The sequence below is a fragment of the Asaia sp. W19 genome (assembly GCF_003994335.1).
Classification (GTDB): domain Bacteria; phylum Pseudomonadota; class Alphaproteobacteria; order Acetobacterales; family Acetobacteraceae; genus Asaia.
Genome location: NZ_PNQZ01000043.1, coordinates 115,344 through 166,869, shown reverse-complemented (window position 1 = coordinate 166,869; position 51,526 = coordinate 115,344). Strand labels below are relative to the sequence as shown.

Genomic DNA, 51,526 nt, shown 5'->3' with positions numbered 1-51,526 from the left:
AGATATGCGTGAGGAAAGTGAGCGGTGAGCAGGCCTCGAGTTGCTGCGGGCTCATACCGCTCAGGGCATCGAGGCCGGGTGCAAGCGCCGAAGGATCGACCACGAGCGGGCCGTTCCAGTCCACCTGCTTCTTGTTCCGGCTGCCCTTTTTGCGTCCGGCGCCAGGACGCGCGCCACCGTGAGCCATTTATGCTCCCTTTCCTTGATAACTTGATTTCCTTGATAGACCGGAAAATCTGCGGCTGAGCCTTGCGCGGTTGCGGGGGTAGGGTCCGGTCGGACTTTCGACCCGCCCCCTCGGGGTCAGCGGGTCGGGGTTTCGCGGGTGCGGATGGCCCGGACGCGGGCCGTCTTGGTGCTGTGGCAGGAGCCGCAGAGCAGCCGGATATTGCCCGGATCAAGCGGTGCGCCGCCGTCTTTCAGTTCATGGATATGATCGCCGAAGATCCGGCATCCGGTGCGGCCGCAGACCTCGCAGCGTCGGCCACGTTGGGCCAGAAGGCAGGAGATAAGGCTACGCCATTCGCGTTTTAGATAGACACAATCGGGAGATTTGGATCCGAGGCTCGCAATCGCGACATCTAAAGGTCGCACTTTTGCACACGAAGTGAGAAGAGACATTTTAGGCATTTATGCTATGATTTCTTTATAGCTTCTGATTGATATGATAAAATGGAGTGTAATATGCAAGGATTCGAAGAAATATTTGTCGATGTGAAGAGAACAGAGGACTTTCTTCAGGTAATATTTGACTATACGGAAAAATACGAAGACCTGAAGTGTTACAGAGGGCAGGGAAGCTACGAATGGAAAAATATACCTTCCTTGCTTAGAGACGATAATGCGCAGCTTCTTGACAACGAAAAGTCAGCTATCAGGGAATTAATAACAATACATCCCGAAGAATTTTCCAAAGATGGAACAATGTTTGATCGGCTAGTCAGAATGCAGCATTTCGGATTGCCCACGAGATTGCTAGACGTGACTAGAAACCCGCTTATTGCGCTCTATTTTGCCACGGATTCTCAGGATAAAGATGGATCGATCATTTGTTACTCTGTACCCGAGGAAAAGCAAAAATTTTACGATAGCGATACTATAAGCTGCTTAGCAAATCTTTCAAATTTGACAGCCAAAGATAAAGACGATCTTTTCACGGCTTTTGAATTGCTTGTGGTGCAAGAGCAAAAATACTGGATTAGAAACTTTAACCATGATTACGACGTATCTAAGCGACTTCTACACTTTATTCGTCAAGAAAAGCCATATTTCGAACCGAAAATAGATCCATCCGATTTGCTCGGAAATTACTATGTTCATCCAAAATTGAATAATCCAAGAATAATTGCGCAATCAGGAGGATTTATGATGTTTGGACTGTTTTATGATAACACACAGAGCGGAAAGCCTATATTGGAATATAAAATAAGAATACCAGCTAAATCAAAAACTCGTCTTCGTCGTGAAATAGAACTCCTTGGTATTACTGATAGTGCTATTTTTCCTGACCTGGAAAGGGCAGCTAAACGCATAAGGAGTAGGTATTCTAACTTTGAATAACCTAAACTACGCGCACACAGGAAAGCAAAATAGCTGACATGTGCACATTGATTATTTTAGAAAGTGAAGGATGGCGCGCAGTGGATTTTTCTAGCGTTCGCTGCGCAGGCTTTTTTGAGGCTAGGCTTTAGCTGTGAGGTGGTTGATGTCGAATTTGAATTCGATTTCCCGCTATTCTCAGAAATGTGAGCCCAAAATTGGTCGAGTACTCAGGCGCTTGTCGCCCATTTTTGCAAGCCTATGACCCCAATTAGCGGTATCAGGACTGAATGCCACGTCCAATCGGTCGATAGGCTGAGCTATTGGACAGGACAAAATTCGCCGCTTTCGCGTGCCTCGATCAGGCGTAAACAAACGGTGAACGGACTGGAGAAGATGAAGACAGCCCTGTGCGCTTCTCAGGAGGAGCGACCGAAATGTTAGTTGGTGCATCTAGTATCTAGGCAGAAAAAAGACGTCTAGCCTTTAAGCTAATCGTCTCGCGAGAATGCCACTTGAAATACTGCAAAAACCAACAAAAGCAACATTAAAAATCAACGCGCCATGATTTTCTTTCCGATAGCCTCGCATCCTTGGCGATGCCATCTCTTGGCGGTCGGCTCGGCAACGCCCAGTTTCCCGGCTATCTTTCCCCATCCCCAGCGATTGCAGCCCGATATCGGATGAACAATCAGCCTCATGTTGATGACCCGGCGCAGTCTGATCTGTGAGGCGTCGAGCAGGGAGAGCCAGGAGAGGGCGATATCCATACGCCTGATCTGCTCGGCGGTTGGCGGCGGCATGAACGCCTCCAGTTCGCGGAACCAGTCCAGATCCTCTGGGTCGAACACGACATCGGGCCACTTGACGCAATGCGTGCTTGGCCTTGTGCCCGTGGCAGGAAGGGCGGCGAGCGTATCCGCTGCTTCGGCGAGCCACTCCGCAACCTGATCGGCAATATCGCGGGAGTGATCGAAAAGAACGTAATCTGGGGTCATGTCAGGCCTCGGGTAATAAAATTACAAAAAGAGGGCTGGCTACGTTTTGCTACTTACTTGGCTACGTTCTTTATATAGATATATCAATAACTTATAATAAAGGTAGCCAAGGTAGCCAACGTAGCCACTATTCAGGGCAGCAAAGAGCGCAATTCGACCGTTGGAAGAGTGACCCTATACGAACGAAAATGGTGGCTACGTTGGCTACCTTGGCTACGTTACTGTTATTACAGTAAGTTTTTGGCTACCTTCGGGCTACGTTTGGCTACGTTTGAATGCCGCAAAATCAATGACTTAGGCATTTTCATCAACCCCGAAGCCGAGTTCAACCGCCGTCACCCATATACAACGGGCGGGAGTCATCGAGCCGATCTTGACCTTGCGCTTGGGGCTGCGCGCCGACTCAAGCCGCCGCAGTTCATAGAGCCAGCGTTGACCGGCGAATGGCGTATCATCGAATAGCCTGGTCAGCATGGCGTTACTCTGGGCGAACCAGATGCCTGCGCCTTCAGACTCACGGGGCGGTGGGGAACCGCTTCGCGCCTTGGGCGCATCGGCACGTATGACCCGCATGCCAAATTGCCCGAGCACTTCGTCCGCAACAGAGCGCGAGAGCGGATCGAGATCCGGCCCTTGGCCACTGTCTTTTTCGAGAAGGCGCTCGATAAGGTCAGCTATAGATTTCCTCTCTGTCGATCTCTGCACCATGACAAGTTGCGTCAGTAGGTGATTGATCATGCGGGTCGGCGCATCTTGCGTCGTAACGTCTTCGGCGTCACGTACAAATTCTGATAAAGCACCGATTCCTATTTGCGCGCCGCGTTCGTCCGGGATCGAATCCTCTGTCATAACCCACCAGCCCGCAAGGATCGCGCCGAGCTGATCCATCTCGCGAGGCTGACAACCGCTCTCGAGTAGCGCTGCCCGGAAGATTGCCAGCGCGGCGCGGTGGCGCTCCCATCCGGCAAGGGCTCGCCCCCAAAGCGCCGCCCCGTGCTCGCGTGCCCAGCTGGCAAGATCGCGATGCTCGGTGGAATGGTCGGCCCCTTCCTCTGCCTTGGCGAGGTCGATGATCACGAAGCGCCCCAGATGCTGCGCTTGCATGTCTGGCGGGTTGATCGAGGCCATGATGATGGAGCCGACTACCTCGATACTCCGGGCCACGCCATCCTTGCCGCCGCGCACGCCTTTCGTGCCCTCGCCGCCTGTGGATGAGAGCACGAGATCGAGAAGGGCACGCGCGCCGCGCTGGTCCTCTCGATCGGACGCCTCATCAATGAAAGCAGGCATGGCGCGCCCGTCGAGCCTCTGCTCGAGCCCGGCTTTCGACGTGTCATTCACAAACACATGAAGCGGCGAGGCCGCCTGAAGCACGCGCAGCAGCGATGATTTGCCCGACCCGGCCCCGCCGATCAGAAACCCGGCAGGCCGCCACGGGATCGACGCCCCGTAATAGGCGCAGGCCAGTAGCCCGAGCACCGCAATCTCGCCGCCCGGCGTGCGAAAATTCCAGAGCCTGCGGATATGCTCGAGCAGATAGCGGCCTTCCTCCGGGCCGCAAGGGCGCGCAGGCCGGGGCGATGGGGGCGCGGCGGCCCATACCTGATTCCCCGTGCGTGTTCCTGCCTTCTCCAGCCGATCGCCAATCATCACGGTATCGCCGCAATGGACTACCGGCAGCCCGTTCTCGGCGGGCCATACGCCAGGTTTACGGATCATGATATGCGACCCGAAAAGCCCGGCCTGGGCGCATTCGGCCTGTAAGTAGCTGGCTACTGAATTGATTCGGAAATCGACCACCTTTTCCTCGGTGGTTTCCTGGCCGTCCTTATCCTTGATCTTGCATTGCGCCTTTTTCGGGAAGGCCATCCGCAGCCATCCATCATCCCCGGCGAACAAGCCGAGCAAGTCGTGGCGTGATCCGACCTGGCGCGCTGTCAGCACGCGCAGCTGGCCCACGCGGTCGAGAAAGAAATAGGAGCCATCAAGATGGCCGAGCGCCGTGACGGGACAGGGCTCGTTTTCTTCCGGCGCGGCTGGCGGTTCGCCGCCGCCCTTGCGCTCGCCATCCTGGCGGCCCCCGTCAATGACCTGAAACGCCCGATCGGCGCGCAGTACCGCATCGCGGATATCATTGGATTGCATCGTTGAAATCCTTCCCGCGAGGGGGTTTTGCCACCCGCACCTCGCGACCTTTGGAAAGGTGAAAATCGATCGCCCGATCGAGGCCGCGCTTTGCAGCTTCGTGCTCATCCCGATCGGCAAGAAGCGTGACCTTGCGCACCTGGTCCGGCAGCCAGATGGCCGCCATGTTGCTCAGGCTTCCGGCTGCGAGCACGCGAAACTCCGGGCAGCACACCGCCACGGAAAGGCAGGTTTCGATTCCTTCGCCGATCAGCACGGTTTCATCCGGGCTGGCCTTGGCCAGCGTCTCGCCGGTTTCGCCCTTGCGCAGGCGGATGGCTGCGCCCGCATAGGCACCGCGTATTTTCTTGGCGACATCGAGCCGCGCCTTGACCCACCGGCCGTCGCTGTCCTGCGCAAGCCAGGTCTGATGCGTGGCGACATGCGCCCCCGTGGCATCCGTGAAGGCGGCCAGCATGGCGGGCAGCTTGCGCCGCACCTCGTTGCAGTAATGGGCGGGGGCAAAGCGTATCGAGCGCGTGAAGCGGCCCAGGGGCGCGACATCGATGCCGCGATTGCGGATATAATCGAGCACCGGCGAGCCCTCGGTGACGGGTTCGGCACCCAGCCACATGGCCATGGCCTTATTGCGCCCGTCCTGTTCATCCTTCGCCGCGTCGCGCTGGATCTTCTCCGCTGCAAGATGCGCCTGACGTATGGCAACGGGACCGAGATCGCCCAGCCCAAGCCAGCCATGCGCCCAGCGGCACGCCTCTTTCATGCTGCCGCCCGTCAGGCACGCGGCGACCAGATCGAGCGCATCGCCAAATTCGCCCGATCGGTGATCGGCCCATCCCCCCGGATTCTTGCCGGTCAGATGCACGGAAAACGCGGTGCCCTTGCCACCCGACAGGGAATCGCACCGCCAGTCTGCGCCCATGCGCTGCCCGAACGGCAGCAGCTCGCGTACCAGCTGATCGATACGTTGGGTCAAAAGGGTTGAGATTTCGGCCGCGCTGATCTGATTATCCATGTCACGCGGCCTTCCGTTGAGCGGGCGGCGTTGCCAGACGGCGGAACGCATAACGCACCGTCCGCTCCGATATCCCGAGGGCGCGGGCAATACGGGGCGCGCTCGCTCCGCTCTTGCGCAGGGCCGAGATGGCCGGATCGATCCGCCCCCGATCAAGCGCGGGCCGGGCCATTAGCACCGCCCCCGGCAGGGCTTGCACAGACGCAGCCAGCGGCCATCAGCGACAAACCGCGCGCCACAGCAAAGGCACTGGCGCCGAACCCGCTCGGTGGACTGAAGCCGGGGAGACGGAACGATTTTGGTGGATGGAAGCCGATTCCCGAAGGCGGCGTTAAACCGTCTGAAATGGCAAGCCGGAACTGCTTCCCATCCCTTGACCGTTTGCAGATTGAGGGCGAGCGCCTGGGCGATCTTTTCCGCGCCGCCCCGCTGCGCCCTCATACGACGCATCATGAGGCTGGCCGCATCGATCTCGCTCTGCACCACGATTTGGCGGGGCATGGCTCAGCCCTCCCCATTGGCGCGAAATGCAAGCGCCTGCATCTTTTGCAGCGCATCGGTCGAATGACGGATCAGCTCCCCCAGGCGCTGCGAGAGGTCAGCAGCCTCGGTGCGGTCGATCTGACCATCCGCCAGCGCCACGATCGCGGCTGTCATCGTCCCGCTGGCCGAGGATGCAACTTCACCCATGGCCGTTGCGGCGCATCCTTCGCCAAACGCGATCGGGAGCAGCGCACAACCCTCGATCGAGGCCATTGCGGCCAGGATCAGGGGCTGCTGCGCGTAAAGATCGAGCGCCAGTGCTACATCCACAGGCACGACATGGGCCGAATTCCGGTTCTGATATTCAGAGATCTGCGTTTTGCCGACGCGCGTGCAGGAGGCTGCAGCCTCAACCCCGCCCAGCTGCCGGATGGCGGCCTGCGTGGCGGTTTTCAGGGAGGCGACGTGAGCCGCGTGCGTTTCAGGCATGGTCCGCGCCCTCCGCATGAGAGGAAGTCGGGGCGGCATTATCGATTGTGGGGAGCATTGGCGGCTGTCTCTCTGGGTCAGGGACGCGAGAAATCTTGTGGTTTGGTGATTTTGCGGAACGTTTCCGCAAGCGTGCCGAGCACGGGCCTGTTAGCTAGGCGGCGGAGGCTTAAACGCGCGGCCAGCCTCAATTTCAGGGGGAGGAAATACGTCAGGCCTGATGAGGTGTGGCGGTACCCCACTCAACTCAGCCACAGCGACGACGTGACAAGGAGGTATCTTTTGCCAACCCGCGACCGTGTTGTGCTTGCGTTGAACAGCGCTGGCAACTTTGTTCGTTCCACCGGCTCGGCGGATGAGATCTTTCGTGTCCATGACCTGATGTCGCCTATACCGACATTATCAGTCAAGCAAAATGTCGCTATATGCGACCCGAAGACTCATCGATTACGGCATGGTGCGTCTATGATCACGGACGGAAAAATGGGCGCTCGCATCAGAGAGCTGAGAAAAGCGCGCAAACAATCACAGGTTGATGTCGCTGCGGCGCTCGACATCAGCCGGTCCCACCTCGCCGAAATCGAGGGCGGGAAACACCCGGGATTTGCGACCTTTGTTGAGATAGCTCATTACTTCGCTGTTTCACTTGACTATCTTTATTCGGGCTCTTCTCCGGGCAGCCAGGATATCAGCCGTTTTCCTGTAGAAGAGGCCGAAAAGACCCTGATCGATTTTTGGCGGAGTCTGAGCGACAACGAAAAGGATCTGCTTCTCAACCTTCTGGTCCGCGACAAGACGGCGCAAATCGTCTGAATTGTCAGGGGTTTTCTTGAGCACAAACAACTCCCGTCTTTTCTAGAACATATCGTGTACAGGCGAGTTAGTACAGTTCTCGAACAGATTCGTTGATTACAAATTAACGCTAGTCACCGTTCTCTTTTTTCTCAGAGACCTACCTGGACCGAAATATCTTTTCACTGCAGGGTGGGCGAGGACTAAAGCCAATTTTTCTCTCTGGGTGTAGCGCGGCCACGGTCATATCCCTCTGTGGTCACTTATGGCCGCCAGTCGAGCTCAGCCTGATCGAATAAAAAATGTCGGTAAGGACGACATTTCTTATTGCCGCATATGTCGGTATATGCGACATCGAAGCATCAACAAGGGAGATGCTTCAAGTGACCGACTTAACTCAGAATGACCGTGGTGCCATCCGCTGCGAGGCCCTCGCCACCGCCCGCTACCTCCTCGATGAGGCACTCCGCCATTTCGATGTGAACCCGCAGGAGCGCCTCGACCTCCTCGCTGGCCTCACTGCCCAGGCCGCTCTTGATTGCATCGATCGCAGGCCGGGCTGGGAAACCGCAGCGGTTGGCGCTCTGAACGCTTTGCAGGCCTCCGCCGTCGAGCAGCTCCACCGCATGATTCAGGACGCAGGCTAATCCGGCTTCCGGCCAGAAGCCGGGGCCTTTCAACAGGCTCCGGCGCGCAGCCCAGGCACGGATCTTCCTGCCCCCTCGTGTTGTCCCGTGTCCTTCAAGAGCCCCCATCGAAGGAGCCCCGCACCATGACACTTCCCACCCGCCAGCTTGCCGCCATGACCGAGCGCGCTTTCTGGATCTCCCTCGCGCCAATGCCGCACGCCGATCAGCTGCGCGCACTGACCCTTTTCCGCGAGTGGCGCTTCGCCGCAGCCTGCGCCAACGATGGCCGCCCTTTGCCATGCGCCGCCCCATGGAAGCGCGCCGCCACAGCCAAGGCGGCGGAATTGCAGGGCTTTCTCGCCCGGCACGCCCAGCCAATCGCGTCGCCGCCTTACGCAGCCCAGGTGAACGCCCTGCGCGCCCTGGCCATATCCGCATTCCATCGGGGGGCGATCCAATGATCAGCCGCGCCGAAACCAAGCGCCGCGCCTATGCGGCCGCCTCGGCCGAGATCGCCGCAACCTGTGAACGGCTCGGCCTGTCCGAGGGCGAAAGCCTCGATCTTCTCTCGGCCTTGTGCGCGAGCGCCGCCTATACCGTAGCCCGGAGTCAGGGCGGCGGCATCGCTCGCGGGCTCATGCACCTGAACGCCCTGACAGACTGCGCCGCCCATCGCTTGCACGCATTGCAGCAAGAGGGGGCGCTATGAATGCCGCGCCGTTCACGATCCGTAACGCGAGAGGCCGCACCGTCGCGCGCTTTGGCACCTATCGCACAGCCGAGCGCGCCGCCGTCACGCGATGCCGGGACAAGGCCCTGGCAGTGCCAGTTTATCGTCATCGCACCCACCTGGCGACGGTCACGCCCGGCCCGAATGCCCGTCCTCTAATCGACCTGACCATGAAAGGAAGCTTGATCGTATGATGCGCTCTAGCCCCGTGCCGCGTTCCGAGCGCACCTACGCCATGCGAGAGAGCCGCTATCGCGAAAGCCAGCGCGCGATCGAGCTGCCTGTGATCACCCCGCGCGCGTCGGTTCCCGATCGGCTGGACCCGCATCTTTTGATGCTGCTCCCGCATCGTCCAAAACTCTGGCGCGATTTCGTGGAAGTGATCCCGGCTGAACTGGTCGAGTTCTGGATTGCGCGCGAGCCCCGCTTCTGCCTCCTGGCCGAGTTTGCCTCGACCTCCGGCCAGTGGCGCTGCCTCTGGCAGTCCGGCGATATCGAGACGTACCCCCAGCAAGGCATCCGCCACCGCGTCCTTTTGATGAATCGCGAAGACGCAAACCGCATCGAGGCCGCGCACCCGCTGACCGACATCAGTCTGAACGATCAAACCACCCGCCTGCGCTTCCGCAGGCCGGGGGAGGGGGACACACCTCGTTCTTCACAATTTTATGAGCTGCTCGGGAGAGAGTGATAATGTCCAGTCGAATTACCCCGCGTGTCCTGAAACTCGAGGACGCTTGCCGGTATGTAGGTCTCTCAGCTGGCACTTTTCTCAGTGGCATCGGCCGCGAAGTACCACCGTTACGAATGTCGCCAGGGCGTAAGGGATGGGACAGACTCGCGCTGGATCGCTGGATTGACGCGCATTCCAGTGAAAACGGGCTCAAACCAGAATCAAGTATAGGGCCACAGTCAGAGACGCCATTGGATTATTTGTTGTCATGACCGTCATCCGGCTGCCTCACATCCAACGGCATAAGGGTCGAGACGGTAAGATCAGGCTCTATTTCAGACACCCAAACCTGCCGCGGAAGCCCTTGCCGCCCCAGAATGATCCCGCCTTTCTCGCAGCCTATCAGGCTGCTCTCGCGCAGAGTGAGGTCGTCAAAGAGCCACCGCGCATACGATCTGCCGGAACGTTCGTCAGATTGAGTGACGAATGGCGTCGATCGGCGGCGTTTCTCGCGCTCCGTATCAGCACGCAGAAGACTTATAACAATATTATCAAGCGGATGCAGGCGGAGCGCTTTGCGGATGCGCAGCTGACTGACTTCGGAGCCAAGCATATTCGCGCGATTCTGCGCCCGTTGGCGAACCGGCCCGCGATGTATAATCGCTGGTTGTCGCTACTCGGCATTCTTTTCCGTTATGCGTTGGAAAACGAAGAGATCTCCGTCGATCCAACCTCTGGCATTCGTCGCGTGAAGGAGCGAGGGGAGGGGTCTCGCACCTGGTCCGAGGAAGAGATCGCGCAATACGAAGCGTTTTGGCCCGTAGGCTCCCGACAGAGGCTTACGTTTGCACTGATGCTTTATACCGGGCAGCGCAGATCAGACGCTGTCAAGATGGGGCCGAGTGATATCCGCGATGGCTTCCTTGATGTCATCCAGCAAAAGACCGGCGCGCGACTATTGATCCCGATTCATCCGGCATTGGCTGATATTATCGCACTCGAGCCAGCGAAAGTCGGCAGCTACCTTCAGAATCAGGCGGGGAAGCAGGCGTCGTCAAACGGCCTGGGTAATCAGTTCCGTGTATGGGCAGATGCTGCAGGGGTTTCGGGCGATCTTTCGGGCCACGGCCTGCGCAAAGCAGCGGCTAGAAGGCTGGCCGAGGCAGGCTGTACCACACACCAGATCGCCGCGATCACAGGTCACAAAACCCTATCTGAAGTGGAGCGCTACACCCGCGCTGTTGACCAGAAAAAGCTGGCTGAAGAAGCCATGAAGCGAATGGAGAATGTAAAACGCGCCAAAGGAGTTATGTAAAACTCCGCAGCAATGGCGGTTCTCCGCGATTTTTCGGGAAACATGGAGGTCCGGGCGGGAATCGAACCCACGTACGCGGATTTGCAGTCCGCTGCATCACCATTCTGCCACCGGACCGGCTGGTGTAGGGGCTATATCTCTTTCTGCGCGTCTGCGGTCAAGGGGGTAGGGCGCACAACGCGAAGAAATAAGAAGAAATTTCCGATTGCAGTCAGATATGGCATAGGGAGGGAACAGGAGGCCTGAAACCGGACGATGGACACCATTGTCACGTTATTGCAGTGCCGTCGTCAGTCGAAAGGGCATCCATGAAGCGGGATCAGTTTAAGGCCTATACTTCTCTGGGCGTGGGTTTGATGGTCGTTCTCAAGAGCACGACTGTTCTGGCCCAGACCTATGACGGCAAGGGCTCTCCCGAATTCATTCCGCATACCCTTCAGGAGGCTCTCGCAACCGCCTACCTGACAAACCCGACCTTGCAGCAGGAGCGGGCGAAGCTTCGCGCAGCTGACGAACAGGTACCGACCGCGCTCGCCGGCTGGCGCCCCAAGATCCAGGGGCAGGCGGGGCTGACCTATTATCAGGGTAATAACGCCTACGGCGCTCAGGGGCCGGAGCCCGGCTCGAATTTCGGCACACCGGCCTATAACCGCAGCTATGCCACGCCCGGCTATCAGGGCGGTGTTACGGTCAGCGAGTATCTGTATCAGGGCGGCAAGACGACCGCTGCCACGCATCAGGCGGTCAATACCGTCATGGCTGAACGCGCCCAGCTGATCCAGACAGAGCAGGAAGTATTCACCGATGTTGTGAACGCTTATGTCGGGGTGATTCGTAGCGAGCAGATCCTGCAGATCAACATCAATAACGAGCATGTTCTCGAAGAGCAGCTCAAGGCCACTCAGGACCGTTTCCAGCAGGGTGAGATCACCCGCACGGACGTTGCACAGGCTCAGGCTGCTCTTGCAACCGCGAAGGCGACCCGCCAGCAGAGCGAAGGAACGCTACGCGCTTCGCAGGCAACTTATCTGCAGGTTGTTGGCGTCCCGCCTGCGCCGAATCTCGTGGCCCCGCAGCCGCTCAAGCTGCCGATCGAGGAAGAAAAGCAGATCGTCGCTGAGGCGATGAAGAATAACCCGACGATCATCAATGCGCTTTTCGTCGAGGCCCAGCAGAAAGACAATTTCTCGGTCCAGCTCTCGGCCATTCTGCCCAAGATCTCCGCTACGCTCGGTTATTCCTACGTGAAGAACCAGGGCTACGGTAAGATGATTACCGACAATAAATACGGCACTATCAATTTCGATGTCCCGATCTATCAGGGCGGGTCGGAATACGCAGCGGTAAGGCAGGCGCGCCAGCAATATCTGGCGGCACGCCGCGCCGTTGATATCGCGCGTCGTGGCGCTGCCCAGACCGCCTCATCGAACTGGCAGCAATTCCGCTCCTATAACGACTCGATTTCGAGCAACAGGACCGCCATTGCCGCAAACGTCATCGCGCTTGACGGTGTGGAGCGCCAGGCCATTGTGGGCACGAGTTCCACACTCGAAGTGCTTCAGCAGCAACAGACCCTGCTGCAGGCGCAGACGGCCTTGGTGCAAAATCTCAGCGGTCTCGTGCAATCTTCCTATGCCATCGCCGCGGCAATGGGGCGACTAACGGCATCCGATCTGAAGCTGAACGTCCCGCTCTACGACGAGAAGGCGTATTACAATGCCGTCAAGGACCGCCTGTGGGGCATCAATGATTACGCCGTTGGCCAACCGGGGCGCTGACTCAACCCCTAGGTAAGCGGTAACGGCAGACGTGGTCACGGCTTGAAACTTCGGCGCCGGCTGGCCATACGCTGTACTGAAGATGACCGCAGCCATGTTTCGCGTCATACCCGCTCTGAATTCCGGCCCTGCTGTGCAGAAACGGCGATCAGGGCAGGGGGCGAGAGCAGGATCGGTACAGGACGACCGGGGCGGTGCAGCGCCGTCTCGTGGCAAGACAGGTGACAGGAAGACGATGCTCGAAAAGACCTTTGACCCCGCAGCGTGCGAGGCGCACCTTTATGCCCAGTGGGAACAGTCCGGTCTTTTCGCGGCGCATCCCGAGCAACCTGGCACATCTTTCTCGATCATGTTCCCCCCGCCGAATGTCACCGGGACGCTGCATTTCGGCCATGCGCTCGATTTCGTGCTTCAGGATATCCTGATCCGTTCGAAGCGTCTCGAAGGGTGCAACGTGCTTTGGCAGCCCGGCACAGACCATGCGGGCATTGCAACCCAGATGGTTGTCGAGCGTGTGCTCGACAAGGAAGGCCTGAGCCGCAAGGAAATGGGGCGGGAGAAGTTCCTCGAACGGGTCTGGGCCTGGAAGGAGCAGTCGGGCGGTCAGATCATCCAGCAATTGCGCACACTTGGCGCCTCGGCCGATTGGGAGCGCGAACGCTTCACCATGGATGAGGGGCTGTCGCGCGCCGTGCGTGATGTGTTCGTCACCCTGCATCAGCAGGGGCTGATCTATCGGGCGAAGCGCCTTGTGAACTGGGATCCAGCATTCCGCTCCGCCATCTCCGATCTTGAGGTCGAGAACCGCGAGACCAAGGGCTTGATGTGGTATCTGCGCTACCCTGTCGAGGGCGGCGGCATGATCGTGGTGGGGACGACGCGCCCGGAAACCATGCTTGGAGATACTGCGGTCGCGGTTCATCCGGAAGACGAACGCTATACCGGACTGATCGGCAAGTTCGTCACGCTGCCCCTGACCGGACGCCGAATCCCCATCGTGGCAGATACCTATTCCGACCCCGAGAAGGGCAGCGGGGCGGTCAAGATCACGCCGGGTCATGACTTCAACGATTTTGAGGTTGGCAAACGCCACGCCCTGCCTATGCCAAGCATCCTCGACGAGGCCGCTGCCATCTGGCTCGATGAGATCACCAGCGAGTTGCAGGACATCGAGGGGCTGTCCTCGATCGCCTTCGTGCGCTCTCTCGAAGGCAAGGATCGTCTCGAGGCACGCAAGTTGATCGTCGAGGAACTTGAGCGTCTCGAGCATATCGAGAAGATCGAGCCGCACACGCTTCAGGTGCCGTACGCCGAGCGTGGCGGGGCGATTGTCGAGCCGCGATTGACGGAACAGTGGTATTGCGATGCCGCTACTCTCGCCCAGCCCGCCATCAAGGCCGTGGAAGAGGGCCGAATTCGCTTCGAGCCTCAGCAATGGGAAAACACCTATTTCGCCTGGATGCGCGATATCCAGCCCTGGTGCATCAGCCGTCAGCTCTGGTGGGGCCATCGCATTCCTGCCTGGTATGGCCCGGAAGGCAGCGTGTTCGTCGCGCGCAGTGAGGAAGAGGCATTCGAACAGGCGCGTGCGCAATTCGGCGCTGAGGTCAGTCTCACCCGCGACGAGGATGTGCTCGATACGTGGTTCAGCTCTGCACTCTGGCCTTTCACGACGCTGGGCTGGCCCGACAAGACGCCCGAACTCGCCCGGTACTATCCGACCAGCGTACTTGTGACAGGCTTTGACATCATCTTCTTCTGGGTGGCCCGGATGATGATGATGGGTCTGCATTTCATGGATGACGTACCCTTCCATACGGTGCTGATCCACGGTCTGGTGCGTGACGAGCGCGGCCAGAAAATGTCCAAGAGCAAGGGCAATGGGCTCGACCCGCTCGATCTCGTGGCAGAATTCGGTGCAGATGCCACGCGTATGGCGATCTGCGCTTTGACCGGTCCCGGTCGTGACATCAAATTTGGCCGCAAGCGCGTCGAAGACTACCGTACTTTCATCACCAAGATCTGGAATGCTGCACGCTTCTGCGAAATGAACGGCGTCAAGCCGGTCGAGGGGTTCGATCCCTCTGCGGTCAAGAGTGTTCTCGGGCGCTGGCTCCTAGATGAAGCGTCGAAGGCTGTCAGCGCAGCCCGTGGCGCCTTGGATTCCTACCGCTTCGATGAATACGCGGGCAGCTGCTATCGCTTTGTCTGGAACGTGTTCTGCGACTGGTTCCTTGAACTGGCCAAGCCCGCTTTTGCCGCCGAAAACACGCCGGAACAGGACGAGATTCGGGCGGTCGCCGCCCATGTGCTCGGTATGATCCTGCAGATCATGCACCCGGTCATTCCCTTCGTCACAGAGGAACTCTGGCAGTCCTTCGGTTTTGGCGGCAGCGTTGCGCAATCGGCATGGCCCGCTCTGCCGCAGCCTCGAGGCGCAGGTGAGGCGTCTGCGGAGATGGATTGGGTGATCCGTCTGATCAGCGAAATCCGCACGCTGCGTTCGGAGATGAACATTCCACCGGCTCAGATGGTGCCGGTGCTTCTGCGTGATGCGACTCCAGAAACCCTCGCGCGTGCCGAGAGCTGGGCTGCGGTCATCGTCCGCATGGCGCGTGTGGCCTCGGTCTCACCCTTGGCGGGTGAACCGCCCAAAGCCGCAGCGCTGACCGTGATCGACGAAGCAACGCTCGTTCTTCCACTCGAGGGGCTGATCGATATTGCTGCCGAGATCCAGCGCCTGGAGAAGGAAATCGATCGTCTGGGCAAGGAAATCGACAAGGTCGAGCGCAAGCTGGGCAATGCCGATTTTGTTGCGCGCGCCAAACCGGAAGTCGTTGACGAGAACCGTGACCGCCTCACGAGCTTCACCCATGATCGCACACGGCTTCAGGCAGCCCTTTCCCGCCTCTCCGGCGTCTGAGATGAATGGGGCGTCCTCCATGGGACGCCCCTCTGGTCCCGAGGTGAGGCGCCCCGCAGGGATCTTGGGAAGGCCGCGAATGGCGCTTTGATTGATTTGGCGCCGCTCGTCAGGACCGTTTCAGGCTCACGTTTTTCCTCGTGTAGTAAGATTCATTTCCGAGGGCCTTTTTGGCGCCAGCGATGATCCCCTCTCGGGAGGGTATTTCAACCGTTACTCGAGGCTGATCACACCGTTTGAGCCCCGGCATGTCGACCCAATGGGTTCAATCTGCCGCCGCTCTGGGGAGAGACGGCGCCTCGATGCCCACGCCTTTCCTGTTTTATGCAGTGGAAAATGATCTGTCGCCCGCCCTACTTCATTCGTGATCCGGAATGTGACCGTGCGGCCGGTCCGTTCAGGGCTGTCGCCATGCAGGGGCAGAAATCTGATGACACGGTGTCGACGCTTCGCTCCATCCCAAAACCTGCGGCTCCGCGTGGGTCGTTGAATGGACGCCGTTCCATTTGGTGCCGTCTCATCTCCGCACTCCATCCATAAGCCCGCGTGCACAGCGCCTACGTCCCTGATGCATCGTATTGCGGCGCCTTGAAACGTGATTTGAGCCCGAGACAGTCGACCAGGCGTGCTTCGGACACTCCGAACTTGCCTTTCGCAAGGGGAAAAGAGTTGCCGCCGGAGGGCGCAACAAAAGGCCGAGCCAGCGCCGAGACTTCGTAATCCCCACAGAGTGGTGGGGTCGCAGAAGTCTCTTCTCGACCCACAGGACAAGGAAATCCGCACCTCATCGTCGTTCCTGCCTCTAGGCTTGGTATCGGCGCACCGCGCCGACGCTCAAGGCGATGCTGCGGCTTATCTGGGTAGTAGAAGCATCCTGAATGACGAATGAGGATGGTCGTCGAAGGCACGAGAAATCTGGTGTCGCACATTGGCAACACAAAGACATAAACGCGTTGACTGCGATTGCGAGCGGATTGCAACGATCAAAAGCGGAAGATAGGAACCATTCTCAATTGCAGAATGATTTCCCTGTCTGAATGTGGAGACCGCTTTTGTCCAAGAAATGGGTCCGCCCCGCCTATCCCGTGTCCCTGCTTGCCGGGATGACGCTTGCCTGTACCACGGCGCATGCGCAGCCCGTGCAACAGGATGACGATGTCCCGCATCGTGACAATGTGAAGGGCACGGCTCGACCCGACATCAAGGCAAAACAGCCCGATACCGCTGATGCCGTGTCTGGCAAGGGAGGGGAGGAGCATCTGCTGGTACGTGGCACCGGCATGAATATTCTTCATGAGCCGATCGGGCTGGGGCGTATGCCTGAGGACATCATGCACACGCCGCAAACCGTCAATGCGGTTCCCCAGATCTTGATGCAGCAGCAGAACGTGAAGTCGCTCGATGAGGCTCTACGCAATGTCCCGGGCATCACGGCCTCTGTCGGCGAGGGCGAAGGCGGCATGGCGGGCGACCAGTTTCTGATACGTGGCTTTGCGGCTCAGAACGATATCTATGAAAATGGTCTGCGCGATTTCGGCGTCTATACACGGGACAGCTTCGATTACGACCATATCTCGGTCATCAAGGGCCCGTCCTCCGAGGTGTTTGGTAATGGCACGACGGGTGGTGCCATCAATATCGTAACCAAGGTCGCCCATCTCGGGGACAGCTATAACGCGCAGTTCTCGGGTGGGTCCGGCGAGTATTATCGCGGTACACTCGACGTCAACAAGCAGATCGGTGAGGCCTCGGCCATACGCATAACCGGCATGGGCAACGAGGATAACGTCGTCGGACGCGACAACATCTACTCGCACCGATGGGGCCTCGCCCCCTCTATCGGCTTCGGGCTTGGACGCCGCACAAGCTTCACCCTCGAGTATTTTCATCAGTCGGATAATCGTATCCCCGATTATGGCGTCCCGATCGTCACGAAGCCGGGCGGCACGATTGGTCGTCCCGCGACGGAATATGGACTGAACCGTCATAACTGGTATGGCACGAATTATGATCAGGATGTTTCCAATGTGAACATGCTGACTGCGCGCCTCAATTCCGAAATCAGCCAGCATCTGACGATTTCCGATGATCTGCGCGGCGGGTTGTACGATCGCTATTTTTCGGCATCGCAGCCGGGTTGCGATGCGACCTGCCAGAAGCTGTTTTTCACGAATCCTTCGGCCGCACAGGTCAACAGGCGTGGACATCTGGGCGGGCCCGAACCCTATCAGCAGAATGACTGGTCCGTGCAGAATGTGTTTTCGGCACGTGCCAATTTCCGCACGGGCTTTATCCGTCATCAGATCATCGCTGGCTGGGATGTCGAGCATATCTATGACCGTCGAAAGAACTACGCGTATAATTTCAATGGGCAGAACGGCACGCGCACCGATACGACGAGCCTGATCGATCCCTCGCATGTTCAGCCGGGTCTGCTGCTCGGTGGTTTCGGGCAATATCAGTACGATCTGGTCAATCTTTCCGGCGGGGCAGGGCGCAAACTCTACAAGACCGGGGATGCCACCGACGTGGGCGCGTTCTTCTCAGAGCAGATATGGCTCGCGCCATGGTTCTCCATCCGCGGCGGGTTTCGCTGGGATCACTGGAACAGTCATTATTCCGCAACCGAGGGGGCGACCGCTTCCGATACGCGCCTGTCCCAGCAGCAGAACACCATCAACCCGACCGTCAGTCTGATGTATACGCCCAGCGACAACACGATGGTCTATTTCAACTGGGCGCGCTCGACCACGCCGCTTGGACTTTACGTGACCAATAGTGCCGAGCCGCTCAAAAGCTCGACCCAGGGATTCAAGCCGGAAAAGGCGAGTCTGTATGAAATCGGGGTCAAGCAGCAATTCCTGCATGGCCGACTGGGCGCGACGGCCTCGCTGTTCAGGCTGGAGAAGGGCAATGCCCTGATAACCGATCCCTCTACCGGAAGTGTGTCGTCGTCGAGCGACAGCCAGCGCAATCAGGGCGTGGAACTCAGCCTTTCGGGCCAGATCACCCGCAACTGGAGCCTGATCGGTACTTATGCCTATTACGATGCCACGACGACGGGCTCGCTGACACCGGCCGATATCGGCAAGCGCATCCAGTATGCGCCCAAGAACATGGCGACGATCTGGAGCACCTATACGATCGCGCCCGACAAGCCCTGGAACCTGACCTTCGGCGGCGGTCTGACCTGGCGTGACTCGGTCTGGCTTGACGCAGCCAACACAGCGCGCGTGCCTCATACGACGGAATGGGATGCCATGATGTCCCATATGGTCGGGCATCGCTGGCGTCTGGCGCTCAATGGCTACAATCTGGCCAATCGTCTGAACTATTCCAATCTGTTCAGCGACCGCGCCACGCCTTCTGTCGGACGCACTTTCCTAGGCAGTATTTCCTTCACCTACTAACGTTGTGGGTTGCGCCGGGATTTTGATTCCGGCGTGTCCGTACTACTTTAACGCCGGGTCGGGGAATCGTTTTCGCGGCGCTCGATTGTCTCTTCTGCCTCGTTCCAGACCCAGTCAGGAGCGCCGTGTCCGATCCTGACGCCTCCGAGCCAGCGCTCTGCCGGGCCAAGAGAGTGCCATTGCCGTTTCCCGGCGAGAACGTCTCTGCCAGAATCGGTGAGGGAGACTTCATCCTCTGCCCAGTTGTTGTTGTCATGACCCGGCTCATTGACGATCGCGGCCTCTGTAGAAGAGCTGAGCGTTTCGAGCAGATCGCGAAACATCAGATCGGCAAGCCACGGCAGGGGTTCAGCCTGTTGCGTGAGCGCTCGGAAAACGGCCCCGGCCGTGCGTGGTCGATCGGCCAGGAGTTGCAGAACAAGCCGCTGTGACAGGGCGAGCCCGTCATGCGCCCAGGGATATTCGCGGGCAAACCTCGCGAGCGCACGCCCCAATTCGGGAAGAGGATCTGTTCCCTCGTGGGCAAGGCGCGACTGCGCGCCGGGATCGGGAGCAGAGATCGCGGCCCATGCCGCGAAACCTCTGTTCAGCGCGGCGGGCGAGACGGGCTTACGCTTCTCCCATAGAAGGATCAGCGCCTCGGGCGGAAGCTGCCCAAGGCCGATGAAACGCGCCGCATCGGGATAAGCACCGGCAGAAACCAGATCGAGATGACGCGGTCGATGGTGGTCAAGAACCGCAAGGATGCACGCAAGGATAACCTGATCGTAAAGATCATGCTCGAACCACGATACCACACGGTCATAGCGCGCCGCCTAGGCTATGGCGTTCTCTTCGAGATGAAGTCGGGTCGAAATCGCCGTACGGTCGAGACCGACATAGCGCCCGACAGAGCCAGCAATGTAATCGGCCCTCAACTCCAGCCAGTCCGGGGTCCGGACTATGGGGCCGCCGCATAACGGATCGGTGTAACTCTGAAAATCCCCTTCGAAACCCGCCTCTCTGAGGGTCGGTTCAATGTCTGTTCCGCACCGCAGATGAAGAGTGGCCAGTCGCTTATCCGGGGCAGGTCTTCCTCGGTCGATACGGGCCTTGGTTGCGATAGATGCCTCGATATGGCGCAAAAGGCGGGGCCAACTGGCGAGACCCAGCTTTCGGGCTATGACGCATTGTGCATCGGCCAGCCGGACGCTGGAAAGGGTTGTCGGCCTCGGGTGAAACCGCGTCAGGCGCCTGGCAGCTTCAGGGTCCTGTGCCTGCAAGGCTTTGAGAAGTTCCTTCGCCCTTTTGCGCTGTTGAGTGAGGTTCAGGCGAAATGCGGCGTAACGGCTCGAATGATCGGACATATTCCGGCCCTTTCCTGAGCCTGTGTCCGCCTGTCAGGCCAGAAAGGGAGGGAGTACGAAAAGCGTATCTGTACTGCTCTGGCGCGGGCGCAGCCCTTTCCGCGGACACGGCGGCTTCGACAGAGCCGGTGCGTAATACTTGCTCAGGGCATTGCCCGAAGTCAATCAGGGGCGCGCTCACCGTCAGACGGCATGTCGCATGGCGGGTTGGGCGCAATCAGATTTTGCGCTGCAGGGGGAGGATCGGCAGGAAGGCAAACATCGTCTCGAAACTGCAGAAAACCGGCGGCGGGATGGTGATGACTCCCAGCTTCTCAGCGTATTCGCGGCGCCAGCCATGCACCCGCCGCCGCAGCACGTCCTTTTGCGAGCGTGGGATATGGCGAATTTTATAGCCATAGGTCGCATGGAACATGAATGTCATCAGGTTGTCGGGATGAAACCCGATGGCCTCAGCGAGTTGACGGCGCAAATCATAGAGAGCTGTGGCCATGGCGGCATTGGCCGGGCGCAGGGGGACCCCGACGAGCGGCGCATGAAAGCGATCCGCGTCGATTTCCATCTCGATCTTTTCCGGAAAATCGAAAGTGGTGGCCGCGATGCGCTCGCGCAGGATCGGTGTCGTTTGCGCAAGCGTCACGGAAGGGGAAATACCTGACGGCCAGTTGTTCTTGGCTTTCTGCTCCGGATCGACCCCACCGAGGATGGTCATGTGATAGCTCGATGGTGGGGTCGGGACGATATGGTCCGACCAGTCGCGGTGTATCAGCGCATTCATCTCGAGCATGGCGACGGATAGGGGGTGCGTCTCGGCGAAGGGGCATATCGTCGTATTCCCTGGCCAGAGCCGAGGCTTGCCTTGTGCATCGAACTTGCCCTGGCGGTCCCCGCCGCCCTCGGGCATGGGGGGGCCATCGCAGCTCGGCTCTTTATCCTCTGGGGAGGCCGGGGCAGCGCCAGTCAGAAGCGAAGCCCCCAAACCTAGCAGGAGGGTACGCCTGCGTGTGGCAGGTGGGGCAGGGAAGCGGTGCATGGAAGGTATTCCGATGGGCTGGGGCGCTTTTGCCCGCGGCGGGTAACGAGGAAGTATCTCCATGACACGAAATATCACCTTTGTGCATGACAGCTTCACTAAAGATCTGTGAGAAAATAGGGTCTCCGCCTGGGCAATCGTGCCGAAGCAGCGCCTTCCTCAGGGGCGGCTCAATCCGTCCCGGACCGCTCACCTGTTGCCTGTCGGGGGGTGTCATGCACTGTGGCAATGCCTTCATGGGAAGCGTCGAAATGCAGTCCCAGATCAGGCTGGTTCACTTGCGGTGTCGCGGGTGCAAACAGGAACTTTCCATGATCGAAATCGATCAGCGTGACCTCATGACGGAAAAAGCTCGCGCCCAGAGCCCCCTCGTCGAGATTTTCCAGCACGAGGAATTCTGTCGCACCGAGTTCGCGCGAGCCCAGGCGCAGGCTTTTGAAGCTATGGCGCACCCCGCGCTCCATCGTCCCAAACTGCGTGACCACGGGCTGATCCCTTCCCAGATCCGCTGCCGTAGCCAGTGTGGCGAGCACCATGTCCCTGGGCAGGGCGCTGCGCACAAGGTCCGGGTCCAGCCTGATGCGGACGGGGTGATCATCGATGAGTGCCGTGATGCGAGCGTCCGCGTCCAGATCGATCACCACCGGTTTGTGGGTGAAGAGGCCCTCAGGCCCTGCTGCGCATAGTGGCGCATCGCGCCAGACAAGCAGCCCGAGTTTCTCGTGCGGTACGTCTAGCATGAGCATGAGCCTGAAATGCTGAAGCAAGGGGCGCCCGATAACACCCACCAAGGGGCGGCCCTTCACCAATCTGATCGGCGCGTCCTCCAGGCGCTCGGCAAGCAGGTCGTGAAGGACGATCGGTCCGATCTCGAGCGTGTCAACTTTCGTGATCTCTGTCAGCGTAACGGCATGATCCTGGGCGATCATCCTGTGCGTTGGCCCCTGGGCGAACCAGATCGCCCCCGCATTACGGACAAAGAGATGGCCGAAAAGCGGGCTCACCACCATGGCAGCGTCTTTCCCCTCGATACGCACCGGAATCACCGGTGCATCGTCCGGCCCGCCAAGGAGCGGCAGGGTCGTGGCGCTCTCGACACAGGTTTCCGCCAATGACGCCGCGAAACGGGCACGATCTCCTGACAGAGTCTGCGTCTCAGCCTGGGCAGAGGGGAAACCGCATGGGAGCAAACCGCATAGGGAGAGTATCAGCAGAAGAAGCGACGGCTTGGGGCGAGGCATGGGGGTGCTTCTCCTTCGCAAGTGAACGGTGCTTTCAGCCGAGGCAGCGCGCCCATTCGGACAGGCCATAGACGAGACGACCGTCTCTCCGGACGGCTCACCTTGCTCACTGTCAGCATAGACGGAGTCGGCAATCGCTCCTGGCATAAGTAATTCTACGCATTTATTCGGAATGATCTCAAACCGTAATGTTTCCTCAGTTTCCGTTAACGCCGCGGGGCGATCAGGAGGATGGGAGACATGCAAAAGGGACGGGCTCGTACCCGCAAAGGTCCGATCGCGCGGCGGAGCGGCGTCATGATGGTCGCCATGATGGGCGCTGGCCTGTGCGCGATGCCGGAGGCCGAAGCATCGGTCACGGTCAATCTTGGGCCGGAACAGTCATTCACGATGGGGGTGGGCGTTAGGGGGCAGTATATGACTGCTGATCCATCGACCCCGGATGATGGCAGTGCGGCCGCTGCCAGCGATCTGCGTATCTACATGGGCGGCCAGATCATCAAGACCGTCAAGGCCACGCTCAATCTGGAGCGCATCCGCGACGGCAACTGGAACGTGCTCGACGGTATCCTGCAGATCGAGCCGTTGAAGGGGCTCAATCTCTGGCTTGGGCGCATGTTACCCGGCAGCGACCGATCCAATCTCGACGGACCCTATTTTCTGAGCACCTATGCATTCCCAATCGTGGCGCAATATCCCGGCATGTGGTCAGGCCGTAATGACGGCGCAACCCTCTGGGGCAAGCTCGCCCATGACAGGTTCCGGTACATGGCGGGCATCTACAAGGGGCATAACTGGGTCGATGGGGGTTCTGGAACAGGTCATAATCCGCTTTTTGCTGGGCGTCTCGAGTATAATTTTCTCGATCCGGAACCGTCGCCTGCCTATTACACGGCAAGTACCTATTACGGTAAGGCCGATATCCTGGCCATTGGCCTGGCGGGGCAGTATCAGGTCAATGGCGTCGGCACAGCGTCCCTCAAGGGCGATTACAAGGCCTGGAATATCGATGGGCTTTTTGAAAAGCGCATTGGCAGGAAAGCACGCTGGGGCGTTTATACGCTTGAGGCCGCCTATTATCAGTACCATGCCGATGGTGTGAAAGATGTCGCCCCCGGCTTTGGCAATCGCAACCCGGATTATGGCAATATCGGCGGTATCAACAGCGGGACGGCGTTTCTGGTCAACACCGCCTATCTGATCCCGTGGCGTGTCGGGTGGGGGCGGATACAGCCCCTCCTGCGCTATCAGCAATTCCGATACGCTCATGACCTGTACGGACCAGGCAACCCCAAGACGCGTCAGCTGGATGCAGGCGCGAATTATGTGCTCGACGGACATAATCTGCGTTTCACGCTCGATTATGCCCGGTACACGCCAGCCGGGGCGGCGCAATCCAACGCCTTCCTGCTCGGCATGCAGCTTCAATATTGAGGGGGGCTCACATGATCTTTCGCTCTTATGCTCGCAAGGGCCGCCGCACCCTATGCCCGGCGAAGCGCGTATGTTTCGGGAAGGGCGCGTTTCCCATGATGGGGGTTCTGATCCTGTCGGTCGTTGTTCCAGCCGCGCGGGCGGTGCCGACCCAGCCAACGCCGTCAGCGAGCATTGCAATTCACACCGATCCGGTCGATTGCGCCCATATGCTGTCAGCCGAGGCGCGGCTGATTCATCGTATCAACAAGAGACGGCATGAGCCGCGTCTGCCCGCCAACGCGCCGGGCTATGCTGGTCTGGCGGTTCGGCTGGACCCGATGCCCGGTCTGGGGATCATGCAGGGCGGCCTCTGGACCCCCGAGGCGGGCTGGGAGTCGGATAAGGAAGTGGCCGAAACCCTAGAGGCGCTTGAGAGCCAAAGGCACAGGCTGCATGACTCAGAAGTCACAGCCCATTGTCCTGTCGCACCCTGATCAGGCGTTCAGGCGGTTCTGGCGCCCCGGTAGATATTTTGCAGGTACAGCGCGAGGAAACCCGTCCTTGTCGGCTCTGCCCTTGCGCGGCCCTGAACTGCGCCCAGGGCCGCGATGAGCGCCTCAGCCCCGGCGCGTGATCTGGCTCAGATCGCGCACGGCGCCGTTGGCGGCGCTCGTGGTCAGCAGACCATAGGCACGCAGGGCCGGAGAAACTTCTCGGATACGGTCAGGCGTCCAGGCGGTATCGCCCCTGGCTTCCATCGCAACGCGGCGCGCTTCGAGCACGTCATCCGCGATGACGGCACGCAGAACGCGGTTCGGGATATCGATCTCGATCTGATCGCCCTCTTCGATCAGGCCGATCAATCCACCCTCAGCGGCTTCGGGTGAGATGTGACCGATCGAGAGGCCCGAGCTGCCTCCCGAGAAGCGGCCATCCGTGATCAGGGCGCAGGTCTCGGCAAGGCCTTTCGATTTTAGATAGCTGGTCGGGTAGAGCATTTCCTGCATGCCCGGTCCGCCCTTGGGGCCCTCATAACGAATGACCACCACATCGCCATCCACGATCTTGTTCGCCAGAATGCCCGATACGGCGTCTTCCTGACTTTCGAACACACGCGCTCGTCCCGTGAAGGTCAGGAGGCTATCCACCACACCTGCCGTTTTCACGATGGCACCAGCCTCGGCGAGGTTGCCGTAGAGGACAGCCAGGCCGCCATCCTGCGAGAAGGCGTGAGCGCGGTCACGCAGTACGCCGTGTTTGCGATCTGTATCAAGCGCGTGATAGCGGCTCGATTGTGAGAAAGCCTGGGTGGTGCGCACGCCGCCCGGTGCGGCCAGAAAGCGCGTGCAGGCTTCCTCGTCGCCCTCCAGGATATCCCATTTCGTCAGGGCGTCCTTGAGGCTCGGCGCGTGGACGGTGTGGGCGCTTGTGTCGATGAGTTCGCAGCGTGCGAGCTCGGCCAGAATGGCCGGAATGCCGCCTGCGCGATGCACGTCTTCCATATGCACGTCGTTCTTTGCAGGGGCGACCTTGCATAGATTGGGCACCTTGCGAGACAGGCGGTCGATATCGGCCATTTGGAAATCGACCCCGGCCTCACGTGCGGCCGCGAGAAGATGCAGAACCGTGTTGGTCGAACCACCCATGGCGATATCGAGCGTCATGGCGTTCTCGAAGGCTGCCTTGGTCGCAATGCTGCGCGGCAGGGCCGTGGCATCGTCCTGCTCGTACCAGCGACGGGCCAGCGACACCACGAGACGCCCGGCTTCCAGGAACAGCTCGCGCCGGTCGGCATGGGTAGCCAGAAGGCTGCCATTGCCGGGCAGGGAGAGACCAAGCGCCTCGGTCAGGCAGTTCATGGAATTGGCGGTGAACATGCCCGAGCAGGATCCGCAGGTCGGGCAGGCAGAGCGCTCGATGGCTTCCGATTCTGCATCCGACACCTTCGGATTGGCGGCCGCAACCATGGAATCAACGAGGTCGAGCTTACGATTGATCCCGGGACCATCCAGCTTGCCGGCCTCCATGGGACCGCCCGAGACGAACACCACCGGGATGTTCAGACGCAGCGAGGCCATGAGCATGCCCGGCGTGATCTTGTCGCAATTACTGATGCACACCAGCGCATCGGCGCAATGCGCGTTGACCATGTATTCGATGGAATCAGCGATCAGCTCTCGCGACGGCAGGCTGTAAAGCATGCCGCCATGGCCCATGGCGATGCCGTCATCCACTGCGATGGTATTGAACTCGCGCGCAATACCGCCAGCTTCCGCAATCGCCCCGCCAACCAGCGACCCCATATCCTTGAGATGCACATGACCGGGGACGAACTGGGTGAAGGAGTTCGCTACTGCGATGATGGGCTTGCCGAAATCCTTGTCCGTCATGCCCGTCGCGCGCCACAGGGCGCGGGCACCGGCCATGTTGCGGCCGTGGGTGGTGGTACGGGAACGATAGGCAGGCATGACACGGATCCAAAGCTGCTGGGGAGGGAGGGCGTGTTGCGCATGAAATGCAATGGCAACACGGCTGGGAACGCATTTTTATTACCCTGTGCGAAATAACGTGGCCAATCGCTTGCCGCAAGGGGAAGTCTGTTCAATCATCGCGCCGCTTGTCATTGAACCAGAGGAAAAACCGCGTGCGCGTAGGCCATTTGACCCGATCCCTGCTTCTTGTGACCTCCTGTCTGCTGGGGACCTCGCAGGCCCTCGCCCAGGGAGGAAACGGTCTTCCCGTCACGCCCGATATGGTGCAGCGTGGCTCCGATATTCCGGCTCACGTCCAGATGCCTGAGACGGCACGCGACTATGTCAAGCAGGATGTCATGATCCCGATGCGCGATGGGGTGAAGCTCCATACCGTCATCGTTATCCCTAGGGCGGCGAAAGACCACGAAGCGCCGATCCTGCTGACACGCACGCCTTATCACGCTTCCGAGCGCGCCGACCGCGTGTCGGGCGCTGCCGAGATGCGCAATGTCCTGCCTCAGGGTGACGGGGTTTTTGTTGAGGGCGGCTATATCCGTGTCTTTCAGGATGTGCGCGGAAAGTACGGGTCGGAGGGCGATTATGTCATGACACGCCCGCCTGTCGGCCCGTTGAACCCCAGCAAGACCGATGACACGACCGACGCCTGGGACACGATCGACTGGCTGATCAAGAACGTGAAGCAGAGCAATGGGCGTGTGGGTATGACCGGGTCGTCCTATGAGGGCTGGACCGTTGTCATGGCGCTCCTCAACCCGCATCCGGCGCTCAAGGTGGCTGCCCCCGAAAGCCCGATGGTCGATGGCTGGATGGGCGATGACTGGTTCCATTACGGCGCCTTCCGTCAGGGTAGCTTCGACTACTTCACCATGCAGATGACCAAGAAAGGCGAGGGCGATGGCATCCCCCGCCAGAACGCCGATGACTACACCAACTTCCTCGAAGCTGGATCGGCAGGGGATTTTGCGAAAAAGGCGGGGCTCGATCAGTTTCCCTGGTGGCAGCGCATGAAGGCGCATCCGGCCTATGACGCCTTTTGGCAGGATCAGGCGCTCGACAAGCTCCTCGCAAAACATCCGCTGACCGTACCGACCATCTGGGAGCAGGGGCTCTGGGACCAGGAAGACATGTGGGGGGCGATCCATAGCTGGATGGCGCTGCGCAAGGATCACCCCAAGGTGCCGAATATTCTCGTCATGGGGCCGTGGCGTCATAGCGGTGTGAATTATGACGGCTCGACACTCGGCCCGCTCCATTTCAATGGCGATACGGCGCTGTGGTATCGCAGCCATGTCATGCGCCCGTTTTTCGATCAGTATCTCAAGCCGGGCAGCGCCAAGGTCAATTTCGACGACGCGATCATCTATAATACGGGTGATAACCGCTGGGATCATCTGCGCGGCTGGCTTGGTAATTGTGGCGAGAACTGCATTGGCACAGGCGAGCGCCTCTATCTGCGCGAAGGCAACGGGCTGAGCTTCGAACGCGCGAAGCCCGGCACGGACAGTTTCGTGTCCGACCCGGCCCACCCGGTGCCGTTCATGACACGGCCCTACAGCTTTGCGGATGGCGCGCGGTGGAAGCCCTGGCTGGTGAGCGACCAGCGTTTCGCGGAATCCCGCCCCGATGTGCTGACCTATCAGACGCCCGTTCTCGACCACCCGGTGCGCGTGTCAGGGGTGCCGACGGCCGATCTGTTTGCAGCCACGACCGGCACCGATGCGGATTGGGTTGTCAAGGTGATCGATGTCTACCCGGGCGTCACCGCCGACCGACCCGAAATGGGCGGGTATGAACTGGCGGTGTCCATGGATATCTTCCGCGGGCGCTATCGTCATGATTTCGCGCATCCCGAGGCGATCCCCGCGAACAAGGTCGAGGAATACAAGTTCACCCTGCCTGCAGTGAATCACGTCTTCCTGCCCGGGCATCGCATCATGGTGCAGATCCAGTCGAGCTGGTTCCCCCTTTACGATCGCAACCCCCAGACCTATGTCTCGAACATCTTCGATGCCAAGGCAGCCGACTACAAGAGTGCCACTCATTCCATCGCGCATGGTGGGGCGCAGGCCAGCAGCATCTATCTACCTGTCGTGAATCAGTGAGGCGAGCGTGAGCGAGGCAAGTCTGGAAAAGGCCCTGATCGGGGGCGGGTGTTTCTGGTGCACCGAGGCGATCTTCACCGGGTTGCGCGGCGTCAAATCCGCGCAGCCCGGCTATGCGGGCGGTCGACGCGAAAACCCGAGCTATGAGCAGGTCTGTAGCGGCGCGACAGGTCATGCCGAGGTCGTGGAGGTTGTATTCGATCCGCGTGAGATCGATTACGGCGATATTCTTCGCGTGTTCTACACCACCCATGATCCGACGCAGCTCAACCGTCAGGGAAATGACGTGGGCACGCAGTACCGATCGGTGATCTTTGCGCTCGACGCCGCGCAGGAGGCGACTGCCCGCGCGGTAACGAAGGAGATCGCCGAGTCCGGTATCTGGTCGGATCCGATTGTCACCGAAATTACCGGATCGGCCGTATTCTGGGAGGCGGAGGAAAAGCATCACGACTATTTCGCCCGCAATCCCGAGACCGCTTACTGCAGCGCCGTGGTGGCCCCGAAAGTGGCGAAGGCGCGCAAGCTTTATCGCGATCGTCTCAAGGCCTGAACAAGCGGCGAGGCCAGGAGGAGGCGCCATCTGGCCTCGGGAATAGAGGTGTGAAAACCCGTCAGGCGAGGCGCGCTATACTAACGCGATAGCGCGCCATGAGGGATTGTACTGCGGAACGGCCAGGTCTCCCGCCCCGAGAGGAAAGCATCGGCCCCTCTCTTTACGGTCAGACGCGATGCCAGAAACCGTTTCGGATTGCTCGAAAGGGTTTTGGCATTTCCTCACGGCCGTGAAGAGAGACCTAAGGGCGGGCGCAGGGCCTCAGGCCTGGCGCCGCATCGGGGGCGCTTCGATCTCGTCAATGAGATAGGGTCCTGCGGCGCGTATCTCGATCGCGATCAGGGCCATGCTGTTTGCTGGACGCTCACCCAGAGGTAGCCAGCCATTTCCGTTCGTCCAGCGCGCAATCTCCCCATCTGGGCGCGCGTGCCAGCCCTCGAGACGCTCCTCTGTCAGATGGGTCAGAACAGGCTTGCCGCTCTTGCTCTCGAAGATGGCGATGTCGCCCACCAGCACGCCCAGTCTGCGCCTGTCATCCACGAAAGGACCGATCACGTCGCAGGGACGGCTTGCGAAGGAGCAGATCCGGATGGCTCTGGTGCCGGCGGGCAGCATGAAGATGACCTGCTTGTTCTGATTGCGCAGGGGGCGGATAATCGAACCATTATCTGCGATCAGATGCAGATTGCTGTCCGATGTCGTATGCGGGGTGAACGACGCCAGGGGCAGGCCATGCGTGTCGCATAGAGCCCTCAAGCGCTCATGGATAGGCTCGACGATTTCCCTCTCGACGCTGAGTGGTGCCGCAGAATCCTCTCCCCAGGTAAGATGGCGGGAGGCCAGCATCGTAATGCCGTCATGAGACTGCAGACGCCTCCGGTTTCCTGTGTCGAGATAGCTCTCGGTCAGTGCACCGTTGGCAATGATGACGGAATGTGTTTCGGTCTCGATATGATGATAGGTATAGGCGGTGATCGACCTGTCGTAGTGGATTGAGCGCCCATTCACCAGCATACGCGCCGGAATGAATCTGCCGTCCAGGAAGAGACAGTGTTCCGCTGTCACCAGCAGGTCCTCGAAAGGATGATGGGCGCCGAGTGCGTCTTTCTTGATACGGACAGGATAGCCTGCCTCGTCGTCGGGCAGGTCGGTGCGGACGATACAATGGGCCGTCCCGGCCCAGGACAAGGGACGAACTTCGTTCACACCATCGATCTGCACGATGACGTCCTGGCCGATGCGGAGGTTCTCGACGGCCACGCGGCCTTCTGGCGTTTCAATGAGCGTACCAGTTAGGAAGCACACATCGATGACACCCCCCTGGTTGATCATGAAACTGCCACGCCCATCATAGGTCGGGTTGGTGATCACCCCCCCATCATAGACGATGACCTGTTGTGCGCCGTTTCCGACCTTTATGGCGCTGCCGTTCAGGGTTCCGGCCACATCTCCCGGCTCGGAAAAGCTGTCATTGATAGAGCTCCCCCAGATATCAGCATATTCCGAGAAATATCGGTTGTCCTGGGAAATACCTCCGGCGGATACGACCAGATAGCCGTCATAAACGTTCGAATTCTCGATCACGCCGCCACTGAGCACATTGATATGAATGCCCGTCGCGTTATCGGCAGCAGTAAGACCGGAGACGATCGCTCCCGACGTGACCGTCAGCGTTGCACCGCCTGTCAGGTTTACGGGGCCACTCACGACCGTCGTGCCGCTCATATAGCGCGTGACGCCATTTGCGCCTGCGGAAGCCGTCCACATTCCGCCAGATATCGTGCTGGCGCTGTTGCTGAAGGCATAGAGGCTCTTGGGCTTTTCGAGATAGCCACCCGCATCGACCACCGGATTGATTCCGGCGACCGTATCACCCGATACGGACCCACCGGATTTGACGTTGAGTGTCGCCGCTCCGTTGCCGATCTTGATGGGCGCACCATTCAGGGTGCCGTTGACGCTGCCGGGCTCCTGGAAGAAGTCGTTGGTCGAACTGCCATAGAAATCGGCATATTCGGAATAGTAGAAATTATCGTGCGAGTAGCCCCCCGCCGAGACGACGAGATAGCCGTCATAGACAGATGAATGCTCGATGATACCGCCACTGAGTACGTTGATATGGATACCTGTCGCATTATCGGCAGCGGTGAGGCCGGAAACGACAGCGCCGGAGGTGATCGTAAGCGTTGCGCCACTGGTCAGATTGACGGGGCCGGACACGATAGTCGTGCCACTGACATAGACCGTGTTCCCTGTCTGGTCACGCGTGGCAGACCAGAGACCTCCGGAAAGGGTGGGCGCGTCGTTGACGATGGTGAAAGGGGCTACGCTCTCGCCAGGGCCAATATAGCAGCCATTGGCGGTATTGACCGTGGTATTGGACGTGGTGGAGCCAAGCAGCGATCCACCATTGGCGACGTAAACCGATCCGACATTATTGCCCACCGTGAACGGCGTGCCATTGAGCGTACCCTTGACGTTGCCAGGCTCCTCGAAGGTGTCATTCATCGAAGAGCCGTAGATATTCGTTACCTCCGAATAGTAGAGGTTGTGCTGCGATATGCCGCCGGTCGACACGGTCAAGAACCCGTCGAACACCGTCGAATGCGCGATGGTGCCGCCGCTGCTGACTGTAATCGTGATGTCGCTGCCATTATCCGCCGCAACGAGACCTGACACCACTGCGCCGGAAAGCACAGCCAGGGAACCGCCAACAATGTTAACGGGTCCGGAGATCATTGCTCCACTACTGACATAGAAGGTTTGAGTCCCGCTGAGTACGGCACTCCACGTTCCAGAGATATTCGGAGAATTATTGATGATGGTGTAGGAATCAGCCACGAATTTTCTCCGCGTTATGTTTGTTAATGGCGATCATACAAAGAAAATTTTAGCTGTAAACTAATTATTGACGCAAATATCTCGATATTTACTTAAGTTTGTTCTGCAAAAACTTTTTTGTATACCAGTATCGGAACGGTCTGGTGGCCAGCGCGATCGTCATCGCTGTGCGCGATTGAGGCACCTCGGATGAGAAAGAGGAGATCGCGTGAACGGTGTGTTCCGGGCGAAGCGCAGCGCAAGGGCGTGGCGGTGTTTACCCGGGGGAGACAGGACGTAACGTTCTCTGCTGATTTTTTCCCGGGGTCACAAGGATCTTGCGCGTCTGTCCGCATGCCGCGTCAGATCGCCCGCCGGTAGGAACGGATCGAGGAGGTGCTTCGCGCATGGTACCTCCGGAAAGGTCCCGGGGATTGCCCACCCTGTCGCTCAGAGGCGCTTGCAGATTTGCCGAGGCATGTTGTGCCCACGCCCCCTGGATAGCGGCAGCAAGAGCGAAGCGGATACCTCGGCCAGGGCTCTCGCGTTGTCAGTAACTGCCGTTCTCGCGATCAAGCATGAACTGATCGGCTTCCTCATCAAAATCGAAGAGTTCGGTGTAACGTGCCCAGTTCGTCGCGGTCATGAGCGTCTGTTCGGCATAGCTTGGAGACATTGTGGCCTCCAGCTCCTCACGGAAGCGATCGGCACCCGTGCGGTGACCAGAGCGTTCGTCCAGCACGGCCCGTATGGAACGGATGAGCGGGATGTGATGCAGCAGGGCGGCCCGCATGATCTCGCGTCGTTCGTCCTGGTCGGCCTGCACGAATCGTGCACCCGCTTCGGTCATGAGGATATCCCCGTCTTCCAGTTCTGCCAGTTCGAGAAGTTGGAGCGACTCTCCGAGCGGAAACAGATCGTCCAGCGCCATCTGGAGACGCTCGGCCAGATGTGGCAAGTCGGCCCGTCCGTTGAGCGGCGCTGCGGCCAGTGTTTCCAGTAGCCCGACCAGCACGTTGATCGGGATCGGTGGTAGCACGAGCGCCATGGGATTGGGGGGCGGTGCGGCAATGCCGGTTTCCAGACTGGCCTCGGACACAAGAGGCGCGCGACGGGTCATCAGCGTATAGATGTGATCCACGAAATGCCTGAATTCGGCGTCGTCACGGTTACGCGGGTGGGGGAATGGAACCGCGAGTTCATGCGAAACGCGTCCCGGATTGGATGAAAAAAGCAGGATCCGATCGCACATCAGAACAGCTTCTTCCACGTTATGTGTGACAAGCAACATCGCGCGTGTCGGCAATCGCTTTTCTGACCAGAGTTCGATCAGATCGGTCCGCAGGTTTTCCGCAGTGAGCATGTCGAGCGAGGCAAAAGGCTCATCCATCAGCAGCAGATCGGGCTGCATGACCAGGGCTCGGGCCAGCCCCACGCGCTGCTGCATGGCTCCCGAGAGCTCTTTGGGAAGGGCATTCTCGTAGCCATTGAGCCCGATCAGATCGATGATCTCGTCGCAACGTTGCTCGCATTCGAGGCGGGGAAGTCGTTTTGCCTCAAGACCCAGAACGATGTTTTGCTGAACGGTCAGCCAGGGGAAGAGTGCGAAAGACTGAAACACCATCGCGATATCAGGCGTGGGACCAGAGAGAGGCTTGCCTTTCCAGATGATCTCGCCGGCACTCGGCGCCGTGAGACCCGAGGCGATCCGAAGCAGAGTGGATTTTCCCGAGCCCGAGCGCCCGACCAGCCCGACGATCTCACCCGCATGGAGGTCGAAACTAACATCCTCCAGCACAGGGAGATCTGTACTGCTCTCCTTTTGATAGACCTGAAGGCAATGGCGGATCGAGAGCAGGATCTCCTGCATGACGGACTCCATGGTCATTTGAGAGAGGTCTGGATACGGCGCCTGATCTGCATCCGCAGGGGATGCCATACCAGGAACTCGCCCAAGGCAATGCAAAGGGTCAGAACGGCTGCGCCCAGCACGACGCGAGGCAGGTCGCCAATCTCGATCGCTCGCGCCACATAGGCGCCGATACCGCCGCCATCCTGGCTCTGCAGTGCCCAGGAGGATCGCTCCGCGAGGATAAGCATGGTCCATCCAGTGGCGGAGGCCATACTCACAGCGTCGAGGAGCGCAGGTGCCAGACCGGGGAGCAGTACGCGGCTCCACCAGAGCCAGCCACGGATCTGCAGGTTTCGTGAGGCCTGAAGCAGGTCGGGCGGATAGCTTCTCATACCGCGCAGGATTTGCGCCAGCAGAAGCCACTGAATGAAGAAAAAGCACAGGACCAGTGGCCAGATCAGCCTGGTCACGCCAAGAGCGACCATCGCAAGGCACAGAACAGGAAAGAGCGCATTCTTGGGATAAAGTGTGAGGAAACGGGCGAGTCTCCTCGCGGGTCCGGCACGGCGCGCTGAAAGACCCAGCCAGACCCCCACCGGCACCCAGAGCGCCATTGCCAAGATCAGCGCCAGCGTCATGCGTAGCGCCGAAACAAGGCTTTGTTCCGCGACGATCAGCAGGTCGCGCAGGTCGAGCGCATGGTGACGATAGAAGAACGCCACCACGATCAGAAGCAGGAAAAGGACCGAACTGAGGGTGAGCCATCGCGAGGGCGCGCGTGTCAGAGGGGCTGGGCGAAAGCCCGTGCCGCCCAGCCTCAGATCCCCCAGCCAGGCGAGGCCGCGCCTCAGTGTCTCGCCAGCGCGTTTCAGCGCGCGGGTGCGCCGCCAGAATCTGAGCATCCAGGGATCCGCAGCCTGATCGAAGAGCGGCCTCAGCCGGTAGCGGTCGGCCCAGATCTGCCAGGGGAAGACGAGGCAGGTGTCATAGAGAAAGGCGAGCACACCGATGAGCAGGGCTGCAACTGCGGTCTGCCAGAATGAGCCCATGGCGGCGGCCTGCGCTGCGTGGGTGCCAAGACCCGGGCGGGACGGGAGCGCGCCATCGACCGGAAGCATCTCAGCCGCAATCAGCAGGCACCAGGCGAGAGGCATGGCGCGGGCAAGGGCAGTCACGCTGTCTGGAATGGCGTAAGGGGCCTCGAGCCGCCACAGGCGCTGCCAGCTTGTAAGGCCCAACGCGCGGGCTGCTTCGTCGAGCGCCCTCGGGATGCTCGCCCAGGCAGAAAGCGCTGCGCTGGCGACGGGTGCGGCCAGACAGAGTGACGTGACACCGATGGCGGAAGCCTCAAAGCCTAGCAGATGCAGGAAAGGCAGGAGGCAAAGAAGGGGCAGCATGTGCAACCCGCCAAGGGCGGTACGCATCCCCCCCCCGACGAAGGGAATCTTGGCGGCGGTAAGCGCCATGATGGCGCCGATCAGCACCCCGAGAAGGGTCGCCCCAAGCATGCGCAGGAGGCTGTGGCCAATATCTCCCATAAGGACGCCAATCCCGGCGAGCGACCTGAAATGGGGCGCCATGAGGGGGTGGTGATGAAAGGGGACGAGATGAACCGGCAGGAAGCGGGAGAAAATGGCAAGAGCGGCTACCACGACCAGCGTGCCGACGAGCGATGCCGTCAGCCCCGTTTTTCTGTCCGGCCCGCGTGTGCCGCGTCGCGCCCGTAATGGCGACATGCTCTCCTTCCTCGCACCCGTGGCGTATCGCTCGTGTCAGGGGGTACGGGCAATACCCGTGCTACCGAAGCCACCAGCGCCGCGCGCGGTTTCATCCAACTCGGAAACCTCGACCCATGTCAAACGAATGACGGGGGCCAGCACGGCCTGAGCGATCCGCATGCCTCTGGTGATGACGAAATCCTCATCACTCGTATTGAGAATGATGATCCCGATCTCTCCCCGGTAATCCTCATCGATCGTGCCTGGCGTGTTTGGCAGTGTAATGCCGTGCTTGAGTGCCAGTCCCGATCGTGGGCGTATCTGCAGCTCATAACCAGCCGGTAGGCCGATTTTCAGACCTGTCGGGACCAGCGCGCGCGCACCGGCCTTGACGATCATGTCGATGTCGATGGCTGCAAGCAGATCCATGCCTGCAGCCCCGCTGCTGGCATAGTGAGGGAGGTCGAGCCCCTGGGCGTGAGGAAGCCGGACGAGTTCGACGGGGAGCGGTGACATGAAGTCCTACCTCGGGGATGAAGAGAGATGATCGGCGATGAGACCGGCCAGCTTTGCTGCGATATCGACCTTGGGCATCGAGGGCCAGGGCTGGGCACCGGTTTCGGTAACGAACAAGATGCGGTTATGATCCCCGCCGAAGATACCGGAATCAGCTCCGACATCATTGGCCAGCAACCAGTCGCAGGCTTTGCGGGCACGTTTGGCGCGAGCATGGGCTTCGAGTGTTTCCGTCTCCGCCGCAAACCCGATGACGAGGGCAGGGCGCGCGGGGCCGGGGCTCGCAAGCGTAGCGAGGATATCGGGATTTTCGACCAAAGCGAGGCTGGGCACCGCGCCCTCCTGCTTCTTGCGCTTGTGCTGCACGGTATCGGCCACACGCCAGTCGCCGACGGCAGCTGCACATATGACAACATCGGCAGGCAGGGCGGCCCCGCAGGCCGCCAGCATCTCCTGTGCGGTCTGGACCGGTAAACGGGTCACGCCGGCGGGACAGGGCAGGGAAGTGGGGCCACTCACCAGGGTCACACGAGCCCCGAGGCGGGCACATGCGGCCGCAATAGCGTAGCCCTGCTTGCCCGAGGAATGATTGGCGATGAACCGTACCGGATCGATCGGCTCATGGGTCGGGCCTGCTGTCACGAGGACATGCCTGTTGGCAAGTGGCCTTTCCGGAAACAAAGCGGTCTCGATCGCTGCCAGGATCGTTTCGGGCGCGCAGAGCCTGCCTGGTCCGTACTCACCGCAGGCCATTTCCCCCTCGTCAGGACCGACAAACCGGCAGCCATGGAGGTGCAACCGCTGCAGATTCTCCTGCGTGGCAGGATGCTGCCACATCCGCACATTCATGGCCGGGGCAAGCAACACGGGCGTATCCGTTGCCAGGAGTAGGGTTGTCGCGAGGTCGTCGGCAAGCCCATTGGCGAGACGGGCCATGAGATTGGCCGTGGCGGGGCAGACCACGATCAGATCGGCACTGCGTGACAGTGCGATATGATCCATCTGACTATCCTCGGCCAATGAAAGCAGCTCGGTATGGACCGCATTGCCCGAGAGCGCCTGAACTGAAAGCGGAGTGACAAAATGCGTGGCCGAGTCAGTCAGGACACATTCGACCGCGATGTCACGCTTGCGCAGCAGCCGGATCAGTTCCAGCGATTTATAGGCGGCGATACCACCGCCAATGATCAGGGTGACCCGCGCGCGCATGGTGCGATCAGAGCTTCCAGCCCGAATGGATGGCGGCAATGCCACCAGACAGGTTCTGATAGCCCACCTTTTCGAGTCCGGCGGTGCGCATCATCTCCGCCAGGACATCCTGCTCGGGGAAGGTGCGAATGCTCTCGGCCAGATAGCGGTAGCTTTCTGCATCCTTGGCGATGATCTGGCCCATTTTGGGCAGAACCCCGAAAGACCAGGCGTCATAGACAGGGGCGAGCGCTGCCACTTGCACGCGAGAAAATTCCAGGCAGCAGAATTTTCCACCCGGACGCAGCACGCGGCGCGCCTCGCGCAAAACAGCATCCTTGTCCGTGCAGTTGCGCAGCCCGAACGCGATCGACACGCGGTCAACGCTGCGGTCCGGCAAGGGAATGGTTTCTGCGTCCACCACCGAGAATTCGATATCGCTCAGATAGCCTTTACTGGCCGCGCGTGTGCGTCCGACTTCAAGCATGGCGGCATTGATGTCGGTCAGAAGCACCGGACCGCCGTTGTTCTTGAGCCAGCCAAAGCTGATATCACCCGTGCCGCCTGCCAGGTCGAGAAGCTTGAGGTCGCGTCGCGGTGCGAGCGTATTGATGAAGATACGCTTCCAGACGCGATGAATGCCGAGCGACATCACATCATTCATGACATCATAACGGCCGGCCACGCTGTCGAACACGGCGCGCACCAGTGGCTTCTTCTCTGCTTTCGGAACAGAGCGATAGCCGAAATCGGTTGTCTCCTCCCTCTCGCCATGGGCTGATTCGGGATGGGGAAATGATGCGTTGTCGGTCATGTCTCTCTGGATATAGTGTCAGCACCCAAGATGCCAGAGCTACCAGAAGTTGAAACGATCCTGAATGGGTTACAGTCGGCGCTCGCGGGGCGCCGCATTATCAGCACCGAGGCGCGGCGCGGGTTGCGATGGCCGGTACCCGACGATCTCTCCATAAGGGCCGATGGCAAGAAGATCCGCGCAGCGAGCCGTATCGGGAAATATATCCTGATCGCCCTCATGCGCGGGCCTACCATACTCATCCATCTGGGTATGAGTGGGCGCATACGGATTACGGCCGGACGGGCACGCTATCAGCCCCAAAAGCACGAACATGTCACACTGACTCTCGATAACGGGACGCGTATTGGCCTCGTCGATCCGAGGCGTTTCGGTTGCTTTCTGCTGCTCGAATCAGGTCGCGAGCGTGAGCATCCACTCCTGCGGGCCCTGGGAACCGATCCCCTCGAACAGGATTTCGACGCGCGCTACCTCTCGGACAAGCTCGGCCGCAAACGGGCGCCCATCAAGACAGCGCTGCTCGATCAGCATGTGGTGGCGGGGCTCGGCAATATATATGTGTGCGAGATTCTCTATCGCGCTCATATCAATCCTGAACGCCTTGCGTTGTCCCTCGATCAGGAGGAAATCGAGCGACTGGCCGCGGTGACCCCCGATGTCCTGCGCGAGGCGATCGGTGCCGGGGGCTCGACTCTGCGAGATTACGTGGACGCGCAGGGCAAGCCTGGGGCGTTTCAGGAATTGCATCGTGTCTACGGGCGTGAAGGGGAGCCCTGTCCGGACTGTCCAGGCTATCCGGCCTGTGCGGGAATACGGCGTCTGGTACAGTCGGGACGCTCCAGCTATTACTGCCCACGCCTTCAGCCGCCACTTTCTTTAGAGGACGCTTGACTGGCAGAGTGAAACTGGACTAAAGGCGAGCCCTCCGCTGGCTCTGCGTCTCTTACGGGACGATTGGCCGGTATGCTTTATCGTCGTCGCAAGGCGACCTAACAAGCCGAACAGAACAGGGCTGAAGAGTAGAAATGGCTAATACCGCCTCTGCGCGCAAGCGCATCCGTCAGAACGAGCGTCGCCGTGAGCGTAACGTTTCCCGCATGTCCCGCGTCCGTACCTTCGTGAAGAAGGTCGAGAGCGCCATCCTTTCGGGTGACAAGTCTGCTGCCAACGATGCCCTGCGTGCCGCTCAGCCGGAAATGCAGCGCGCTGTCGGCAAGGGCGTTCTGGCCGCCAACACGGTCAGCCGCAAGCTGTCGCGCCTCTCCGCGCGCATCAAGGCTCTGGCTTCGGCCTGATCAGATACTCGGGCGGGCCCATGATTGGGCCTGTCTGGTCTGAGCCTCAAGAAAGAACGGGTGTGGTCACGCGACCATGTCCGTTCTTTTTTTTCGCCGGTGGTCTAGCTTTCTGACCTGCCGGTTGAGCTTGCCTCCCGCGACCCGTTTGCCGTATCCTGTTCGCCCTTTAATCAGGCCTCAGGTCGGTCGAACGCCATGGTTCGTGCTGGCTCCTGTCGTGTCTTTTCTTGCAACTCGGGGGAGTGATGGCAGACGAAGGGTCTCATACGGATCTTCCTGCAATGACGGAGACGGTATCCTGCACGACGGGAACCGAACCGGCTCTGGCCTCTCAATGGGTCAAGGTGCGCGAAAGACTGCGTGTCGAGGTTGGTGACGTCGAATACCGTACCTGGCTTCAGCAGATCGTTCTTGGTCCGCTTGAGGAGGACGAGATCACGCTTTTCCTGCCCACGCGTTTTCTGCGTGACTGGGTGCGCGGGCAGTATGGCGACCGTCTGCAGGAGTTGTGGCGTAACGAGAATCGCGCCGTTCACCATGTCGAGCTGCAGGTACAGCGCGTGGGCGACGCACTCGCCGCGCCGGTTGCCGTCGAGGCGGCTGCACCAGTCGTTGAAGTCGAGGCGCCAGCGTCTCCCGCCGTTGCCGTGCAGGATGCCCGCCACGATCTGGCGGCGCCTCTCGACCCCCGGTTTACCTTCGACAGCTTTGTGGTGGGTAAGCCGAACGAGTTCGCCTATGCGTGCGCCCGTCGCGTCGCCGAGAAGCCTTCGAGCCCCGGCTTCAATCCGCTCTTTCTTTATGGCGGTGTCGGTCTGGGCAAGACCCATCTGATGCACGCCATTGGCTCTGAGCTGACGAGCGGGGGGCGTGTATCGGTGGCCTATATGTCCGCCGAAAAGTTCATGTACCGCTTCATTGCGGCCATTCGCTCACAATCGACCATGGAATTCAAGGAGCAGCTCCGCTCGGTCGATGTGCTCATGATCGATGATCTTCAGTTCCTGATCGGCAAGGACAATACGCAGGAAGAGTTCTTCCACACCTTTAATGCCCTGGTCGATGCCGGTCGTCAGATCGTGGTGAGCGCCGATAAATCGCCCTCCGATCTGTCTGGTCTCGAGGACCGCCTGCGTACGCGTCTTGGCTGCGGCATGGTGGCCGATATCCATGCGACGACGTTCGAACTGCGGATTTCCATTCTGGAGGCGAAAGCCTTGGCTTCCGGTGTGGCTGTGCCGGCGAAAGTGCTCGAATTCCTGGCGCACAAGATCACCTCGAATGTGCGCGAGCTCGAGGGGGCGCTCAATCGTCTGATCGCGCATGCCAATCTTTTCGGTCGTCCGGTCACGCTTGAGAGCACGCAGGACGTGTTGCACGATATCCTCAAGGCGCATGATCGACGCGTGACCATCGAGGAGATCCAGCGCAAGGTTTCCGAGCATTGGAACATCCGTCTCACGGACATGTCCTCAGCCCGTCGCGCGCGCGCCGTCGCGCGTCCGCGTCAGGTCGCGATGTACCTGGCCAAACAGCTTACAAGCCGCTCTCTGCCGGAAATCGGACGCAAATTCGGTAATCGTGATCATACTACGGTCATGCACGCGGTTTCACGCGTGCAGGAACTCATGGAACGCGACGTCGCTTTCGCAGAAGACGTGGAATTGCTGCGTCGTATGCTCGAGGGCTGATCTTTGCCGCAGCATACGGCTCTGCTAGACTGATTTTTTGTTATTCGGGTGTTCGAGGGTCTACGATCATATGAAATTCCAGGCTGACCGCACAACGCTGATCCGTGCCCTTGCCCATATCCAGAGCGTTGCAGAAAAGCGCAACACGATCCCCATCCTTGCCAATGTGATGCTCTCGATCGAGGGTAACCTGCTGCGCCTGACCGCCACGGACATGGAAATCGCGGTGGTAGAGGAAGTCGCGGCCGAAGGGGCGCGTGATGGCGCAGTCACAGCTCCCGCCAGCGTTCTCTATGAGATCGTGCGCAAGCTGGCCGATGGCTCGATGGTTGAACTCGATCATGGCGGTGGCGATGCGCCTCTTGCCCTGCGTGCCGGACGCTACGCGACGAGCCTCAATGTCCTGCCGGTCGAGGATTTCCCCTCTATGGTCGCGGGCGATCTGCCGCATGAGTTTTCCATTCCCGCCGCGGTCCTGCGTGGCTTGGTGGATCGGACGCGTTTCGCGATCTCGACGGAAGAGACACGCTACTACCTCAATGGCATCTATTTTCATGTCACCAAGGACGGGGATGCGCCCAAGCTGCGCGCGGTCGCCACGGATGGACATCGTCTGGCGCGCGTCGAGACCGATCTGCCGTCAGGGGCGGGTGATATGCCCGGTGTGATCATTCCGCGCAAGACGGTGGCGGAGCTTCGCAAGCTGCTGGATGAAGGGGCTGGGGCTGTTCAGGTCAGCCTTTCCGATACTCGTATCCAGTTCCGCGTGGGTGCGGTCATGCTGACCTCGAAGCTTATCGACGGGACTTTCCCCGAATATGAGCGCGTCATCCCGAAAAGCAACGACCGTTTCCTGAAGGTGAACAAGCAGGCCTTCGCAGACGCCGTCGCCCGTGTCGCGGCTATCAGTCAGGAACGTTCGCGCCCGGTCAAGCTTGCTGTGCAGACCAATCTGCTGACACTCTCCGCGATCAGTCCCGATCAGGGCATGGCAAAGGAAGAGCTCGATGAAACGAGCGTTTCCTATGACGGGCCGTCTCTCGAGATCGGGTTCCAGGCGCGTTACCTTAACGACATCACCGATCAGATCGATGTCGAGGCAGAGTTCGCCTTTGCCGATAGCGCGGCGCCAACGCTTGTGCGCGATACGAATCTGCCGACAGCACTTTATGTGCTGATGCCGATGCGCGTCTGATCCGGGCGTCGCTTTCTCCCCTTGCAGATCACCAGGCTCGTCCTCACCAATTTCCGTAATTATGAGCGTCTGGCCTGGGCGCCCCAAAGCAGTCTTGTTGTCCTCACCGGTGAAAACGGTGCGGGGAAAACCAATCTGTTGGAAGCACTCTCTCTCCTGTCTCCCGGCAGGGGGCTGAGGGGCGCCTCCAACGGCCAGATACAGCGTCACGATGGGGGGGCTTGGGGCGTCGTCGCGCAGCTCAGTTCAACGTCTGCACCGACACTCGATCTCGCAACAGGCGTCGACCCGGGTAATTCTGCGCGTCGCGTCTTCAGGGTGAATGACACACCCATACGCAACCAGACCGAAGCGTCCTCATATTTCGCCAGCACCTGGCTCACCCCGCAAATGGACAGGCTTTTCACGGATCCTGCGTCCGGGCGCAGGCGCTTCCTGGACCGACTGGTTCTCGCGCTTGATGCGAACCATGCCCGTGAAAGCGCTGCACATGAACGCGCGGTTACGCAGCGCAATAGACTCCTCACGACCCGACCCGATCAACATGCATGGCTTGACGGGATCGAGGATAGCATCGCGCGTCATGCCATCGCGCTGACGGCTTCCCGTCTGGCGCTTACAGAGGCAATGAATTGCGCTCCGCTCGAAGACGGTACGGGTTTTCCCGTTGCCCGCCTGCGTCTCGTCTGCGACTTGGCGGAAGCGCTTTCTGCACAGCCCGCTCTCGCCGTCGAGGATGGGCTGCGCGCAGGGCTCAAAGCGTCGCGTCGCGGAGATGCAGAACGGGGGTCGACCTCTCTTGGGGCGCACAGAGCCGATCTTTTACTGGAGGATGCGCGTTCCGGACGTCCTGCCTCGGTGTCGAGCAGTGGCCAGCAGAAAGCGATGCTGGTGCATGCTATTCTCAACCATGCTGCACTCACATCCCAGCGCTTCGGCGCCAAGCCCGTCATCCTTCTGGACGAGCCGATGAACCATCTCGACGCCCTTCGACGGGAGGCGCTGCTTCGGTTTCTTCGCGAAAATCGGATCACTGCTTTCATGACCGGGACAGATCGCGAGCAATTTGAGACCTTGGGTGATGGTGCCGAATATCGGCGCGTGGACGCCGGGCGACTGCTGGACTGACGAGTCATCGCCCGTCAGTAGCGGCATCAAACGCGCAAGAGGCCGAATCAGCGTGGCTTCCCGTCTTTAAATTGTAACAGTTCTGATACAAAAGATCAGCCACTCAGCGCTCCTCGAGGCGCCTCTGGGTTGTCGAGGCTGAGATGGGCAATACTCGTTGACGCTATCAACAGATAGAGTTTTCCTTGATTACTATATTCGGGCAAGATTGACGGTTAATACCGATCATTCTTCTTTCCAGACTCCGGCATTCGTTCCAGGTTAAATCTCCTGCACGCAATAAATACGAAAATCCCACGATATGGGATGTGGTTCTGACTGAGCGTTCAGTTATTTATTATAAATAACGGGAATATCCCCTCTGATCGGCGCTGTCCAGCATCAGCAACCGGTTAACCCCGGCATTATATTGTTACTTATCGTCATGGCGTTGCCCCGTACATAAGGTGACAATTATCGTCCATGTCGCAGGAGGGGCTCGTTTGAAGATCGCGTTTCTGTACGTCGCCGAGCCCTATCAATGTTATCATGTCGCGGCGGTGTCTTCTGCGCTCGCTCAACTCCCTGGAATAAGCGTCACCGAGTTCGTCAGCTTTCCCGAAACGGCGCACCATCTTGATCAGATCCGTCTGAACAACGGGCTTTCTGGCAGGATCGAGCGTGGCACGCTCAGAATGCCCACACGTGCCCAGATCCTGCGCCGTCTTCGCAGGCTCGATACCGAACGTGAAGTCGTGATGCGGGCAAATGTGGGTCAGCTCGAACAGTTCGATGCGGTAGTGGCCACCGAGTATTCAGCCGGTTTGCTGCGGGAGATGGGGCTGAAGCGACCGGCTCTCATTCTGATACAGCACGGGGCAGGGGATCGCGAAGTCAATGACGAGCATCTGATTCGCCATTTCGATCTTTCCCTTGTGTCGGGTCCCAAGATTGCAGAGTCTTTCCTCGCGAAGAAGCTCGCGACAGCGGCGCAGACACGCATCATCGGTTACCCTAAATTCGATGCTGTCGGCGCGGAGCGTTTTGCGCCGCAGGAGAGCATCGGAAACAAGCCCATTGCCTTGTATAATCCGCATTACAAGAAGGGCTTGTCCTCCTACGGGAAGTGTCTTGCGCCTCTGGTCGATGCCGTGAATCGGCTCGACCATTATGAATTGCTGATCGCACCGCATGTGAAGATTTTCCACAAGGATTTCGGGCGTCGTCGGCGCCAGTTCCAGAAGGTTGTTGGTGGTCGTGTCAGGCTCGATACGGCATCGTCCTCCATGCTCGATATGACCCATACGGCCAGCGCCTCACTCTATATCGGTGACGTCAGCAGTCAGGTTTACGAGTTTCTGGTCACGCCGCGCCCCTGCGTCTTTCTGAATCCTCATGGTGTTGCCTGGCGGGACAATCCGCATTTTCGCCACTGGTCTCTGGGCGATGTAGTCGAGCGTGAGGAGGATATTCTTCCGGCCTTGGCTCAGGCGCAGTCCAGACATGATTTCTACAGGGCGCGCCAGGAAAAGGTCATTCACGACACCTTCGGCCATCAGCCGCGCCGAGGCGCGGCAAAACGGGCGGCGCACTCGATCCGTGAATTCCTTTGTGGCGAGCCTGTCCTCGCCGCTGTGTCTGTCGCCGCCTGATCGCCGCCAGGCCGCAGTAAGAGCTACTGTGTTGCAGCAGCATGGGAGTCTTGCGACGCAGGCCGGCGGGAAGTGTTGTCAGCCCTGTTCCGGCACTGCGCACTCCCAGAATCTCGCTTTCGGACGCAATATCCTGTTTCCAACCCGGACCGCTTTGGTCTAAGACGACGCGCCAACGGTAGGAAAGCCGCGGGCTTTCCTGATTGATATGCGGGGAGGCTGCGGCAGATGACCACGACCAATGAAACACCGACCGGAATGGCTGGCGAACGGGTTGGTGATTATGCCTCGCGCAGCATTGCACATGAGCGCATCCGCGAGGCCCTTGCTTTTGACGATGTTCTGGTGGAGCCCGCAGCCTCCAACGTACTGCCTGCTCAGGCCTCGACCCGCACCCGTCTGACCCGCTCCATCGAACTCAACATACCGCTGCTTTCCTCGGCCATGGATACCGTGACTGAAGACGCGATGGCGATCGCCATGGCGCAGCAGGGCGGCATGGGCGTGATCCACAAGAACCTGTCGATCGAGGAGCAGGCGGAGCATGTGCGTCGCGTCAAGCGCTTCGAATCCGGCATGGTGGTTAACCCCGTCACGGTTGGCCCGGAGCAGACCCTGCGCGATGTGCATGCCATCATGGCGCAGCACGGGATCAGCGGCCTTCCGGTTGTCATGCCGGGTAGTGGTGAACTGGTCGGTATCCTGACCAATCGCGACATGCGATTCACCAGTGATCTGAATACGCCCGTGCGTGACATGATGACGCACGAGAATCTCGTGACTGTCCGCCACAGTGCCGATGCTGCGGTGGCGCAGGACCTGCTTCACCGCCATCGCATCGAGAAGCTTCTTGTCGTTGATGACCAGAACCGGTGCATCGGCCTGATCACCGTCAAGGATATGGACAAGGCCGAGGCTCACCCGCTGGCGATCAAGGACCAGTTCGGGCGCCTGCGCTGTGCTGCTGCGATTGGCGTCGGAGCGGACGGTCTGGCCCGGGCCGAAGCCCTCGTCTCGGCAGGGGTGGATATCGTGATTGTGGATACGGCCCACGGCCATTCGCGCGGTGTGCTCGATACGGTCGCGACCCTCAAGTCCCGCCATGACGGCATTCAGGTGATCGCGGGCAATGTCGCGACCCCTGAGGCCGCCATCGCGCTCGCGGGCGTCGGAGCGGACTGCGTGAAGGTCGGAATCGGGCCAGGCTCGATCTGCACCACGCGCGTTGTGGCCGGTGTGGGCGTGCCCCAGTTCTCGGCTGTCATGGAAACCTCTGCTGCCTGCCACGAGGTCGGTATCTTTGCCATCGCCGATGGCGGCATCCGCACGTCAGGCGATATTGTTAAGGCGATCGGGGCAGGGGCCGACGTGGTGATGATCGGCTCGCTTCTCGCCGGGTGTGAAGAGAGCCCCGGCGAGGTGTTCCTGCATCAGGGACGCTCCTACAAGGCCTATCGCGGCATGGGCTCACTTGGTGCCATGGCCCGTGGCTCGGCTGATCGTTACTTCCAGGCCGAGGTCAAGGATTCGCTCAAGCTCGTTCCGGAGGGGATCGAGGGGCAGGTACCCTACAAGGGCAGCATGGCAGCAGTGGTGCACCAGCTTGTAGGCGGTCTGAAGGCCGGTATGGGATATACGGGATCGCCCACCATTGCCGATCTGCAGGTGCGGACGCGCTTCCGTCGCATCACCAATGCCGGTCTGCGCGAAAGCCACGTTCATGACGTGACCATCACGCGTGAAGCACCTAACTATCGCCAGGACTGACAAAAACTAGTAAGCGCGGGGGCATGACTCCCGCCGCCCGCCTTTCCGCCGCCATCGATCTGCTTTGCGCCATCGAGGCTGCCCCCCGCCGTCCCGCCGATGCGACGGCCAACGCCTATTTCCGCGATCGCCGCTATATTGGCGGCGGTGATCGCCGGGTTATCTCCGCCCGCATCTGGGACGTGCTGCGTCAGTGGCGTCGTCTGCACTGGCATCTGCGTGACATTCCGGGCGGCCCTTCGCCCCGAACGCTTTGCGCGGCATCGCTCATTCTGGGCGGAGAGGAGATCGGTACTGTCCGTTCGCTGTTCAATGGTGAGCGCTTCGCCCAGTCACATCTGACATCGCGTGAAGACGCTGCCTTGGCCGCGCTGAACGGGCGTGAACTGAACCATCCGGATATGCCCGGACCGGTACGTCTGGAATATCCGGACTGGTTGCACCCTTATCTTGTACGCGCCTTTGGAGACCAACTCGACGCGGAGATGGCGGCGCTCGATGGTGCAGCCCCACTCGATCTGCGCGTCAATCTGCTCAAGGGGCATCGTGACGAGGCGATCAGGTCGCTGCGCAACGAACAGATCCTGGCGGCACCGTCGCCGCTCTCTCCCTGGGGGTTGCGTCTGCAGGGCCGGCAGAATGTCACGGCGACGCAGAGTTTCCGTGAGGGACTGATCGAGATTCAGGACGAGGGTAGCCAGCTCATCGTCGGAACGCTCGATGCGAAGCCGGGTGAGCGCGTGGTGGATTTCTGCGCGGGTGCGGGCGGCAAGACGCTCGCTATCGCCATGAGCATGGAGAACAAGGGGCAGATCGTTGCCTGCGATGTCTCCTCGCCAAGGCTCGAGGGCGCGGTCAAGCGTCTGCGTCGCGCAGGCGTGCATAATGTCGAGCGTCACCTGCTGACGAGCGGTGATAAATGGGTCAAGCGCCGCGCCGGGGCTTTCGACCGCGTGCTGGTCGATGCGCCGTGCTCGGGCACTGGTACGTGGCGGCGTAACCCGGATGCGCGCATCCGTCTGGTTGAGCAGGACATCCTGGAGCTCAAGGTCAAGCAGGCCGATATCCTCGATCGTGCCTCCAGTCTGGTCAAACCGGGCGGCCGCCTGGTCTACGCGACATGTTCGCTCCTGCCGGAAGAGAACGAAGCGCAGGTCACAGCGTTCTTGGCGCGCAACGATCAGTTCGAACGCGTGGCCGCGGGAGGCGAGATGCTTCCCGAGGCCCTGCGTGGCGAGTCCGGTTTTGCCCTGACCCCGCTGCGTGACGGGACGGATGGCTTTTTTGCAGCCGTCCTTCAGCGCAAGGCCGGATAAGGCTTTCAACGCGATCTAATCCACGACCGGTCAGGGGTGAAGACGTTACCATGGCGCTAGCAATGTTTATCGGGCTGCTGCTCACGCTGGGGGCCGGGATCGGGGCGCAATGGGTGGCCTGGAAGTTCCGTCTTCCGGCCATCGTGCTGCTCTTCGCACTCGGACTGATCTTTGGGCCGGGGCTTGGCATTCTGCATCCCTCTGCTGCGCTGGGCTGGATCTTCCGTCCGCTTGTGTCGCTGCTTGTCGCCATCATCGTCTTCGAAGGCGGACTGCTCCTCGATTTTCGCCAGCTTCGCGAGGCAGGAGAGGGCGTCACGCGTCTGACCATGCTGGCCCTCCCCATTTCATGGGGGCTGGGCTGGGCTGCGGCGCATTACATTGCTTATATGGAATGGGGGGTAGCTGCCCTTTTCGGCGCGATCATCACCGTCACGGGCCCGACCGTGGTGTTGCCTCTGCTGCGCCATAACAAACTCCAGCCGCGTGTCGCCGCCTTCCTGCGGTGGGAAGCTATCATTAATGATCCGATCGGGGCCATTCTGGCCGCCGTTGTGCTTCAGGTGGTCGCCACGCGCGTGCCAATCGGTACGGATGTCTTCCTGACCACCGTTCTGCCCGATCTTTTGGCCTCAACAGCGGAATCGCTGGCCGTGGGCATTCTGCCTGCCTATCTGGTGCGGTACCTGTTCGTACGAGACCTGATGCCGGAGCCGCTCAAGACCCCGTTGCTGCTCACCCTTGCCTTGCTGATCTTCAGCATCTGCAACATGAGCATGGAAGGGGCGGGTCTGGTGGGCGCGACCGTGTTCGGTATGGCGCTGACCAATCTGCATGTGCCCGGCCTTTCCGAATTGCGCCGCATGAAGGAATCTCTGGTCGTCCTCGTGGTGGCGGTGCTCTTCATCATGCTGACCGCCGATCTGCATCGTGACGTGCTGGCGCATCTCTCCCTGCCCATCTGCCTGCTGACCGCCGCCGTGATGTTCGGCGTGCGACCGCTGGCCATTTTCCTGTCCACCATCGGCACGGGGCTGAAATGGCAGGAGCGGTTGTTCGTGGCATGGATCGCACCGCGCGGTATCGTGGCCGCTGCCGTGGCCGGTGCTGCCGGATATCGTATGACCGATGCAGGCTATCACAGTGCCGACCTGATCATGCCGGCCGTTTTCGCCATCATCGGCGGAACGATGATCTTTCACGGTTTCTCGCTGCGCCCGATTGCCCGTTACCTGAAGCTGACACTCTCCAATGAACCCGCTCTGGCCATTGTCGGGGCGTCACCCTGGTCGATCGATCTGGCAAAATGCCTGAGCGGCAACGGCATTCCCATTTTGCTCGTTGATAACCGCTCAAGTGCGCTGATTCCGGCCATGCGTAAGGGCGTGCCCGTGCTGCGCGCTGAATTGCTGTCCCAGTATGGGGAGGAGGCGCTCGAGGAGCGCCCAGCGGATTACCTGATCTCGACCACGGCAGATGCGATCTATAACGGGCTCGTATGCGCTCATATGGCTCCGCATATGGGGCGTCAGCGCGTTTTTCAAATCAGCCCCGGCGTGGCGCGCCTCGATTTCTATCATGGGTTGTCACGTGATGCGCGTGGCAAACTGCTGGGCGATCCCTCCTGGAACTTCACCCTGATCGACATGCTGTTCGAGAAGGGATGGCGATTCATGACGGCTATGGCGGATGAGGCGAGCGCGGCGGGATTCGGATCTGTGCAGAACCGCCTCGATTTCCTGTCCATTCGTCGGGGGCAGTCGATCACCATCCGCTCTGCCGAGGACGAGTTTCCGGTCAGCCCGGCAATCGGGGATATGCTGGTCTATATGGCGCCCCCTGCACCGCCGCCGCCGGTTGTTTCGACCGAGGAGTTGCAGGCTCAGGCCTCCGCCGAGGCCGGTGCAAGAGAGACTGCGGGCGCGACATCAGCGCCTTCGCAAGGGGGCTGACCCGAGGCTGCGCGGCGCAGGGCACGGGCGATCTGCGCTTTTGGCCTGGGTTCACCTCTCTGCACCAGCGACGGAAGACTTATCTGGTGCGGGAGGCACCGTTTTCGGTGCCTTGGCAATGCAGCGGGGCGGGAAGAGACAGGTCCCGCGGGCCCCGAAGGATTTCAGTCCGCGCGTATTTCGATACCTGGCTCGCCTGTCTGAATCAGAGCGCGCAGCAATGGCTCGGTCAGGGCAATGCACCCTTCGGTCGCGCCACTTGCCGGGGGGAGGTGAAGAAAGATCGCCGAGCCCCGCCCGGCAATCACCGGATCATCGTTCCAGCCGAGAACGACGCACAGGTCATAGCAATGATCGTCACGCCACAGCCGTTCATGGCGTCCCTCATGGGGCAGGGTGATCTGGCGGTTGTAGTCCCGGTGTGAGGGGTCATCACACCAGCCGTCATCGGGAGCGAGCGCCTCTACACGCAGTCGGGTGAGGGGGCGTGAAACCCGGTCGGCGCGATAAAAGACGTGTCTGAAAGGAAGGAAGCCGACAGGGGTCGCCTGGTCTCCCTCGCTCTTGTCCCAGCGTAAACCGCCACGTCCGATCAGCGCCGGAATGGCCTCTCCATTGATGAAAAGCATCGCTGAAGCACCTAAATTATGTCGCAAGATGACACTCATGTCACAAACCTCACGTCTGAACATTAATTTATGGGTAAATGGCGTCTAAAGACCGGTATCGCGCGGTCTGGGTGTTCCGATCGGATTGGCGTTGTCACGATATCCGTGTAAGGCTCACGGTCAAAACAGGGATCTACCTTCCCACGGAAGTCGGGTCCTGGCTCTGGGGCGTCGCCCCAGCTGGTGAGAGAAGAATATACATGCCTGGTCCGCGTCCTGTCCTTATTGTTGACGATGACGATACGCTTCGCCAACTCCTTGTCGAACAGCTCAAGCTTGAAGGCGAGTTCGACCCCATCCAGGCCGTTTCCGTTGCCGACGCCAAGGAGAAGCTCGCTGTTCCCGACGTCCGCGTCGATGCGATCCTTCTTGACGTGACGCTCCCCGATGGTGACGGGCGTGATTTCTGCGCCGAGTTGCGCCGTCAGGGCATTCGTATGCCGATCATTATCCTGACCGGCTCGGATGATGAGGCCGATGTGGTACGCGGGCTCGATGCAGGGGCTAATGATTACGTCGCCAAGCCCTTCCGCATCGCCGAGCTTCTGGCCCGTCTGCGCGCCCAGCTGCGTCTGTTTGAAAACAGCGAAGATGCAGTCTTCCCGATTGGACCGTATCTTTTCCGTCCGTCGTCCAAGATCCTGCAGGAGCCGGCGAAGAACCGCCGTATCCGTCTGACGGAGAAGGAAGCAGCTATTCTGAAGTATCTGTATCGTGCGGGGCATCGCCCGATCGCGCGTCAGGTCCTTCTGAATGAGGTCTGGGGCTATAACGCTGCTGTCACGACGCATACGCTCGAGACGCATATCTACCGCCTGCGCCAGAAGATCGAGCCCGATCCGGCCAATGCTTCCCTGTTGCTCACTG

At 59.9% G+C, this 51,526-nt stretch carries 45 protein-coding genes and 1 tRNA gene (1 of these 46 running past the window's edge); 25 read left to right on the top strand and 21 right to left on the bottom strand.

The annotated features are described in order from the left end of the window. Both C0V97_RS09015 and C0V97_RS09010 read right to left on the bottom strand, forming a co-directional pair. The coding region (locus tag C0V97_RS09015; protein ID WP_199751752.1) for a hypothetical protein at positions 1 to 187 on the bottom strand (187 nt) is incomplete at its 3' end. Positions 188 to 303: 116 nt separating this feature from the next. Beyond that, a complete protein-coding gene (locus tag C0V97_RS09010; RefSeq protein ID WP_233582066.1) occupies positions 304 to 594 on the bottom strand; it encodes an HNH endonuclease signature motif containing protein in 291 nt (96 codons plus the stop codon). Between the two features lie 90 nt (positions 595 to 684). Here C0V97_RS09010 and C0V97_RS09005 point away from each other — a divergent pair, with 90 nt between their 5' ends. After that, the gene (locus C0V97_RS09005) at positions 685 to 1,560 is read left to right on the top strand and encodes an FRG domain-containing protein (RefSeq protein WP_158625391.1); all 876 of its coding nucleotides are present in this window, start codon (positions 685 to 687) and stop codon (positions 1,558 to 1,560) included. A gap of 533 nt (positions 1,561 to 2,093) precedes the next feature. On the opposite strand, the gene C0V97_RS09000 is transcribed toward C0V97_RS09005, so the two are convergent. The 6 genes from C0V97_RS09000 to C0V97_RS08975 all read right to left on the bottom strand — a co-directional run bounded on the left by C0V97_RS09000 (position 2,094) and on the right by C0V97_RS08975 (position 6,666). Beyond that, positions 2,094 to 2,537 (bottom strand): DUF6362 family protein, encoded by a 444-nt coding sequence (locus tag C0V97_RS09000; RefSeq protein WP_127102277.1) that lies wholly within the window; start codon positions 2,535 to 2,537, stop codon positions 2,094 to 2,096. A gap of 294 nt (positions 2,538 to 2,831) precedes the next feature. Continuing rightward, on the bottom strand, positions 2,832 to 4,682 hold the full coding sequence (locus C0V97_RS08995) for an ATP-binding protein (protein WP_127102276.1): 1,851 nt from the start codon (positions 4,680 to 4,682) through the stop codon (positions 2,832 to 2,834). Further along, positions 4,669 to 5,694: a toprim domain-containing protein gene (locus tag C0V97_RS08990; protein WP_127102275.1), complete on the bottom strand. Its 1,026-nt coding sequence runs from the start codon at positions 5,692 to 5,694 to the stop codon at positions 4,669 to 4,671. Before C0V97_RS08990 ends, C0V97_RS08995 begins: the two co-directional genes overlap by 14 nt. A gap of 1 nt (position 5,695) precedes the next feature. Beyond that, positions 5,696 to 5,866 (bottom strand): helix-turn-helix domain-containing protein, encoded by a 171-nt coding sequence (locus C0V97_RS08985; protein WP_127102274.1) that lies wholly within the window; start codon positions 5,864 to 5,866, stop codon positions 5,696 to 5,698. After that, complete coding sequence (locus tag C0V97_RS08980) at positions 5,866 to 6,195, bottom strand: hypothetical protein (RefSeq protein ID WP_127102273.1); 330 nt, start codon at positions 6,193 to 6,195, stop codon at positions 5,866 to 5,868. The genes C0V97_RS08985 and C0V97_RS08980 overlap by 1 nt, the downstream gene beginning before the upstream one ends. A gap of 3 nt (positions 6,196 to 6,198) precedes the next feature. Continuing rightward, positions 6,199 to 6,666, bottom strand: a complete 468-nt coding sequence (locus C0V97_RS08975) for a hypothetical protein (protein WP_127102272.1) — start codon at positions 6,664 to 6,666, stop codon at positions 6,199 to 6,201. Between the two features lie 282 nt (positions 6,667 to 6,948). On the opposite strand from C0V97_RS08975, the gene C0V97_RS08965 reads away from it, so the two are divergent. The 7 genes from C0V97_RS08965 to C0V97_RS08935 all read left to right on the top strand — a co-directional run bounded on the left by C0V97_RS08965 (position 6,949) and on the right by C0V97_RS08935 (position 10,805). After that, complete coding sequence (locus C0V97_RS08965; protein WP_158625390.1) at positions 6,949 to 7,479, top strand: helix-turn-helix domain-containing protein; 531 nt, start codon at positions 6,949 to 6,951, stop codon at positions 7,477 to 7,479. A 362-nt stretch (positions 7,480 to 7,841) separates the two neighbouring features. Next, a complete protein-coding gene (locus tag C0V97_RS08960; RefSeq protein ID WP_127102269.1) occupies positions 7,842 to 8,105 on the top strand; it encodes a hypothetical protein in 264 nt (87 codons plus the stop codon). A 125-nt stretch (positions 8,106 to 8,230) separates the two neighbouring features. Beyond that, on the top strand, positions 8,231 to 8,548 hold the full coding sequence (locus tag C0V97_RS08955) for a hypothetical protein (protein ID WP_127102268.1): 318 nt from the start codon (positions 8,231 to 8,233) through the stop codon (positions 8,546 to 8,548). Continuing rightward, positions 8,545 to 8,796 carry a hypothetical protein gene (locus tag C0V97_RS08950; RefSeq protein WP_127102267.1) on the top strand — a complete coding sequence of 84 codons (252 nt, stop codon included), beginning with the start codon at positions 8,545 to 8,547 and terminating at the stop codon, positions 8,794 to 8,796. The genes C0V97_RS08955 and C0V97_RS08950 overlap by 4 nt, the downstream gene beginning before the upstream one ends. Further along, the gene (locus C0V97_RS08945; protein ID WP_127102266.1) at positions 8,793 to 9,011 is read left to right on the top strand and encodes a hypothetical protein; all 219 of its coding nucleotides are present in this window, start codon (positions 8,793 to 8,795) and stop codon (positions 9,009 to 9,011) included. The genes C0V97_RS08950 and C0V97_RS08945 overlap by 4 nt, the downstream gene beginning before the upstream one ends. A gap of 14 nt (positions 9,012 to 9,025) precedes the next feature. Further along, the gene (locus tag C0V97_RS08940; protein WP_127102265.1) at positions 9,026 to 9,508 is read left to right on the top strand and encodes a hypothetical protein; all 483 of its coding nucleotides are present in this window, start codon (positions 9,026 to 9,028) and stop codon (positions 9,506 to 9,508) included. A gap of 457 nt (positions 9,509 to 9,965) precedes the next feature. Next, entirely contained in the window at positions 9,966 to 10,805 is an 840-nt protein-coding gene (locus tag C0V97_RS08935) for a tyrosine-type recombinase/integrase (protein ID WP_158625389.1), read from the top strand. A 43-nt stretch (positions 10,806 to 10,848) separates the two neighbouring features. Here the strand turns inward: C0V97_RS08935 and C0V97_RS08930 are convergent. Next, positions 10,849 to 10,922, bottom strand: a tRNA-Cys gene (locus C0V97_RS08930). Between the two features lie 191 nt (positions 10,923 to 11,113). Between C0V97_RS08930 and C0V97_RS08925 the strand changes: the two genes are divergently transcribed. The 3 genes from C0V97_RS08925 to C0V97_RS08915 all read left to right on the top strand — a co-directional run bounded on the left by C0V97_RS08925 (position 11,114) and on the right by C0V97_RS08915 (position 18,916). Beyond that, complete coding sequence (locus C0V97_RS08925) at positions 11,114 to 12,583, top strand: TolC family outer membrane protein (protein WP_127102263.1); 1,470 nt, start codon at positions 11,114 to 11,116, stop codon at positions 12,581 to 12,583. A 235-nt stretch (positions 12,584 to 12,818) separates the two neighbouring features. After that, a complete protein-coding gene (locus C0V97_RS08920; protein WP_127102292.1) occupies positions 12,819 to 15,506 on the top strand; it encodes a valine--tRNA ligase in 2,688 nt (895 codons plus the stop codon). A gap of 1,103 nt (positions 15,507 to 16,609) precedes the next feature. Further along, positions 16,610 to 18,916: a TonB-dependent siderophore receptor gene (locus C0V97_RS08915; protein WP_233582071.1), complete on the top strand. Its 2,307-nt coding sequence runs from the start codon at positions 16,610 to 16,612 to the stop codon at positions 18,914 to 18,916. A gap of 47 nt (positions 18,917 to 18,963) precedes the next feature. Here the strand turns inward: C0V97_RS08915 and C0V97_RS08910 are convergent, their stop codons facing one another. The 4 genes from C0V97_RS08910 to C0V97_RS08895 all read right to left on the bottom strand — a co-directional run bounded on the left by C0V97_RS08910 (position 18,964) and on the right by C0V97_RS08895 (position 22,536). Beyond that, positions 18,964 to 19,713, bottom strand: a complete 750-nt coding sequence (locus C0V97_RS08910) for a hypothetical protein (protein WP_127102261.1) — start codon at positions 19,711 to 19,713, stop codon at positions 18,964 to 18,966. Between the two features lie 18 nt (positions 19,714 to 19,731). Further along, positions 19,732 to 20,262, bottom strand: a complete 531-nt coding sequence (locus tag C0V97_RS08905) for a hypothetical protein (RefSeq protein WP_127102260.1) — start codon at positions 20,260 to 20,262, stop codon at positions 19,732 to 19,734. A 217-nt stretch (positions 20,263 to 20,479) separates the two neighbouring features. Next, on the bottom strand, positions 20,480 to 21,295 hold the full coding sequence (locus C0V97_RS08900; RefSeq protein WP_158625388.1) for a DUF1868 domain-containing protein: 816 nt from the start codon (positions 21,293 to 21,295) through the stop codon (positions 20,480 to 20,482). Between the two features lie 170 nt (positions 21,296 to 21,465). After that, the gene (locus C0V97_RS08895) at positions 21,466 to 22,536 is read right to left on the bottom strand and encodes a hypothetical protein (protein ID WP_127102258.1); all 1,071 of its coding nucleotides are present in this window, start codon (positions 22,534 to 22,536) and stop codon (positions 21,466 to 21,468) included. Between the two features lie 300 nt (positions 22,537 to 22,836). Here C0V97_RS08895 and C0V97_RS08890 point away from each other — a divergent pair, with 300 nt between their 5' ends. Together C0V97_RS08890 and C0V97_RS08885 are read left to right on the top strand one after the other, a co-directional pair. Next, entirely contained in the window at positions 22,837 to 23,970 is a 1,134-nt protein-coding gene (locus C0V97_RS08890) for a porin (protein ID WP_370265287.1), read from the top strand. A gap of 95 nt (positions 23,971 to 24,065) precedes the next feature. Further along, complete coding sequence (locus C0V97_RS08885; protein ID WP_127102257.1) at positions 24,066 to 24,446, top strand: hypothetical protein; 381 nt, start codon at positions 24,066 to 24,068, stop codon at positions 24,444 to 24,446. A gap of 123 nt (positions 24,447 to 24,569) precedes the next feature. Here C0V97_RS08885 and ilvD read toward each other — a convergent pair whose 3' ends face one another. Next, positions 24,570 to 26,420 (bottom strand): dihydroxy-acid dehydratase, encoded by a 1,851-nt coding sequence (ilvD, locus tag C0V97_RS08880; protein ID WP_127102256.1) that lies wholly within the window; start codon positions 26,418 to 26,420, stop codon positions 24,570 to 24,572. A 227-nt stretch (positions 26,421 to 26,647) separates the two neighbouring features. Between ilvD and C0V97_RS08875 the strand changes: the two genes are divergently transcribed. After that, positions 26,648 to 28,549 carry a CocE/NonD family hydrolase gene (locus tag C0V97_RS08875; protein WP_233582070.1) on the top strand — a complete coding sequence of 634 codons (1,902 nt, stop codon included), beginning with the start codon at positions 26,648 to 26,650 and terminating at the stop codon, positions 28,547 to 28,549. Positions 28,550 to 28,556: 7 nt separating this feature from the next. Then, the gene (msrA, locus tag C0V97_RS08870; protein WP_127102255.1) at positions 28,557 to 29,102 is read left to right on the top strand and encodes a peptide-methionine (S)-S-oxide reductase MsrA; all 546 of its coding nucleotides are present in this window, start codon (positions 28,557 to 28,559) and stop codon (positions 29,100 to 29,102) included. A 264-nt stretch (positions 29,103 to 29,366) separates the two neighbouring features. On the opposite strand, the gene C0V97_RS08865 is transcribed toward msrA, so the two are convergent. From C0V97_RS08865 to C0V97_RS08840, 6 genes are all read right to left on the bottom strand, one after another. Continuing rightward, entirely contained in the window at positions 29,367 to 31,946 is a 2,580-nt protein-coding gene (locus tag C0V97_RS08865) for a Hint domain-containing protein (RefSeq protein ID WP_127102254.1), read from the bottom strand. A 529-nt stretch (positions 31,947 to 32,475) separates the two neighbouring features. Beyond that, positions 32,476 to 33,813 (bottom strand): nitrate/sulfonate/bicarbonate ABC transporter ATP-binding protein, encoded by a 1,338-nt coding sequence (locus C0V97_RS08860; protein WP_233582064.1) that lies wholly within the window; start codon positions 33,811 to 33,813, stop codon positions 32,476 to 32,478. After that, a complete protein-coding gene (locus tag C0V97_RS08855; protein ID WP_127102253.1) occupies positions 33,810 to 35,513 on the bottom strand; it encodes an ABC transporter permease subunit in 1,704 nt (567 codons plus the stop codon). The genes C0V97_RS08860 and C0V97_RS08855 overlap by 4 nt, the downstream gene beginning before the upstream one ends. Before the next feature lie 36 nt (positions 35,514 to 35,549). Continuing rightward, positions 35,550 to 36,011: a dUTP diphosphatase gene (gene dut / locus C0V97_RS08850; protein WP_127102252.1), complete on the bottom strand. Its 462-nt coding sequence runs from the start codon at positions 36,009 to 36,011 to the stop codon at positions 35,550 to 35,552. A gap of 6 nt (positions 36,012 to 36,017) precedes the next feature. Further along, a complete protein-coding gene (gene coaBC, locus C0V97_RS08845) occupies positions 36,018 to 37,220 on the bottom strand; it encodes a bifunctional phosphopantothenoylcysteine decarboxylase/phosphopantothenate--cysteine ligase CoaBC (RefSeq protein WP_127102251.1) in 1,203 nt (400 codons plus the stop codon). Positions 37,221 to 37,227: 7 nt separating this feature from the next. Beyond that, positions 37,228 to 38,013: a class I SAM-dependent methyltransferase gene (locus C0V97_RS08840; protein ID WP_127102250.1), complete on the bottom strand. Its 786-nt coding sequence runs from the start codon at positions 38,011 to 38,013 to the stop codon at positions 37,228 to 37,230. A gap of 30 nt (positions 38,014 to 38,043) precedes the next feature. Between C0V97_RS08840 and mutM the strand changes: the two genes are divergently transcribed. The 9 genes from mutM to C0V97_RS08795 all read left to right on the top strand — a co-directional run bounded on the left by mutM (position 38,044) and on the right by C0V97_RS08795 (position 49,991). Beyond that, positions 38,044 to 38,904: a bifunctional DNA-formamidopyrimidine glycosylase/DNA-(apurinic or apyrimidinic site) lyase gene (mutM, locus tag C0V97_RS08835; RefSeq protein ID WP_127102249.1), complete on the top strand. Its 861-nt coding sequence runs from the start codon at positions 38,044 to 38,046 to the stop codon at positions 38,902 to 38,904. 134 nt (positions 38,905 to 39,038) lie between these two features. Beyond that, complete coding sequence (gene rpsT / locus C0V97_RS08830; protein WP_127102248.1) at positions 39,039 to 39,308, top strand: 30S ribosomal protein S20; 270 nt, start codon at positions 39,039 to 39,041, stop codon at positions 39,306 to 39,308. 284 nt (positions 39,309 to 39,592) lie between these two features. Then, on the top strand, positions 39,593 to 41,002 hold the full coding sequence (gene dnaA / locus C0V97_RS08825) for a chromosomal replication initiator protein DnaA (protein ID WP_127102247.1): 1,410 nt from the start codon (positions 39,593 to 39,595) through the stop codon (positions 41,000 to 41,002). A gap of 70 nt (positions 41,003 to 41,072) precedes the next feature. Next, complete coding sequence (gene dnaN / locus C0V97_RS08820) at positions 41,073 to 42,197, top strand: DNA polymerase III subunit beta (protein WP_127102246.1); 1,125 nt, start codon at positions 41,073 to 41,075, stop codon at positions 42,195 to 42,197. A 21-nt stretch (positions 42,198 to 42,218) separates the two neighbouring features. Further along, complete coding sequence (gene recF / locus C0V97_RS08815; RefSeq protein ID WP_127102245.1) at positions 42,219 to 43,325, top strand: DNA replication/repair protein RecF; 1,107 nt, start codon at positions 42,219 to 42,221, stop codon at positions 43,323 to 43,325. Positions 43,326 to 43,807: 482 nt separating this feature from the next. Continuing rightward, complete coding sequence (locus tag C0V97_RS08810) at positions 43,808 to 44,956, top strand: hypothetical protein (protein ID WP_127102244.1); 1,149 nt, start codon at positions 43,808 to 43,810, stop codon at positions 44,954 to 44,956. Between the two features lie 258 nt (positions 44,957 to 45,214). Then, positions 45,215 to 46,723, top strand: a complete 1,509-nt coding sequence (gene guaB / locus C0V97_RS08805; RefSeq protein ID WP_127102288.1) for an IMP dehydrogenase — start codon at positions 45,215 to 45,217, stop codon at positions 46,721 to 46,723. 23 nt (positions 46,724 to 46,746) lie between these two features. Further along, a complete protein-coding gene (locus C0V97_RS08800) occupies positions 46,747 to 48,039 on the top strand; it encodes an RsmB/NOP family class I SAM-dependent RNA methyltransferase (protein ID WP_127102243.1) in 1,293 nt (430 codons plus the stop codon). A 50-nt stretch (positions 48,040 to 48,089) separates the two neighbouring features. Beyond that, positions 48,090 to 49,991, top strand: a complete 1,902-nt coding sequence (locus tag C0V97_RS08795) for a sodium:proton antiporter (protein ID WP_127102242.1) — start codon at positions 48,090 to 48,092, stop codon at positions 49,989 to 49,991. Positions 49,992 to 50,155: 164 nt separating this feature from the next. Here the strand turns inward: C0V97_RS08795 and C0V97_RS08790 are convergent, their stop codons facing one another. Beyond that, on the bottom strand, positions 50,156 to 50,620 hold the full coding sequence (locus C0V97_RS08790; protein ID WP_127102241.1) for a L,D-transpeptidase: 465 nt from the start codon (positions 50,618 to 50,620) through the stop codon (positions 50,156 to 50,158). A gap of 239 nt (positions 50,621 to 50,859) precedes the next feature. Here C0V97_RS08790 and C0V97_RS08785 point away from each other — a divergent pair, with 239 nt between their 5' ends. Next, a protein-coding gene (locus C0V97_RS08785) for a response regulator transcription factor (protein ID WP_127102240.1) crosses the window boundary here: on the top strand, positions 50,860 to 51,526 show its 5' portion. It continues 53 nt past the right edge of the window; 667 of the gene's 720 nt are visible here — the first part of the coding sequence; the start codon lies at positions 50,860 to 50,862; its stop codon lies beyond the right edge, outside the window.

Excerpts from the sequence above, each read along its gene's own strand:
- C0V97_RS09005 (WP_158625391.1), top strand. The coding sequence starts at position 685 with ATGCAAGGATTCGAAGAAATATTTGTCGATGTGAAGAGAACAGAGGAC.
- C0V97_RS09000 (WP_127102277.1), bottom strand. The coding sequence starts at position 2,537 with ATGACCCCAGATTACGTTCTTTTCGATCACTCCCGCGATATTGCCGAT.
- C0V97_RS08995 (WP_127102276.1), bottom strand. The coding sequence starts at position 4,682 with ATGCAATCCAATGATATCCGCGATGCGGTACTGCGCGCCGATCGGGCG.
- C0V97_RS08990 (WP_127102275.1), bottom strand. The coding sequence starts at position 5,694 with ATGGATAATCAGATCAGCGCGGCCGAAATCTCAACCCTTTTGACCCAA.
- C0V97_RS08985 (WP_127102274.1), bottom strand. The coding sequence starts at position 5,866 with ATGGCCCGGCCCGCGCTTGATCGGGGGCGGATCGATCCGGCCATCTCG.
- C0V97_RS08980 (WP_127102273.1), bottom strand. The coding sequence starts at position 6,195 with ATGCCCCGCCAAATCGTGGTGCAGAGCGAGATCGATGCGGCCAGCCTC.
- C0V97_RS08975 (WP_127102272.1), bottom strand. The coding sequence starts at position 6,666 with ATGCCTGAAACGCACGCGGCTCACGTCGCCTCCCTGAAAACCGCCACG.
- C0V97_RS08955 (WP_127102268.1), top strand. The coding sequence starts at position 8,231 with ATGACACTTCCCACCCGCCAGCTTGCCGCCATGACCGAGCGCGCTTTC.
- C0V97_RS08950 (WP_127102267.1), top strand. The coding sequence starts at position 8,545 with ATGATCAGCCGCGCCGAAACCAAGCGCCGCGCCTATGCGGCCGCCTCG.
- C0V97_RS08945 (WP_127102266.1), top strand. The coding sequence starts at position 8,793 with ATGAATGCCGCGCCGTTCACGATCCGTAACGCGAGAGGCCGCACCGTC.
- C0V97_RS08925 (WP_127102263.1), top strand. The coding sequence starts at position 11,114 with ATGAAGCGGGATCAGTTTAAGGCCTATACTTCTCTGGGCGTGGGTTTG.
- C0V97_RS08920 (WP_127102292.1), top strand. The coding sequence starts at position 12,819 with ATGCTCGAAAAGACCTTTGACCCCGCAGCGTGCGAGGCGCACCTTTAT.
- C0V97_RS08915 (WP_233582071.1), top strand. The coding sequence starts at position 16,610 with ATGACGCTTGCCTGTACCACGGCGCATGCGCAGCCCGTGCAACAGGAT.
- C0V97_RS08905 (WP_127102260.1), bottom strand. The coding sequence starts at position 20,262 with ATGTCCGATCATTCGAGCCGTTACGCCGCATTTCGCCTGAACCTCACT.
- C0V97_RS08900 (WP_158625388.1), bottom strand. The coding sequence starts at position 21,295 with ATGCACCGCTTCCCTGCCCCACCTGCCACACGCAGGCGTACCCTCCTG.
- C0V97_RS08895 (WP_127102258.1), bottom strand. The coding sequence starts at position 22,536 with ATGCCTCGCCCCAAGCCGTCGCTTCTTCTGCTGATACTCTCCCTATGC.
- C0V97_RS08890 (WP_370265287.1), top strand. The coding sequence starts at position 22,837 with ATGGTCGCCATGATGGGCGCTGGCCTGTGCGCGATGCCGGAGGCCGAA.
- C0V97_RS08885 (WP_127102257.1), top strand. The coding sequence starts at position 24,066 with ATGATGGGGGTTCTGATCCTGTCGGTCGTTGTTCCAGCCGCGCGGGCG.
- ilvD (WP_127102256.1), bottom strand. The coding sequence starts at position 26,420 with ATGCCTGCCTATCGTTCCCGTACCACCACCCACGGCCGCAACATGGCC.
- C0V97_RS08860 (WP_233582064.1), bottom strand. The coding sequence starts at position 33,813 with ATGACCATGGAGTCCGTCATGCAGGAGATCCTGCTCTCGATCCGCCAT.
- C0V97_RS08855 (WP_127102253.1), bottom strand. The coding sequence starts at position 35,513 with ATGTCGCCATTACGGGCGCGACGCGGCACACGCGGGCCGGACAGAAAA.
- dut (WP_127102252.1), bottom strand. The coding sequence starts at position 36,011 with ATGTCACCGCTCCCCGTCGAACTCGTCCGGCTTCCTCACGCCCAGGGG.
- coaBC (WP_127102251.1), bottom strand. The coding sequence starts at position 37,220 with ATGCGCGCGCGGGTCACCCTGATCATTGGCGGTGGTATCGCCGCCTAT.
- C0V97_RS08840 (WP_127102250.1), bottom strand. The coding sequence starts at position 38,013 with ATGACCGACAACGCATCATTTCCCCATCCCGAATCAGCCCATGGCGAG.
- mutM (WP_127102249.1), top strand. The coding sequence starts at position 38,044 with ATGCCAGAGCTACCAGAAGTTGAAACGATCCTGAATGGGTTACAGTCG.
- rpsT (WP_127102248.1), top strand. The coding sequence starts at position 39,039 with ATGGCTAATACCGCCTCTGCGCGCAAGCGCATCCGTCAGAACGAGCGT.
- dnaA (WP_127102247.1), top strand. The coding sequence starts at position 39,593 with ATGACGGAGACGGTATCCTGCACGACGGGAACCGAACCGGCTCTGGCC.
- dnaN (WP_127102246.1), top strand. The coding sequence starts at position 41,073 with ATGAAATTCCAGGCTGACCGCACAACGCTGATCCGTGCCCTTGCCCAT.
- guaB (WP_127102288.1), top strand. The coding sequence starts at position 45,215 with ATGGCTGGCGAACGGGTTGGTGATTATGCCTCGCGCAGCATTGCACAT.
- C0V97_RS08800 (WP_127102243.1), top strand. The coding sequence starts at position 46,747 with ATGACTCCCGCCGCCCGCCTTTCCGCCGCCATCGATCTGCTTTGCGCC.
- C0V97_RS08795 (WP_127102242.1), top strand. The coding sequence starts at position 48,090 with ATGGCGCTAGCAATGTTTATCGGGCTGCTGCTCACGCTGGGGGCCGGG.
- C0V97_RS08790 (WP_127102241.1), bottom strand. The coding sequence starts at position 50,620 with ATGCTTTTCATCAATGGAGAGGCCATTCCGGCGCTGATCGGACGTGGC.